A 57,671-nucleotide genomic window follows, 5' to 3' on the forward strand; every position below is an offset into this window, starting at 1 on the left:
GATGTTACATATCATACTTGCTATGAGCGTCAGTCTGACCTAATTGAACAGGTTTCAGTATTTCAACAACAAATTAATGCCTCTCCCAATACAGTAGCAGATCGTTTGTGGGTAACAACTCATCTCAAACCTGATGAGGAAAAACTACGGGTCTCAACCTAGACGAGGTTTAACTGCTCAAATCTTCTAAAACTCCAGAGATCATTGTTTTCAATTGAGGAACATCCTCCTGAACCGCTTTCCAGATAACTTCTACATCTGTATCGAAATAATCATGAATCAGTTTATCTCACATTCCGGCAATATCTCGTCAGGGAATATCAGGATATTGCCTTCTCACTGAATCCGGTAGCCGCTCCTCTACCGCTCAAAGCTTCTGAGATTCTCTCGCAAGCGTTGATGAATGCGATCGCTCCAAAAAGGAATCACAGTTTGTCCCTGACAAAGTGCTTCTAGCGCCACTTGCTTGTCAAACTCTAACAATTGAAAAGGTTGTTCAGGCGATCGCGTAGGTAATAACATGAGCCGCTTCATCTTTTCTTCGGGAAAAAACTCATCAAATAGCCAAGGTTCCTGTTCGCGCAGCGTTACCAATGCTGCATGGCAAACTTCAAAATTTAAACCAATTGACAGCAACTGCTCCATTACCGTTAACGCCAGTAGGTCAGCTTTAGAGTAGTAAACATTACGACCTTTCCCAGTACTGTTAACCGTAGGTACTATAACTCCCTTCTCCCGCCAATACTGCAACTGGCGGCGAGAGCAATGAGTAATTTCTGCTGCTTCTGTGCTTGTGTAAAACTTTCCTTCCATAAGAATCATCCTATAGAAGCATTTCCTAAAACACATTATATTTTTGTAAAACATAATGTGTTTTTGTGATATTTTATTTTTATGAGCCAAATTACTATTCAATGTCGCCTAATTGCCAGTGAATCTACCCGCCAAAAACTTTGGAAGTTAATGGCAGAATTAAACACACCCCTAATTAACGAACTACTTCAACAGCTTAGTAAACACCAAGATTTTGAGGAATGGCGAAAAAATGGCAAACTGCCGTCAATTGTTGTTAGTCAACTTTGCCAACCCCTGAAAACTGACCCTAGCTTTACAGGTCAGCCCAGCCGCTTCTATCTATCAGCAATTCATGTTGTAGATTACATTTACAAATCTTGGTTAGCGATTCAGAAACGTCTACAGCAACAGCTAGATGGCAAGATCCGCTGGCTAGAAATGCTTAACAGCGATACTGAATTAGTAGAAATGAGCGATTGTAGCTTAGAAGTAATTCGTACCAAAGCTGCTGAAATTTTGGCAATGGCTACGCCAGAATCTGAATCTAATGCTCCTTTAACTAAAAAAAGTAAGACTAAAAAATCCAAAAAATCATCCGCTTCCGATCCCGATCGAAGCTTATCTCATAAATTATTTGACACTTACCAAGAAACTGACGATATACTCAGCCGTAGCGCCGTCAGCTATTTGCTGAAAAATGGCTGCAAACTCAATGAAAAAGAAGAAGATCCAGAAAAATTTGCTAAACGCCGTCGTAAGCTAGAAATCCAAATTCAAAGGCTAATCGAAAAGCTAACAAGTCGAATTCCTAAAGGTCGAGATTTAACTAATGCTAGATGGTTGGAGACACTGCTCACTACTACAACCACTGTTCCAGAAGACAATGCTGAAGCCAAACGCTGGCAGGATATTCTCTTAACCCGATCTAGTTCTGTCCCTTTTCCTCTGGTTTATGAAACGAACGAAGACCTAGTTTGGTCAACAAACGAAAAAGGTAGGTTATGTGTTCACTTCAATGGCTTAAGCGATTTAACTTTTGAGGTGTACTGCGATAGTCGTCAACTGCACTGGTTTAAACGCTTCTTAGAAGACCAACAAACAAAACGCCAAAGCAAAAATCAGCATTCAAGTGGTTTGTTCACCCTCAGAAATGGTCGTCTAGCTTGGCAAGAATGTGAAGGTAAAGGCGAACCTTGGAATCTTAATCACTTGAGTCTCTATTGCTGTGTTGACAATCGCCTCTGGACTGCTGAAGGAACAGAACAGGTTCGCCAGGAAAAAACTGATGAGATTACCAAATTCATCACCAACATGAAGAATAAAAGCATGAAGGATAAAAGTGACCTCAGGGAAACACAGCTTGCTTTTATTAAACGTAAAGAATCAACGCTAACTCGAATTAACAAATCCTTTGAGCGTCCTAGTAAACTCCTTTACCAAGGTCAATCACACATTTTGGTTGGAGTCAGCCTGGGACTAGAAAAACCTGCAACTGTCGCCGTAGTAGATGCGATCGCAAACAAAGCCTTAGCTTACCGCAGCATCAGGCAATTACTAGGTGAAAATTACGAACTCCTAAATCGCCAGAGACGACAACAGCGATCTTTATCCCACGATCGCCACAAGGCACAGAAAAGCTTCTCTCCTAATCAATTTGGTGGATCTGAGTTAGGGCAGTATATAGACAGACTATTAGCTAAAGAAATTATTGCGATCGCTCAAACTTACAAAGCCGACAGCATCGTTTTGCCTAAGCTAGGGGATATGCGGGAGATTGTCCAAAGTGAAATTCAAGCCATAGCCGAAGCAAAATGTCCTGGCTCTGTAGAAGTTCAGCAAAAATATGCCAAACAGTATCGAGTTAACGTCCATTCCTGGAGCTACGGCAGATTAATTCAAAGCATTCAAAGCAAAGCTGCTCAGGCAGGAATCATGATTGAAGCGGGAAAACAACCTATTCGAGGCAGTCCCCAAGACAAAGCAAAGGAATTGTCACTTTCTGCATACCATGAGCGCCTAGCTAGGCGAAGTTGACAAATATCTGAACCTTGATAATAAAATAATTAATAGCGCCGCAGTTTATGCTGCTTGCAGCCTCTGAACTGTGTTAAATGAGGGTTAGTTTGACTGTAGCAATATAGTCTTGCTTTCTGACCCTAGTAGCTGCTCACCCTGATGCTGCTGTCTTCGGACAGGATAGGTGCGCTCCCAGCAATAAGGGCGCGGATGTACTGCTGTAGTGGCTACTGAATCACCTCCGAGCAAGGGGGAACCCTCCCCAATTCTTGATTTGACGCACCAAAGAGAGGTCAAAATTCCGATCTAGGTTCGCGCACATCCTGAAAACCTTATCCTACAAGGAATTTATGAGTAAATTTCTTTTGTAGATAATTCAAAAATTACATTCTGGGAGGCTATTTGATGAGGTTCGGGCAAGCCATATCTGACAACCTTACTGTACAAGGGTTTGAGATGATAGCGTTGCAACCGTCCTCCCAACAATGGGAGGGTTGAAAGGAGTGTATTCAACGAGACTTTGCCTTTCCCAGATGTTGCAACCGTCCTCCCAACAATGGGAGGGTTGAAAGGTGGCTATCGTCAAGAAATATCAGAATCGCAACCTAGGTTGCAACCGTCCTCCCAACAATGGGAGGGTTGAAAGGGCAATGTTTGAACTTATTACTGGTGTGCCAGAAGTTGCAACCGTCCTCCCAACAATGGGAGGGTTGAAAGCAAATAGCATCGATTCAAACGATCGCCACTAGAGGTGTTGCAACCGTCCTCCCAACAATGGGAGGGTTAAAAGCTAATATCAAGATATGCGATCGCCCCCAAATCAAGGTTGCAACCGTCCTCCCAACAATTGGAGGGTTGAAAGTTTGATATTCTCCTTTGAGAGATGCATAATTAATAGTTACAACCGTCCTCCCAGCAATGGGAGAGTTGAAAGGCCGAACGATTCAAAATTAGCGCATCTAACTCCCGTTGCAACCGTCCTCCCAGCAATGGGAGGGTTCAAAGAACCCCGTCTCGACATTAAATTGAGGAAGCTTCACTTGTTATAACCCTCTTTCTAGCGATGGAGGGTGAAAATTAGCTTGAGATGAAACTGCCTTACCTGGATGATGTTGTAATTGATTACCAAGAATGAGAGGGTTGAGAGCAAATCCCGCCATCGGCTTTTAGATAAGGTCATTAAGCTGAAGTTATCCATACAAGTTATTAAGTGGGTATGCAAAAATATTTATGTCATTGCCAACGAAGTGAAGCAATCTCAGACCCTTGCGACTGTTTCGCTTCGGGACGCCATACTCGCAATGACAATATATTTTCAACTTGTATGACTACTTAAAAGAGCTTTTTGAATTCAAAAGCGTAATAATAGGGGTTTAAATCTATCTAAGCTCCAATATAAATTGTTGCTTTTCAGAAAGACGACAATAAGTTGTCACCAATAAATATGGAAGGGAATACGAGGTTTGATGACAATAATTTGTCACGACGACATTAATCTGTCACTGACGACAGATAATTAGTCACTGTACAAATGCTTGATTTATGTCAAACTTGACTATCGAGCAATACTTTAATCAAAGCCGATGATGGGATTTGAACCCACGGCCTGCTGATTACGAATCAGCTGCTCTACCACTGAGCCACATCGGCGTACACAATCTAAGAGTATAACATGATTTAATCATGGTAGATCAAAATCGCAAAAATAGGCTTAACCCTGAACAATATGCCAGCCTCAAAGCAGAAATAGCCGCTCCTTATAGGGGCTTACGCCAATTTATCTACATCGCTTTCGGTGCTTCTGGCTCAATTGGCGCATTCGTCTTTTTCTTCCAAGTGCTTGCCGGACGCAATGTTGAGACTGCAATGCCAAGTTTAGCCCTCCAACTAGGAATTGTTGCCTTAATGGTCTTTCTCTGGCGCTGGGAACAGCGTCGGCAACAACGCCCCCAATCGGGTAAAAATCCTAATTCTTGAAGAGAGAAATTTTAGCTAGTTAATTTTTGACTGCTTTCTTTTGATATATCTTTAATATTCTTCAAATTTATCAAAACAGAATTCAGGAGTCAGGAGTCAGAATTCAGTATGAATTCTGTACGACTGGTGGATGAATCTAGGGGTTTAAGACCCCCGCTAAATCTTCTCTTTCAGAGACGCACTTGCGTTCATTTAGCGGTCTACAATGAGTGGCGGGTCTGAATCCCCCACTCATTGATTCTGACTCCTGGATTCTGGCTTCTGGGTTCTTCTTCAATAATGCTTTTATGAAGATTAAAATATCAAAAGAGAAAAAATAAAAAAATTATTAGGAAATCCGAAAAAGCAAAAACTTCTGAGAAGATATAAATCGTTGAAACGGGGTCAGCCAGTATAAAGACTGTGACTATAAACCCAATCACATTCAAATGGGGTCAGCTATATTTAAAGACCCCTAGAATTAAAAAACTACTATATTGGAAGCGCCAGACCAATAATTTATTAGTCTGGCGCTTTCAATTTGCTAACTAGGCATTTACTGGGCTGTTACCAAGTAGGATGAAGGAATGGGTTGGGCACGTCCAGCATTGACGAGTGCCTGGTAAACAAAGGCAGCAACTTCGGCTCTAGTTGCCTGACGATTAGGATTGAGTTGCTTTACTGTGGGATAATTGATTACTAGTTGCCGTGCAGTTGCCGCAGCAACAGGAGCGATCGCATAATTAGGAATCTGGGCAGCATCGGTGTAAAAGGAAAGGACATTCTGATTATTTGCAGTTAAGCCCAAACCATTAGCTAAAGCTACTAACACCTGCACTCTGGGAATTTCTTGCTGTGGTTTAAAAGTTCCATCGGGATAACCAGAAACAAATTGACTCTGGTAAGCAGATTGAATTGCAGCGTAAGCCCAGAAGTTGGTCGCTACATCCTTAAATTTAATTGCTGCGCGTTTACTTGGTGGTGTTAGGGCTTTAGTGACAATAGTGGCGAATTGAGCGCGGGTTACAGGATCATTGGGTTTAAAGCTGCCATCAGGAAAGCCAGCAATAATATTTTGGGAGGCTAGAGCTTCGATGTAGGTTTTTGCCCAGTAATTTGCTGGCACATCTTTAAAGGCGACAGGGCCTCCAGGGGGTACATCAACAGCTGCGGCAACGAAGTTGACTGAGCCAAAAATCTTTTTCTGGTCGATATCGTTGCCAATAGCTAAAATCTGACCAGTTTTAGTGGCGTTGTTCACATCATAACGAGTGTTATTGCGGATAAGATTACCGCCAGGATTTTCGTTGGTACCAAGGTCGGGTAGAGCATTACCAATTACTATTATTCCATCCCGTTTATTGTTCTGAATAACATTCTTACGCACTACGGGCTTCGCTGACTCTGAGATATAAAGACCGTCTTGGTTTTGGACGATTTGGTTTTCCACTACTAGGGGTGTGGAAGTGCCATTAATCGACAGACCAAAACCAGTATCCTGAAATAAGTTATTCCGAATTTCTCCTTGGGCACTTCTAACAACTGAAATCCCATTGCCTTGGTTTTGTACAAAGAGATTACCTTCGATTTTGGGATTACCTGTACCCGTGACAAAAACACCCTCTCGGACGCTGTTAGTAAAAGTATTGTTTTGGATAATCGGATTAGTTGACTCCACCCACACAGCCGTACCCCGGCTATTTGGGTTGGTAACGGTGACACCTGCGATCGTGGTATCTTGGTCGGCGAGGATGGTAATGTCCTGTCTGGCAAAGGTACGACTAGTGTAGAAACCTCCACCTGTAATCAATATTGCTTGACCTTTAGTAGTTTCATCACCCCGCAGTGTTACCCCTGGTTTAAGCAAGAGTGGGAATGTTTCGCCACTTTCCTGGTTATAGTTCCCAGGTGCTAATTGAATAACTGCACCTGGTTGAGCTTGACTCAGAGCGAAACTGATACTTTTGTAGGGTGCTGCTGAGGTTGTACCAGCACCCGCACTATCTGTACCAGTTGCTGGATTAACGTAAATCGCTGCGGCAGTTGCAGGAGCTTGCGCTGTGAGAGTTGGGACGATACTTTTTAAGTGAGTAGCACCAGCATTAACCTGACTTGCTAATAGTATTGATCCACTAGAAACAACAAGCATTGTCGTTAGTCCGGCTCCCAGACGTAAAGTATAGCTGAGATGACTGCTAGAAAGAAGGCGAAAATTTTTCGCTAGAGAAATGTGAAAACCCTGATATTTCATTTTTTCCGTCTGTGAGTGCTGAATTATGGTCTGTCAAAGAAGGTTGAAGGTAGCAGCTTTGTAGCTGCTGTAAAATCTATGCAAAACTATACTGGATGATTAGCGCTGATTCAGCTAAATTCCTTAGATAGATCACAGAACTTATACATTAGTTATATTATTTTATTCAGAAAATTTTACTAGTATACTGTAGTCGAACTTTGCCTGACTCTAACAAACAAAGGGCAAAATCAACTTGTTACGCCCCAAGCTTTGTTAATTAAGACGGTAACTGGACTTTCGCGCCCACTTTGGGGTTTTCGGGAGTCTCAACAAGTCTCTCGCTGCCTTGTCTAAGCCTTCATCGTGTCTACTCAATAGGTTATTTTGTGGTATTACCTAAAGTTAGATGCTGCAAATAATTTTGCTGAAATATCATTAGATCAAAAGCAAACCTATTGGAAATTGGCAGAAATGCACTTTAAATTTTTGGGGCTGCGTCGCACCTTACTTTCAGTAGGTAGTATCTGCCTTCTACTTTTGTCCACTCCTGCCTTTGCTGCGGAACGAGTGGTGCTAAATTATGGTATTTTCCGTGAATCACTTTCAGTAGAGGAGCTATCCACCTTTGCCCAAACAGGTGAACTTTCACGTTCACTACGAGTTAATTTTGCTTTGGCTCGACAAGACCCCAAAGCAATCCGCCAGTATTTAACGGAGCCGATAAAAGTAAACCTTGTATTTTTAGATAGAGTGCTAAATAGCCGGATTGGTAATATTATTTTGGATCAAATTAGTGAAGTTATTTATACACCGTCTCGGAGAGCAGATAGACAGGCTTTGCGAGCCGCTTTGGTACTTTCTGCGAGTCAAGACGGACAGGTATCGCTAATCGAAATTATTGAAAACTATCCCACCAATGAAGTGGAAGTTGATGGCAAACGCTTGGAGAGTGCATACCTTCAACTCCGTCGCTTGCAAACAAGCCTGCAAGATTTACTCAATTTTTAGTAGGCTAAAGTTTCTAAAGTTTCTCTTAAATACCGTTGTACCTGTTGTTCCAAGCGAATTCCTTGTAATTGAGCATCGCGTTCTAGTTGCCAGCGTTGAAAACCGGAACTCGTAGAGATTGCACATTTGAGACTATACCAAATTTCAGTATCAGCAGAAAATTGGCGATCGCTAGAAGCTGGAATTTGAGCCATAGTTCCTCATTCCTTTATTTTAACTTCAACAGTAATTGGGCATTGGGAAGATGCAGAGGGGCACAAAGCTTGGAGCAGAGGGGAAAGATGTAATTTTTTATTCTCTCCCTTGCCCCTTGCCCCCAGTAAGAACTGCTTCTTCATCTTCCTCTGCTCCTCTGGTACTTATTTATAGCCCTTTAAAGTGAAATAATATACTTTACGGGCTGCTACGAATCTGTATTTATCCTAAACAAGGATTGCAGTAATCGAGGCACGATTTGATTAACCCGCACCCCTAAAATGGTGAAATCTTGCTTAATCTTTTCTAAAGATAATGGTTCTATACCAGCGAATTCTGTGTCATTAGTCACTAAAACTCGCATTACACTCACAGGTATTTGCAAAAATAGATTGCTGCCCAAAAAGGCTAACCCCGCAAACACTAGTGCAACGCTGCGCCATTGTGGAAGAAATTTAGCTGAGTTTGCTACTAATGGGGCAATTTGGTAGAGATGCCACAGTACCCAAAGTGACAATACTGCTGCCACTAAGGCCAGGATACGATTTAACTTTGTATTAGTTAAACAGAGAATTTTTCGCTGCCGTTCAGTCAGATTTTCTGGCTTTAGGGCTATTCCTAAAAGAGCAAATATATAAAAAGGGCGGCGCAACTGCATCCATAGCAGGGGGAGAACACCAATGGCGGCAACTAAGAATAGCTCCATCCATACTGGCAAAAACGGCTCGCCTACAGAGAGAAATAATAAGCAGAGTACTAAAAAAACAGGCAACGTCGCCAATCCAGCGACGTGAATCCACAAAATAGGTTCAGAGCGAAATGAATGCATATTATAAAAAGTTATGAGTTAAGAGTTAGGAGTTCGGAATTAGCAGCGTTGAACTCCTAACTCCTAAATTATTACTCCTAACTTCTAACCATTTTACCCTTAACACTATCTCGTTAAGGTGAGAGTGCGGCGTTTCGTAACCATCTGATAGGATTCGATGATGTCACCTTCAACCCAATCATTGAATTTATCCATGCCGACACCGCATTCATAACCGGCGTTGACCTCACGAGCATCTTCTTTCATCCGTTTTAGGGAGTCAAGCACGCCTTCATAGATCACCTTACCGCCGCGTCGCACCCTGACTTTGCAGTTGCGAACTAGCTTGCCAGATTGAACGTAGCAACCGGCAACCGCACCACGACCGACTGGGAAGACGGCACGGACTTCGGTTTGACCCAAGGGTTCTTCCACCAACTCTGGTTCCAAAAGACCTTCCAAGGCATCTTGAATATCTTCTAGGAGTTTGTAAATCACGTTGTATTCCCGGACATCTACACCCGCTTCATCTGCGGCTTGTCTAGCGCCACTGGCAAAGGTGGTATTAAAGCCGATAATTACAGCGTTACTAGCAGCTGCTAAGTCGATATCTGTCTCGGTAATTTCCCCAGCAGTGGCCAATAGCATCCGAATTTGGACTTCGTTTTGTGGGATTTGCTTGAGCGCTCCCACAATGGCTTCTACGGAACCTTGTACGTCTCCCTTCAAGATCAAGTTGAGTTCTTTCAACTCGCCTTCTTGTGCTTGAGCCGACAGGGTTGTAAGGGTAACACGTCCTTGTAACAAACGCGATAGGCGTTGTCTGTCTGCGCGATCGCTAGCGAGTGTTCTGGCTTCTTTTTCGTTCTGGAAAACCTCGAACTCGTCGCCGGCTGCTGGCACATCACTTAAACCTAGTACCTCGACAGCAAAGGAAGGAGAAGCAATGTCTACTCTCTTACTTCTGTCATCCACCATCGCCCGGACTTTACCGAAGGCCGAGCCAGCTACTAAGATATCTCCCACATGCAGGGTGCCATTTTGAATTAGCAGGGTAGCAACTGCTCCCTTAGCTTTATCCAGATGTGCTTCAATGACAGTTCCTTTCGCGGTACGATCTGGGTTGGCAGATAGTTCTGCAACCTCTGCTACCAGGAGAATCATCTCTAAGAGCGTATCCAGATTTTCACCTCTGATAGCGCTCACGGGAACCATAATTGTCTCACCGCCCCAGTCTTCTGATGTCAGACCATACTGGGTCAGCTCTTGTTTCACCCGCTCTGGTTGTGCCCCTTCTTTGTCAATTTTGTTGATTGCAACAACAATTGGCACTCCCGCAGCTTGGGCATGACTAATGGCTTCAATGGTTTGGGGACGGACACCATCATCAGCAGCTACTACTAAGACGGCAATGTCTGTTACCCGCGCTCCTCGTGCCCGCATAGCTGTAAAGGCTTCGTGACCAGGAGTATCCAGGAAGACTATCTGCTGAGGTTTACCCTCATGTTCCAAATCTACATGGTATGCACCAATGTGTTGAGTGATCCCACCAGCTTCGCCAGCAGCCACTTTGGTTTTGCGAATTGAGTCAAGCAGAGTTGTTTTACCGTGGTCTACGTGACCCATAATTGTCACGACTGGCGGACGGCGATGCAGATATTCTTGGTCTTCTGCGCCGACCATTTCCGTTATTTTCCGAGCTTCTGCTTCTCGCTCGGCGGTTTCGACTTCTATTTCTAGTTCTTTTCCTACTAGGGTAATTGTGGGAATATCCAGATTTTGGGTGATACTCACCGCCATACCTTTAAGGAACAGGATTTTGACAATCTCTGTATCAGGAACGGCTAAAACGTCAGACAGTTCTTGCACAGTCAACGGCCCTGTGATCGTCACTTTTTCGGGGCGATCGCGCTTTGTCTCGGCTTCTTGACGACGGTTTTGGTGATGGTCGCGGCTCGAAGACTTGGAACCAGACCTGGAACCAGACTTTCTCCCTCTTGCAGTTGGGGCGCTAGCAAGGGTTGCACCTGGCATCTGTACAGGTCGAGTCGCTTTAGGTTTGGGAGGACGAGCGATGGAAAGGCTGACTTGGACGGTGGCTGGTGAGTCGATATCGTCATCATCGAGCAAATCTTCTTCAAACTCATCATCGAGTATGGGCTTGATCCGCTTGCCTTTGACGCCAGCTTTTGCCTTCTCTTTAACTTCGTCAATGATTTCCTCTTCTACCCACTTTTTGCCGCCTTTGGTCGGTCGAGGCGGACTTGGGCGTTTCAAATCGAGGAGATCCGGTGTGACTGGTTCATCACCCAACCCTTGAGATTTGCCCGCTGTGCCTGACATCTGTCTGGGTGGAGTAGCGATCGGCATTGCCGCTGCTACAGCTTCACCTGGACGTGCTGGCCTGGGTCGTTGTCCTTCTCCTAGCTGTGATGGAGCAGATGGTCTACTACCCCTCTGCTCTGGTCTGGTGGGTGAAGGAGTGGGGCGACTTGTTCTTTGTGGCGCACCTGGTGGGGACTGGTCTGTTGGCAGTTTAGCGACTCTCGGCTTAATTTGCTCGCGATCGCCTTCCGCAGGTCGTAGCCGTTGGTCGCGTTTGAGAATCGGTTTATCTGCCTGAGATACCGGTTGTTCATCTACCACCTGCGCTTCTTCCGCCGCAGGTCTGGCTGGAGGAGCAACTAGTTGTGGTTTGATCGGTTTTTCCGATTTCGGTCTGGGTGGAACTGTTTTTTCCGGTTTTTGGGATGCTATTTTTTCCGGTGTCGGATTTGGATTAGGCGTTTGTTCCAAGTCAGCGATCGGAGGTTGCTCTTGAGTCTCAGATTGAGTCCGGGGCACAGGTCGAGTTGGTGCTGCCGGTTTCAGGGGTGAGACTGGTGTAGCGAAAGGCCGTGGAGGAGAGGGAGGATTAGCTTCAGACAAGGCAGCTTGGGTATTGTTAGCAAGTGACGCCTCTGGGGCGTTGGAGGTAGTATTTCTCAATATTTTGGGTTTGCGTATTTCCAAAATTTGCTGTTTGTGGGGTGCAGCAGGTCGGTTACGTCCGCCGTTCGGTGGTGAATTCGGCTTATGGCTGGTTGTACCTAATTCCTTTTTGGCTGACACATTCGTAGTTGCTAGCTTTTCTGCTGCCGCCCGGATGTTTTCTGCCTCGGATTCTGAAATCGTGCTGCTATGGCTTTTGACCGCAATATCGAGCTGGTCGCAAATTGCTAGTAGCTCTTTGTTATCCAAATTCAATTCCTTTGATAATTCATAAATTCTAACTTTGCCGTTGTTCATCCACTCTTCCCCTTTAATTTACAGTTTTAGCGGATGGTTGCCTGGTTTGCGACATCTCCATCCTTGGATTACTGTTTTTAGACTGCCGTTCAGTTTTTGCCGGTGCCTCCAATCAGGAAAGAGAGATGTTTCGGTTTAATAATGGCATCTCCACCAGGAATGATGGTTGAGGGATACCCATAAAAATTTCTTAAATAAAAGATTTTTATAGGAACCCTTGACGCCGAACTGCGCCTGAGCGCTACCAGGTTGCCATTTTGTAGTTTCTTGTTTTGTTGATTCTGAGTCTTCCACAACACAATCGATTACATCTTAATTCTGGGAATATTGCCTCGCCCCTCCTTATTGGAGAGCCGAATGCCTTTTACACCCATTTACTATTTTGGCACTAACCTTAACGATCAACAGAGAGTGTGATGAAAGCGCGACTTCGGCTTTCGACACAATTCCTCTGGAGATTACGCCACAAAAGTGTTCCAACTAAATTTGGTTTTGGGTATTACTGCCGGATAGACGTTGCCACAAGCTTTGGTACAGTGTTTCTGGCACTGATGCATGTAGCGATCGCCCTAGTCGATTTTTTTTTTGAGCCGCTTGTAGGCAACTCATTTCGGGACAAATATAGGCAGAACGCCCCATGCCCTGATCTAATTGTACCTTTCCCGATGGAAAGACGCGGATAATCCGCCAAAACTGATCTTTTGAGCCTACTTTACGGCAACTAATACAGCGCCGAGAATTTGGTTTCATCGGTTCTCTATGATCTCAGCCCAGGATAATGGAAGTAAAAAGAAGTTTATTATTACTATTTTTCACTTATACCAACTAGCTTTTGAGAAAATAATCCTTAAGACTGAGACTACAATCTACAGTATCAAAACTTTACAAAATTAATCAATTATTCATCATCGTTATTATCAAAACTATCCTCCTCTTCTAATTCGTCCTGATTTTCATCCTCGAATTCTTCCTCAAATTCCAGATCGTCTTCCTCTGATTCCTCTGATTGATATTTTGTTCTGACGGCTGCAAATTTAGCATCCTCTCCTGCAAAGTCATACTTAGCTTTGTCTTTGATGTCAATTTTCCAACCAGTCAAGCGAGCTGCTAAACGAACGTTTTGCCCTTCTTTACCTATAGCCAAACTTAATTGATCTTCAGCCACAAGTACGTGAGTTTGCCGCGATTCTGGATCCATCAGGCGTACTTCATCCACCCGTGCTGGACTTAAGGCATTAGCGATGTATGTTGCTGGGTCTGGCGACCAGCGAATTACATCTATTTTTTCACCGCGTAATTCGTTGACTACCACTTGAATTCGCGATCCCCTCGCTCCAATACAAGCGCCTACTGGGTCTACATCGCGATCAAGAGTATCTACTGCTATTTTAGTCCGGGGGCCGACATAACGGGAGGGGGGGTTTGCCTCCCTCGCTACGGCAACAATCCGTACCACTTCATCTTCGATTTCTGGGACTTCGTTGGCGAAAAGATAAACCACCAAACCAGCATCAGCACGAGACACAAGCAACTGTGGCCCCCGTTGCTGACCTTGGGAGACTTTTTTGAGATATACCTTGAAGGTGGCATTTGCCCGATAATTATCGTTGGGTAGCTGTTCTCGCTTTGGTAATTCGGCTTCTACTTCTGGCTGACCAAAGCCACTGCTAACTGCCAAAACCACTGATTGCCGCTCAAACCGCAGGACTCTTGCTTGCAGTACAGTTCCTTCTAAATCTTGGAACTCTTCTTGCACCATCTGGCGCTGTTGATCCCGTAATTTTTGCGCTAGTACTTGCTTAGTTTGCATCGCCGCCATCCGACCAAATTCTCCTTGGTCAGGGGTAACATCTAACACCACGGAGTCCCCTAATTGCGCTTCGGGAGCTACTTGTTGAACTTCGTCTAGGGAAATTTGGTGGTCTGTGTTATTGACTTCTTCGACAATGGTTTTGGTGGAAAGAACGCGAAAGCCTTCTCCTTCAATATCGAGTTCTACTTCAAAATTATCAAAATAGTCTTCATCAAACTGCTTGCGCTCTAAATTTTGGGCGCGACGATAACGTTCGTAGCCTTTTAGTAGTGCTTCTCTAATAGCTGATTGAACTGCAAGCCGGGGTAAATTTCGTTCTCGACTAATACTTTCAATTAATTCTTTTAATCCAGGTAAAGTAACCATTGACATAAGCAATCTCCTTTAAAAATTAGGGAGTGGGGACTGGGGACTGGGGACTGGCGATGGGGGACTGAGAACTGAAAACTACGCATTAAAGCCAGGGATTAGAGAATAGCTTTACACTAATCTCTAACCTCTAGCCCCTAGCCTCTAACCTTAAGCCTTTAGTTCCTAATCTCTAGCCTTGAGCAAAGCGCTCTAGTCTCTAACTCAACCAGCCTTAGCCCTTTGTTTATCGGCGCTCGTCTAGCTGCACCTTAGTAATTAGGGAGCGGGGAATTTCGACTACACGACCTTTTTGGTTTAAGTAAAGTGCTGTCTCATCCCGACGAATCAACTGACCAGTCCATTCTTGTTGTCCGTCGTAGGGGGGCGTTGTGGAGATGATGACAGGAAATCCTTTAAAAGAAATAAACTCCCTGTCTGTTACCAGTTGCCGCGAAATACCGGGACTAGACACTTCCAAGACGTATTTATCTGGAACGATTTCCGCAGCATCTAAGGAGGCTTCTAAAGCACGGCTCATCCTCTCACAATCGTTCAACCCGGTGTCTTGCTCAGGATTGCGAATGTCTACCCGCAACACTGGTGGACTTTGGTTAGTGTGAAAAACCACGCCAACCACTTCCAATCCCAGTTCTTCTGCCACTGGTGTCGCCAAATCAATAATTTGTGGAACTAAAGGATGAGCCATGAGAGAATTCAATAAAAAAAGTGGGCGTCGACCCACTTCCTGCGATAGGTATATCTTCCAAGAAGTCTTGTGACGAACCAAATGATGATTCGCCTAATTACGAGTTTAGCGCATTTCTTTTATAGTCGTGCATTGGGAAGAGGCAGAGGGGCACAAAGCTTAAAGCAGAGGGGAAAGAGCTAATTATTTTATTCTCCCTCTTGCCCCCTGCCTCCCCTGCCTCATCTTTTCACTATTGCTGGAACTGATACTTGTGTTCTTAGCTGCCTAGTTTGCTCAATAATTTGGTCTATGTCTTCTTGGGACAAACGCTGGACGTAGTTGATTTTGATTTCCTCTAAGAAGTCAAAAAGTAAACTCTGAATTTCTGAGAGTACGTGTTTTTCCTTTATTTGAGATCCTAAGACTTTGCTGAAGCTTTCTACTAGTTGACTGGTGAGTTTTGCGCCCACAGGGTCTTCAACAGCGCTAATTAACGTTTTGTAAAGATTAGTTGTGATTTGGGTGGCCAATTGTTCGCTTAACTGGGTTTGAGCCTGTCCCACACCAGGGAGATTCTGGAGGTTGCGGTAGACGGGGACTTGATGGAAGACGGTTTCGATGTTGTGGCGCAAAATGGCAACGATCGCAGGTTGAATTTCGGGTAGCACTTGGTAGACAATTGTTTTTACCAAAATACCTGCGATCGCTTCCACTTCATTCACATTATTAATATCTATGTAGGGACGTAAATTTTCTTGTTGCGAGAGCCAGCGCGTTAACTCACCCCGCTGAATTGAACCCTGAACCTGATTAATTACCCTCACCACTACAATTTCTGTCAGTTCTTCGGCAAAATTGGCGACAATCCCCTGATTAATCTGCTTTCGCACTGGATGCAAATTCAATAACTGCGCTTGATCGAGGCGGACTAGTACAGGTACAATTCTTAACCACCGCCAAAATGGTAGTAGCAAAAGTAAATCGTACCAACGCCACAATACTGCTTCAAACCAGCTTAAACCAGGATGTCGGCGTTTAATTAAGAAAGTGCGCCCCAGCAGTTCTACGCCAAATAAAATGACAAAAGGTAAGTCAATAATCCAGAAATTATCAACAAATTCGCCATTTTCACCGATTTGGCGAAAGTAGTTAGAGGCAATCAAAGGGCGGATGCTCTTGTTAAAAAAATTAATTTCTTTAACCCAGCCATTTTGTGATAGATAAGGCTGACTCCAAAAAGTGGCAAAGGACTGTTTTGCAGATTCGTTACCGATGTGCGATCGCATCCGCTTTTTGATTTTCTCCAGAGTCCCACTCTTATTCACTCCCGCAAACGGGTTACTGTCAATCATCTCGCTGCTAAGACGACTTATTTGTATTAGCCTGCCATTTACTTGAGGCGACTGTAACCCTGTTTGCCTAACTTCTTCTTCTAATGCGTCTACTGTTTTTAGATAGTTTTCTGTGTCTCGATGGGCTTCAATACCTTTTATTGGGTCATAAACCTTCGTAATTTGGGGAAGTTTTCGCAAGTAGAAATCCCGCCAAGGTACGTAACTTAAATCAAATACAATAAAACCTAAATTTACGGTGGCGGCAATTGCCATAAATCTTTCAAACCAAAGGTTTCGCTGCTTAGAAGATTTTATATTTTTCATTTTTATGTTATTTATTATACATTTTATGTATAAGCTATTTTATTAATTTCCGGTTTATTCCAAACAATTACAGCAATTAGCAGTTGAGTAGACCGCAGATCACATCTGTGCATCTCCTACTTTAATTTACCCTCCCTGCTGCCTTGCCTCTTTTCAAGGGGTGTATTCAATTAAAATGATAAATACTGTATCTCTGCCAATATAAAACACTTCTTTTGATAGATGATAAAAATTTGTTTTTATACATAAATTTTGTTTCACAAAAATAAGTCACAAATTATTCAAAAATCATTAAATAATCGCGAAAAAAGTTATTAAACAAACTTAAAATGCAGCTGTTAACCTTTATAATCCTGCTGATTTAACCCAAAGGAGTTTTGAGTATGTGGTGTGGGTTTGGAAAATCAAGCGCAACCTTTGCTGTTACTTGCCTGATAACTGCTAGCGTAGTAGTTGCAGACACAGGTTTCGCAGCCCCTCAAGGTAGCTATACACCCGAGCAATTCCGTTCTGTGTTGCGAGGATTAGGCTATAACGTCAAGGTCACAAATAGCCCTTTGACGGATGAAGAAACTAGAAAGGCAATTCGTGAATTTCAGACAGGTTATAAGCTAAAACCAGTTGATGGGATAGCAGGGCCCAAAACCCAGGATTTTGCTGCTAACATCGTTCGAATTTTGGAAGCAAATTTAAATGCAGTAGTAAAACCAAATCCTCCCCTTGCGCGCAATCATTTATATGATTCCCGCACAGAAGCAGTGGTGAAGGAGTATCAGAAGAAATATCAGTTGTCAGAAACTGGTATTGCTAATTTAGCACTCCGTCAAAAGCTGAATGAGGAAGCAAAGACAGTCTTCACTCAGCCAACAGCTACACCGACAGCTAAACCGACAGCTAAACCGACAGCTAAACCGACAGCTAAACCGACAGCTAAACCAACAGCTACACCAACAGCTAAACCAACAGTTACGCCGAGAACTCAACCAACAGCTACGCCGACAGCTACGCCAACAGCTACGCCAACAGCTACGCCAACAGCTACGCCAACAGCTACGCCAACAGCTACGCCGACAGCTACGCCAACAGCTACGCCAACAGCTACGCCGACAGCTACGCCAACAGCTACGCCAACAGCTACGCCGACAGCTACGCCAACAGCTACGCCAACAGCTACACCCTAATCATCATAAAAAACTCCTACACCAAAGCCTCTCAAGTCATTTGATTTGGTTCTTCCAAGGGTCTGCCCTTGGGTGTAGGTAGTATTGGACGAAGGTCATTGTAAGGCATAGGAATGTACTGCACACTAGGTCGCCCTCCTTGTGGCTGTGGGTACAAATCCATGAGTTCATAAATAAAATGGGGCAGTCCGACGGTTACGGGCAGCCCCATTTCTGTTGATTCTTCAATAGTGATGGGATAGTCGTGCGTAACGCGCCCAGTAGTCAAGGCTTCGATAATCGATTCAATATTTTCTGGCAGAACTTTTTGTTTGGGTATACTGTCTTTAAGCAGAGTTCGCACAAACCGTTGTACCTGCTGTATTGCTTTGCGTGAGAGGTCGGCCATAATTAGGGTTTGGTCATCAATCTCACCGATGGGTTTATCTTCAACTACTTTTAAAATACTCGCTGCGGGATAGTTACCCAATTGGGGATCAACTGGCCCTAAAACAGCGTTAGCATCCATAATAATTTCATCAGAGGCTAGGGCAAGCATTGTACCGCCACTCATAGCATAGTGGGGTACAAAGACTGTAACTTTTGCCTGGTGGCGAATTAATGCTCTGGCGATTTGTTCGGTAGCTAAAACCAAACCACCAGGAGTATGCAAAATTAAATCAATCGGCACATCTGGGGGTGTGAGGCGAATTGCTCGCAATATTTGTTCTGAGTCTTCAATAGTAATGTAGCGAGATAGGGGAATTCCCAGGAAACTAATAGACTCTTGGCGGTGAATCAGCAAAATTACCCGACTTTTGCGTTCCTGCTGGAATTGTTGTAAAGCACGCAAGCGCCGATATTCTATTTGACGTTTTTGCCAAAGGGGTTGCAAAGAAGTCAGAAGGAGAAAAATCCAGAATAAATCACCAATACCAAAGCCCATATAATTTATTGTTCAAAAATAACGGTTGTCGTCATTATTGTGACAATTTTTGGGCGATCGCATTTCTATCTGTAGGTTTAAAAGTCACTGATTACACTAACCACAAAGAGATGTCAATTCAAGATTACGTTAGCGAGTCCATGTACCCCAGATCAAAAGCCAGCTACGCCCCGCATCTCATCGAGAGGTCATGACAAATCACGAATTATGACCCCCTTCGCCAAATCTTGATTGTGTCGTCATCACCACCGCTAACTAGGGTTTGCCCATTGGGACTAAAGGCAACACACCTAACATAGTTGGAATGTCCTGTAAGTGTGCTGATTTCTCTGCCACTGTATATATGCCACAGTTTGATAGTGTTGTCCCAACTCCCACTAGCAAGAAATTGTCCATCCTGGCTAAAGGCGACTGACCAAACTGAATCAGAATGGCCAGTGAGAGTATGAATTTCTCTGCCAGTATTTACGTGCCACAGTTTAATCGTGTTGTCACCACTGCCACTAGCGAGAATTTCCCCATCCTTGCTGAAAGCGACACAGTTGACGAAAAAGGAATGACCTGCAAGTGTATAGATGTTTCTGCCTGTATATACTTGCCACAGTTTAATGGTGTAATCATTACTGCCACTAGCCACCATCTGTCTATCCTGGCTATTGGTTCCAGGCATTTTCGGAGAGTAGGCGACTGACGAAACTGAGTCCGAATGACCTGTGAGAGTTTGGATTTCTATGCCAGTGTGTACCTGCCACACTTTGATTGTGCAATCAGCACTACCGCTAGCCAGGAACTTGCCATCTGGACTCAAGGCAACAGAATTCACCCAGTTGGTATGACCAGCGAGAGTACGAATTTCTCTGCCTGTGTTAATATCCCACAATTTGATTGTGTTATCCCAACTACCACTGGCTAAAATTCCTCGGTTTAGGTCTGCAACTCCCGCAGATTTGCCGGACTCGCCTTGATAAGAAAAGTTGGGAGAGATTGGGCTAAAGGCGACGGAATGAACCATACTGGAATGACTAGAAGACCAACGACCCAGTTGACGCACTAGCTTGCCAGTACCGATTTGCCAAAGTTTGATAGTATTGTCATTACTGCCACTTGCAATAAATTGCCCGTCTGGACTAATGGCGATCGCATGAACCATACTAGAATGACCTTTGATGGTCTGTATGCATTGCCAGTTCTGCTGATCTAATACAATCGGTGGAGATAGTTTAGGTTTAGGCGTTATCAGTAAAGTAGGTGATATTGCTGTTACATCTTTCTCACTATCTGGGCCTAATAAATCTAACCACTCCTGCACAGACTGGGGACGGTAGGTTGACTCCAAATCCATGCCGCACATAATAGCCTGATTTACTCTGTTGCTAATGTTGGGATTGAAATATTGTGGTGGTTCTAAATTAATATTGTGGCGTCTATCATCTGCATTTGTTGGTATAACTGCGGTAAGCAAATTGTACAAAGTAGCGGCTAGGGCGTAGATATCAATGTATTCTCCTCTTGGCGCTTCTGATTCATACTGCTCAGGTGGAGCAAAACCAGGAGTACGATACACTGTATGCCTTTGGATCATATTAGGAATAAATTCTCTAGCAATGCCAAAATCTATCAGCACTGCTTCTGATTTATCAATGCGGATCATGATGTTGCGTGGTTTGAGATCCCGATGCAACAATCCTTTAGAATGGATTAGGGTCAAAGCGTCACCAATTTGCCTAATGTACAGCAGTGCTTCTGCTTCTGATAGCACCCCTATCCGTCTCAGGCGCTGTCCCAAGTCTTCTCCTTCGATATAATCCATCACCATGCAGGGCAAATTTCCCTCATCAAAGATGGTTTCTATCTGTACTATATGAGGATGATGGCACACAGCCAGCCTAACTGCTTCATCACGGAAGTCTTGCCGTAACTTGTTTCGGTGAAGTATCCAAGCGGGGTGATTCAGGATTTCTTCTTTGAGGGTTTTAATCACTCGCTGTTGATTCCGTTGATTTCTGGCAAGATAAGTAATGCCAATTCCGCCTTCACCTAGTTGCCTTTCGATAATGTAGCGTCCCCCGAATAAAGACTTTCCTGCATTCCACACCATTAGTAATATTTGACAATTGCTGGTATTTATTTTGGCACGGTATCAGAACAGCCAACACGAATTTTTGGAAATTCTATCAGAATCGCTGTTGTATCTTTTTTAAATTTATTTACTTAGATAACATTTTTCTCAACCTCGGTAATTACAAAATAATTAACAGTATCAAGTTGGATATACCTTAATTATTTTAGTTAAACTATGCTTTTACACTAAAATCTCTAGTTGATTCTTCATGCTAGAGTAAACGATGACTTTAGCCATATTTGTTCATAATAATTTGACTTGTAGGTAATCTAAAATTATGCTAAAGAGCCTGAATCTGAAACAAAAATTTACAATTCTGCTACTGGTAATTCTTACATTCGGTTTGAGCTTGAGTGGATTTGCTCTTTCTTCTCTGCTCAGAGAAAATGCTAAACAGGATATTAGCTCAACTGGTCTAATACTCATCCAAACAATGAGTTCTGTTCGTAAATATACTAGTACGCAAGTGAATCCAGAGCTAATTGATAAATTAGATACTGAGTTTTTGCCGCAAACAGTGCCTGGATATTCAGCACGAGAGGTATTTGAGATTTTACGTAAAACACCAGAATACCGTGATTTCTTTTATAAAGAAGCAACCCTCAATCCTACAAATCTGCGGGATAAAGCTGACGGTTTTGAGACGGAAATTGTCGAAAGGTTCAGAAATAAATCAGACCTTAAACAAGTAACTGGATTTCGCTCAATTCCTGGTGGGGATATCTTTTATATTGCTCGTCCCTTAGCAGTTTCTGAACAAAGTTGTTTGGTCTGTCATAGTGTACCTGAAGCTGCGCCTCAAAGTATGATTAATCTTTATGGTGCAGCTAATGGATTTGGGTGGAAGCTTAATGAAATTATTGGCGCTCAAATTATATCAGTACCTGCTAATAATGTCATCAGCAAAGCCAATCACTCTTCCTTAGTAATTATTTTGATTGTATCAACTATATTTATAGCGACTATCCTGTTAGTCAACTTTTTCTTGAATCGACAAGTTGTTATACCTCTCAAGCGCATGACTCGCATAGCCGAAGAAGTTAGTACAGGACACATGGAAGTTGAATTTGAACTAATGTCTAATGATGAAATCGGTAATTTAGCTAAAGCCTTTAGACGGATGCAGTTAAGTTTAGAAATGGCAATGAAAAGAATTAAACGCACTCATGGAAGTACAGGAGATTCAAATAATTTTTAATTAATTTTTGTAACGGGTATTTAGACCTCGGCAAAAAACTTTCCCATTTTATATAGCTCTGTTGACTTAAAACCACATAATTAGTTAAAAGAGTAAAAATAACCCCTAAATTGGTGGGGTCTAAATCTTTATGAAAATAAGCTTTTCTTGAATTCAAAAGCTGCTTGAAAGCTAGGAATTTCCTTAGCGATGAGTTCAATAAATTGGTCAGGTGAAATGTAAGGATTTTGAGATAATATTTCTTCTATAATCAGATTTGCCATTGGGCCGATGTGGTAAGCTAATCCTTGCTGACAACTTTTGATAAATGCTGGTTGGAGAGAAGGTTGTTGTTGTTGCTCAATTCGCCCAATTTGCCCAATTTGCTGACCAGTAGGTGAAGTAGGTAAACTAAAAACTGTTTCTTCAGCTTGGCTATATGACTGCGATATTCCCGACATAGCCTGAAATTCAGGGTTAAATACCGTGGGGGGCAAATCATCAAGCATGATTGCAGGAGACATTGCTACTTCTGGTTCTGCAATTGGTTCTCCAACACGTTGTAAATCTGTGAGAACTTCTCTGGCTGCTTGATAACGCTTGTTGGGCCTATCTGCCAACATATAATCGAGTACTTGAGCAAAATTATCAGTAACATAGGTATAATAACGCCAGTTCCACTCAAGAGAGTACTGATCCATTAGTAAAGATGGATCTCTACCTGTGAGTAGTACAATCGCTGTTACACCCAAAGCATAAAGGTCACTAGAAGGTGAACATAAACCCAAACTAATCTGCTCGCGGGGAGCGTATCCCACTTTGCCAACGAGAGACATTTTGCCAACAAACGTTACCTGGTGGTTAGAACTTTTTGCCTCGTTCATATCAGCAATTTGCTTGCCGACACCAAAATCAATCAGCACTGGCAGATCGTTGCCCTCGGGTAACATAATGTTGTCAGGAGAAATATCTCGATGGATAATGTTGTGCTGGTGAACATACTCTAAAACAGGCAAGAGATTCTTTAGCCACTGTATAACTTCGTCTTCAGAAAAATTTCTTCCTTGACGTTGAAGTTCTCCTAGCAGCCTAGAATATGTCTTACCATCAACATACTCTTGTACTAGGAATAGCCGACCATCTCCTTCAAAGCAAGCCAAAAACTTGGGAATTTGAGGATGTTGCAATTGATGAAGAATTTTTGCCTCTCTTTTAAATAAATTGCGATATTGCTCTAATCCACTTTCTCCTGTGCCAATGGGTGCAAATTCTTTGAGAACACAAGCTTCATTAAACCGACGAGTGTCAAAGGCCAAGTAAGTTCGTCCCAATCCTCCCTGCCCTAGAAGTTTTTGGATAATATAGCGGTTATCGATTAGAGTTCCAGCAGCTATTTCTGGCCTTGTCATAGGGGACTGTGACATCATCATCGCACTCCTAGCGATTTTGTATTGATAAATTATCTAGTTTGCTGAAAGTCAGAAACTCTAGCAGATAAAGGCTGATAACATCCTTTTAATTGAGGTTAGCACCACTGTCGAGACAAGGAAATACACTTTTCTACAATTTTTCGATGGTCTTGTGTAACTAAACAGACAATTTTTACCTGAGTAGTTTGATCATACTCCTTATACTTACGTATTTTAGCAGCCCCAATATAACCAGTCTCTGCGGTAATCTCTGCAAATGTTCAGAGCATTGCCTGTTGGATTTGCTGCTGACTTTATCTTACCTTTAGCCACCCAATTGACACTGAGTTTAGAAACTATAAGGACACAGCATGACATCATGGTTTTCCAGAAAAACTGAGGTTGCTATAGACTTCCTGAAGGAAATATTATATGTATTTCAAGTGCTGAATATGCGATCGCTCTCAAAAATTAATCTTTCTGAGAAGAAATATCGTTAAGAGATAGCTGTTTGAGCATCGGTTATCAAAGTTTTAAGTACATAGGACTTACGCACTGTACAAATTAACCATAATATGTATAACCATATTTGGTCGTTTTAGGCGCTTCGCATAACCCTGATGTACTCGCATATTTGCGATCGCTAGGTGCTAAACATGGTTAAAACACCCAAATTGCGTGTAGTACTTATGTACCATGCGTAAGTTCTAGTACAGATGATCTTTCAAAAGCAGAAAATGATGCTGCTTTTCAGAAAAGATTCATGAAGCTACAATAATTTATCTAGCTCGTCAGGATTCACGCCTAACTGACGCAAACGTTCTGCTAATTGTTCTGCTTTTCGTTTGGCTTGAGCAGCTTTTTTTTTAGCTTCTGTAGCTTCTTGTTCTGCTATGATAGCTCGTTCAGTTGCAGCAGCTAAGGCTGGTTGGTTGATGTTGTCTCCTGAATAATCCGGGAGTTTGTAATCATCGCCTAGTTTTTCCCAAGTGATTTGGTAGCCTTGGGTGAGGGTTGTCATGAGGGTTTTCCTTTGGTGTGTAAAAAGCACTAGGAATTGGGGACTAGGGACTGTTTTTCTAATACCCAGTACTCAATCCCGAAGCGGCTATAGTGACTCATCTTCATCAGGTTCTAAATCGTCTGCTGTCAATTCCTGATGCGGGATGGCGGCGATAATTGCATCTATGACTTTAGATACTGGTAATATTTCAATATTTAAGTCAGGAAATTTTGTCCCTTTTGGCACGATCGCTCGTTTAAATCCCAACTTAGCAGCTTCTTTCAACCGCAGTTCCATTTGGGAAACCGATCGCACTTGTCCGCCTAACCCAACTTCACCGATTAATACTGTACCGGGATCAACTATGCGATCGCGGAAACTAGCAACGATTGCGATCGCAATTCCCAAATCTACCGCAGGTTCTTCTACATTCAACCCACCCGCAGAAGCAACGTAGGAATCTAACTTTGACATCGGAATTCCCACCCGTTTTTCTAAGACGGCAAGAATTTGCACCAAGCGGTTGTAATCTACGCCAGTACCAGCACGACGGGGTGAGGGATAGCTAGTAGGACTCACTAAAGCTTGCAATTCTACAACTATCGGGCGAGTACCTTCACAAGCAACGACAATGGCAGTACCAGGTGCAGGATCATCACGGTTGCCTAAAAATAGCTCTGAGGGGTTAGAGACTTCTCGCAGTCCCTCTGTCACCATTTCAAAGATGCCGATTTCGTGAGTTGCGCCGAAGCGATTTTTTACTGTCCGTAATAATCGATGGGAGGCAAAGCGATCACCTTCAAAATACAACACCGTATCCACTAAATGTTCTAAAACTTTTGGCCCGGCGATCGCTCCTTCTTTAGTAACGTGTCCGACAATCAGCATGGTGACATCTTCATGCTTCGCCACCTTCATCAGTGCTGCCGTACATTCCCGTACCTGAGCCACCGAACCTGGTGCAGAAGTCAGCGCCGGAAAAAACACCGTTTGGATACTATCAATTACCGCCACATTTGGCTTGAGCGAGTCTATTTCCCGTAAAATTTCTTCTAAATCTGTTTCTGGCAGTACATATAAATCTGCACCTATACTATCAGGGTCTATGGGAAGTGTAGGATCTACTACTACTTTAACCTCCTCTTCATTAACCACACTTAGGGTTTTTGATACTCCCAAGCGAGAAGCTCGTAATTTTACCTGCTGTCCTGATTCTTCACCAGTTACGTAAAGGATGCGATATTTCTGTGCTAATTGATTTGATACTTGCAGCAATAAAGTTGATTTGCCGATACCCGGATCGCCACCAATCAGCACCATAGAGCCAGGGACAACCCCACCTCCAAGTACCCGATCTAATTCTTCATAACCAGATTCCCAGCGGGCGATTTGGCGATCGGTAATTTGGTTAAATGTTAAGGAGGCTCGCGCTTTAGCTGGTTTAGCGTGAGATTTGCCATTAGTTTGAGTTGATTGCCAACCACTTACTCCCCCCCGACTGGGTACATCTACTGAGGATTGAATAGAAATTTGTTCTTCTAGAGAGTTGTAAGTGCCACAAGCAGGACATTTACCAAACCATTGGGGCGATTCTGCTCCACATTCATTACACACAAAAAAGGTTTTTGGCTTTGCCATTCTTAAATCTTATTAAATAATCTTAATATTTACTTAATTCTGGAAAAAAACTAAAAACTAATAATAGTAGTATTTAGAGCTTTTTCCAAATCAATTGATGGAATGATATCTTAATATTATGGTATTAAAAATTAATCATGTAAATTTTTAGTCAAGGAGCGTTGAGAAACTTGGAAAGTCATAAAGAAAAAATCTTGGTGGTAGACGACGAAGCCAGCATTCGCCGGATTTTGGAAACGCGCCTTTCCATGATTGGCTACGATGTAGTGACAGCTGGCGACGGGGAAGAAGCTTTGGAAACTTTTCGCAAAACTGAGCCTGACTTGGTAGTTTTAGATGTAATGATGCCAAAGCTAGACGGCTATGGTGTATGTCAAGAATTACGAAAAGAATCAGATGTGCCCATTATTATGCTAACAGCCTTGGGTGATGTAGCCGATCGCATCACCGGGCTAGAATTGGGTGCTGATGACTACGTAGTTAAACCATTTTCCCCCAAAGAGCTAGAAGCTCGAATTCGCTCAGTGTTGCGGCGGGTAGACAAAACCAGTGGTTCTGGCATTCCCAGTTCTGGAGTGATCCATGTCGCTAATATTAAAATCGATACGAATAAGCGACAAGTCTACAAAGGTGATGAGCGCATTCGCTTAACTGGTATGGAGTTCAGCTTGTTAGAGTTAGTAGTTAGTCGCTCTGGAGAAGCATTTTCTCGTTCGGAAATTTTGCAGGAAGTTTGGGGTTACACACCAGAACGCCATGTTGATACCCGCGTAGTAGATGTGCATATATCCCGTTTGCGGGCAAAGTTAGAAGATGATCCTAGCAACCCAGAATTGATTCTCACAGCGCGGGGTACTGGTTATCTTTTCCAGCGCATTATTGAACCAGGGGAGGAGTGAGGAGATGAGGCAGGGAGCAGGGGAAGCAGAGGGAGAAGAACTATTAATTATAGTCCGATGCCCAATGACTAATGACTAATGACCAATGACCAAACCTGATCCTAATCGAGTTTTGCGGCGTCTACCCATCGTCGTGGGTGGGCTAGGCGCTGTACTTTTGCTGATTAACCGTTTATTAACACCGGAATTAACCCAGTCTCAATCGCGTGGTGATGTGGTGGGCGTAATTTTGAGCGCGGTGTTAATTTTGACGGGTTTAATTTGGCAGCAAGTTCAGCCGCGATCGCCTGATACTGTAGAACTAATTGGCGAAGAAGGTTTTGTACTCGCAGCAGATTTACCCGAAGCCGTGAAAACAGAGCTAGCGTGGGCATCTCATTTATTGTTGACTAATACAGTAACGCGATCGCTTGTAGTTTTTTATCAAGGTAAAGTTTTGTTGCGTCGCGGTATTCTGGCTACTAAATCTGAAGTTGTACCAGGAGTACTCTTAAAACAGGTACTTGAAAAACAAAAACCGATTTATCTAGTTGCTCTAAAAATATATCCAGGTAGAGTTGAATTTGATTATTTACCAGAGAATACTCAAGGTGTAATTTGTCAACCTATTGGCAATCAAGGTGCATTAATTTTGGGAGCAAATGCTCCTCGCAGTTACACCAAACAAGATGAAAACTGGATTGCGGGAATTGCTGATAAATTAGCTGTTACTCTTAGCTCGAATTTATCCAACCAAGCGACTTAACCTAAATTTAGGTTGGTCATCTGTCACAATAACTCGTAATTTGTAATTCTTAACTCAAATTAATTTGCTCCTATATATACTCAATTAATCTAAAGTTAATTACGAATTACGTTAGCGTAGCGGGGCGTAGCCCATTACGAATTATTAACTCACCAAGAAGTCAAAAAATTCCACCCTTCCTTTTCCTCTGGTGTCTTTCCTTCTTTTTCTTCCGGTTCTTCGGGTGTCTTTAAATCTGTCTGTTGAATTAAATTATCATATTCTCCTGAATCAACCCATTTTAATAACTCGCCAGCCCTCATAACTACCCAGGAAAGCTCGGATTCTGTATAACTTAATATTTTGGTAACTTTATCGATAGTATCAAAGCTATTGGATGCAAACTCACGGGCTTGGATGAATGAGGAAATCTTCGATTACAGCAGTAGTCAAGTACTCATCTGGTAAACCCGCGAGTTTCATTAGTGTAGTAGTTGCTACATCAATATCCTGACAAGCTAGCAAACCAGCACGATCAGCAGTGAACCTAGCCATCATTCGCCAATTATACAAACCTCGTTCCATTCCACCAGCCACCAAGCCACCGACTCCCAATGTGGTACTGCTTAACAAATTTTTCAGCGTTGGCATAACAATTGCTATTTGGTGATAACCCATCTGCTGACTCTTGATGTGAGCGACTTCATGTCCGAAAATGTAAAGCAACTCATTTGCATCAAGCCACTCCATTGCATCTAAATTGATACCGACAAGGGGTTTTTCTATCCCAACAATATAGGTTTCAATGTTACCTCTACCTCGAAACAGATACAGTTCAGGAAGCGGAGCAACATCAAGAATTTCGCAAGTTTCTACAAATGCTTGATGTAATTCGGGAAAATTACGGGGCGAAATTCTGATTTCGCTACCAAGGCTTTGCAGTCTGAGTAAGCGATCAATGCCATATTCGTTAATTTTTTTGAGTAGTAAGGAGGCACCGGGCATATTTTGCAAAGAAGCCAAGGCTTTACGATCAAAAGGGTGTTCGTAGGCTTGAGAACTTAGTCCAGTTAATATTTTTCTTGTCATTGATTTTGAGCTTTTAAATAGCAGTTTAGAAGCATTAGCAAACTTACACCACAGTGTACTAGGCATTTATCGCTATCTTACCCAGATAGAATATACAGTAGGGGCGCACATCTGTGCGTCCCTATGAGGAAATTTGGCAATTTACAATTAATCTATGCAAATTATTTATTGGCTATTAATTGCTGTAATGGTTGTGGGTATTGTCGGTGCAGTAGTTCCTGCCATTCCTGGTAGCAGCTTAATTTTAATTGCAATTATTGTCTGGGGAATCGTTAGTAGTTCCTTTGCAGCTATCAAGATTCCCTTGATTGTGACAATTGTAGTTTTACTGCTCAGTGTTGGAGTAGATTTTTTAGCTAGCTATGTGGGAGCAAAACAAGCAGGAGCTAGCAAGTGGGGGCAAATTGGCGCAATCGTCGGCTTGGTGGTAGGATTTTTGGGATTATTGCCAACGTTACCTTTTGGGGGGCCGTTGTTAGGTATTTTACTAGGCCCACTTTTGGGAGCAATTGTCGGTGAATACCTTTACCGACGTGAATTTGGGTTGGCGGTTAAAGCGGGTATAGGAATTGTAGTCGGATCTTTGGTTGGAAATTTGATTCAAGGGTTGTTAGCGATCGCCGCAGTTGTAGTTTTCGTTGTGACAACTTGGCCACAGGTATTCGGCTCTTAGCATTTGAAAACAGCGGTAATAGCTAGCAGTTAGCTACTTGTTACAAATATTCAATTTGATAACAAAGACTATCCATAGTAAACAAATACAGCGGTTCCTCGCATTTATTCTACGAGAGGAACCGTTTAGCTAAATATTAGTAACTGAAGAAATTATAGATATACTGCATACTCTATTTATCTAAAAAATGGTTAAGTAGCATTGAGTATTTAAATTTACCTTTAATTAATTAGACGTAAATCGCTTTTTTTCAAGTCAGAGCTATTACAAACAATTTCAAACCTATGAAATAAAAGATATACAAAGTGCAGATGTATAAGTATTTAAAATTTCATGAAGGATAGTAATATATTGAAGATGTGATGAAGACCACTCAGTAAATATAGCAGTATCTAAGTCTATGTGATTTTATGGAGATAAGAAATAGATCAGGCATTCGCTTTCACTGTCAGTATTTTTCCTAAATTACTGAGATTAAAAGTAAAGGAATTGCTCTGATTTAAGGTTATTACTAGGAGCCTCAAAGAACAATGATTGGTTTTAAATCTAAATTACTAAATGTAACGTTAGCTATTACTGCTGCAATCCCTTTAGCTACTGCTGGGTTGTTTACCTTTGTTGATTCTGCTCAAGCTGCTGCACTCACAGGTGAACTCAGTTTTGACGGTGGCAAAAGTAAAACTATAATTGGAAATCCATTTCTCAAAAGCTTAGTGACATTGAAAAAAGATTCACTAATTTTTACACCAGATAGTATTATTCAAGATTCCAATGGAGTAAAGAGTACCCCAGTTGCTCTAAGCGCTCAGACAGAAAGCTTTTTAGGTTTCAATTCAGCCAGTATACGTGATATTATCTCATTTAATAACAATACTGTGCAAAATCCATTTCTAGACCTTGGTAATCTTCCATCAGATGGTGATGTTCTGCCTGGGGACGATACTGCTTCTCTAGCGGATGGTATTGATATCTTTACTTTGACATCTTCTGATTATAAAATAACCCAGACCGATGCAAACGTTACTATAGCTGTTTCTCTGCGGGGGTACTTTACCAGCGCTACTGGGGAGAAAACCAATGGAGCAGGAAGCTTATCTTTCCAAAAAAATAATATCACTCTTGCTCAGGCAAATTCAATTCTCGATACTGCTAACGGCTCATTGGAATATTTGACTTTTTCTGGTGGTACTTTCACCACTTCCGTTCCTGAACCAGCTGCATTACTAGGTCTGGGTGCGGTAGGTGCAGTAATGGCTATGTCTCGCCGCCGCAAAAGTGTCATTTAATAGACCTATCCAAATATAAAAAAGTTACTTTTAGCAACTAAAAGTAACTCTAATTTATCTATTCGATCTGGCTGGAATGTAAAATTTTACCAACCAAATCGAATTTTTTTGCTGTCAAATCAATCTATATTAAAGGTGAATTTTCTTAACCTTATACCAATTTGAACAATGATTGCGACAGATGGAGCGCTGAAAGCGATTACAGTAACTTTTTCTCTACGAGACGCACTCGCGTTCACAATCTAAAGTCCAAAATCGTTCGACTGAACGCTCACGACAAGTCTAAAATCCAAAATGGTATTAGATAGACTTAAACTGACTGCAAAGAATTTTTCGCTTCAGTTGCGATCGCTTCTACTTGATCGTTAGCCAGAGTTTCTAATATAGATTTGGCTTCTGGACTAGCCAAACGGGTTAAGGCTTGTACAAGTCTGTAACGAATTTGCCAATCTGGATTGTTAACATAGGGAGCCAATAGGGAAACTGCTTGTACATCCCCCAAGTCACCTAAAGAACTAATAGCAGCAGTTTGGACTAAGTCGTTTTCTGATGAGAGTGCCTCTTTAAGCAGTTCAAAGGCTCGTGGATCGCCTAACTCTCCTAATGTAGCAATGATACTGAATTGTATTAGCCATTCACCAGTTGTATGATAAAGGTGCTGCAAATCTTCAAAAGCTTCGCGTAATTTTAGAGCACCCAAACAGTCTGCTGCAGCTGCTTGTACATCTACTTCGGAGTCATGAAGCAAGCGATCGCGCAAGATATCCAAGGATAATTGTAAATCTTGCGTTCCGAGTGTATCCATTTGACTCACCGCCGAGTAACGGACACGCGAATTGCGATCGCCAATAGCACTTTGAATTAATTCAAAGCCAATCGTCGGTTCTAGTTGGCGGATTTGATTTACTGCACGTAAGCGATCGCCTAAATCCTCAGAACTGAGCAATTGCTTAACAGACTCCGGAGTAATACTCATTTAGTTATCCTTGACTTTCAAATGTATAAAAAAGACAGACGCGATTAATCGCGTCTCTACTTTTGACTTTTGTACAGACGCGATTAATCGCGTCTCTATTTCTGGCTAATCTTGACTAGCAGCCATAGCCCGAATAATATCACCACGAGTGAGAATACCAATTACTTGACCTGTACTCTCAAGCACTGGTAAGCGGTGAACGCTGCGATCGTGCATGATTGTAGCTGCTTCTCTTAAAGTTTTATCAGGGGAAATAGCGATCGGGTTTTTACTCATCACCTCCCCGACTGTTTGCCCTAGAGCCTTGTGCAAATCACGGTCATAAGTAGCAGGATTTTTTAAATAGATAACACTATCAAGAAACATAATGTAGGCAGGTGGAGTAACACCAGTTTCTTGCCACATCAAATCGGTTTCCGAGATAATGCCTACCAATTTACCGAGATCATCCACAACAGGTAGTCCGCTGATATGGCGTTCTGCGAGAATTTGGATAGCTTCCTTGAGTGGAGTTTCCTCCCGGACGACAATAGGATCGCGGCTCATCACATCGGCAACGGTTTTAGGCATTTATATTCTTGACACCTTTAATCAAAGTCCCTGGCCTATTGTAGAAAATTGCGGGACTCAACCTGATGCAATTAATAGATTGTTACGGGATTGGGCATTGGGGTTAGGGGAGAAGTTACAGGTGACGGGAAAAATCTGTATCCTCTAACCTGTACCCTATTCCCTTCTTCAGTCCCCACTTCCTTTTAATGCAGCAATAATTTGAATATTTGCTTTCGGAAAAGTAAACTGCTCCAGTTCTTCCAAGTTTACCCAGCGAATCTCATCAGATTCTAAAGGTTGGGGAACACCTGTAACATGGCGGCAGTGATGTACTGCAAGGGTAACGCGCAAGTCTGTATAGCTGTGGTCAATAGTAATTAGATGCTCTCCCACTTCAATTACTATTCCTAGTTCTTCGGAAATTTCTCGTTGAATACACTCTTGAATAGTTTCACCAGGCTCAATTTTGCCACCAGGAAATTCCCACAAACCACCCATCGCTCCTTCTGGACGACGGCGATCAATTAAAATTTGCTTTTGGTCATTCCAAATTACTGCAACACCAATGATTTTATGGGGTGGAAAAGAACTGATTTCACTCATAGTTAATTGGGGAAATGGGGAGAGACGCCATTAATCGCATCTGTACTAGGGAGTAAAGGAAAATTCCTAACTCTTGACTAATAACAAAACTCGGCAGACTACTTGTAACTCTGCCGAGTTTAGATTTATTGCAAAGGTGTCTACCTTTGTTAGTTTATCCACAAATGTGCATTAATCATTTAAAAATACGCCTCTGATTGAACTAATCGCCAAATTGTAAGAGGCAACAGAGAGAACCGAAATTAAAAACTCAGCTTTAATCTGCAATCCTACTCTGCGGTAAGGTGAAGAGTCTATGCGTTTAAATTTGAACCTTAATTAGTCGCTATTTTGGATGTTTTAGAAAAACTTAGCTGATACATAATTGGGAATTAGCGGCGAAGATTTCGCAGAGACTTATTTTCTATTCACCGCCGTAACTGTCACTAACTATTAGCCCAACAATATATAATTTCCCCAGTTTTGCATTTTTTAGTCAACTTCGCTGTTGTTGGTTTCAGTTCCTTGTAAGGCCATTTCAAAACTCATTCTTTGTTCAGCGTTACGCAAGAAATAACCACTAATCATCGCAGAAGCCAGAAGCCGACCTAGATTTTCTCGATTTGTGGTTACAGTAACACCAAAATGTTCTGAAGGTAGATTACCCAATAGCCCTGTAATATTCCGTTCCATTACCTGAAAGACTTCGGCGGATGTGGGTTTGGATAGCTGGGTAACTGTCTCTGGACTCAATGATTTAACATACTGCCATAGTAAATCACTAGTTTCTGATTCGCTATTAAAAAATTCTGAGACACGATTAGATGGGTTACTCATTTTTTAGCTCCTTAACTACCACTATTGGCTGCGGTGCTTGTGATTTGAATATTAAATGCTTGTTTTGGATTTGACTTAGTTATTTTGTCTTCCTGTCAACTAATGTAACAGTCTAGCGTAAGAGTGGAAGTAGGTGTAACCGTACAAAAGCCAGCGTATTTTCTCACCCCAATAAGAGATTTCCAACTAAAAAAATACCCATCGCTTTGGTGAGCAGGGGGCGCAGGGGAAGCAGGGGAGCAAGAATTTAACGATCATCTTCGCTCCCAAAATTGAATAATTTAATTCTGGAAGTCCCTAAATACAAGTGAGGAGTGGAGAGTTAATTAAAAACTCATCACTCCTAACTTTCCCCTAACTTGCCGAATATTCATCCATGTTGGCTTTAGAACTTTCCCCTAACTTGCCAAATATTCATCCATGTTGGCTTTGGACTTGCGAAGTTTTGTTAAAGCTTCCCGCTCAATTTGCCGCACTCGTTCTCGGCTGATGTTCAATATTTCGCCAATTCTCGCCAGAGTCAGCGCTTGTCCATCAGTTAACCCAAAGCGCAGTGTGATCACTTCTCTCTGTTGTGGTGTGAGATCACCCATCAGGCGATCTAAGTCATAAGATAGAGAAGATTGCATGACAAACTCTTCGGGAGATGCTCCTGGATCTTCCAGCATTTCTCCCAGTTCGGTGTCGTAATTATCACCCAGTCGTAAATCCAAGGAAAGGGGCAAACGCGCCTTTTCTAGATACTCTCGTACTTGTTTGGGGGTTAATTCTAATTCTTCAGCTAGCTCACCAGCTGTGGGAGCGCGTCCCAATTTTTGAGATAATTGGCGCTGTGCTTTTTTAATCTTATTTAATTTTTCAGTGATATGGATAGGCAGCCGAATGGTGCGGGCTTTTTCGGCTATAGCACGAGTAATAGCTTGCCGAATCCACCAATAGGCATAAGTAGAAAATCTATACCCTTTGGTAGGGTCAAACTTTTCTACGCCCCGTTGCATACCAATACTACCTTCTTGGATCAAGTCTAATAAATCAACGTTACGCTTGATGTATTTTTTGGCAACGGACACTACCAGCCGCAAATTGGCTTCTACCATCTTGCGCTTGGCAATTTCACCATCTGCGATCGCTTCATTCAACTCTGCTGGTTCTAGCTTTGTCGCTGTGGCCCACTCTTCTAGAGTCGGTTGGCGACCCAACTGGGTGGCAAGACTTTCTCTTGATTCGTGTAAAGTGCAAGAACGTTGCACTTGTTTACCATAGAAAATCTCTTCCTCGTGTGTTAAGAGTGGCACACGGCCAATCTCACGCAGGTAAGTCCGCACGAGGTCTGTGGCTGTCTGAGCGGTCTTCATGGCGCTACTCTTTGGTAATGATGGGTTTGGCGGTAGGGTCATTAAGGGATAGATGCTTTATTTATTAAGGTGCTACCCAGTCAGACTGGGTAGCTATGCTATGGTTTGCAACTTACGCGCCCGATAAACTCGGCTGCTCATAATAATCAAATTTAGGATTCTTAACTGCTAAAACTACAGTTATTTCCTACTTTGCACAAGTGTCTACAGTTAGATAAAAGGTTGCTTTTTAAACATTTATTTATGGGAGTCTTATTAACAATTGTAACATTTATGAGAATATTTTGGCTATATGGCGACATTAAATTTCCTGGATGTTCCAGTTCATGCAACGTCGTCCTTTTTCTCTAGGCTGGCTAGAAGCCAATTTAAGGAATTATCTGGTTAACATAAGCTTCCTCATATTTGTTAAAGTATCTCTAATGAGAACTATATTCATTCTCTTATAACAATTACTTAATTTTTGCTGGGATTGGGGATTGAGGATTGGGTACTGGGGACAAGGGGAAAGACTCGTTGCAAGTTCTCACTCAAATCCCTTGTCCCCCTGCTCCCCCTACTCCCTACTACCTAGCAATTGGGCAGTACTCTTGAATGGTTTTTACATCCAAAGTCGTATTTTGTAAGGAACGGATGGCTGCAACGGTAGCTTTCGCGCCGGCAATGGTAGTAATGATGGGAATTTTGTAAGCTAAAGCTGTGCGGCGGATTAACCTAGCATCAGTCTGGGCTTCTTCCCCTGAAGGTGTGTTGATAATAAGTTGGATTTTTTGGTTTTTGATTGCATCTAAGACGTGGGGACGACCTTCATGGAGTTTCAGCACCAACTCAATATTTAACCCCTGTTCTATAAGAACTCGGCGTGTACCAAGGGTAGCCATCACTGTAAAGCCCAAATCGATAAATTCCTTCACCACACCACTTGCAGCAGCTTTATCGCGATCGCTCATTGATACAAATACAGTTCCACTTAGTGGTAAACGCTCCCCAGCACCCATTTCCGCTTTGGCAAAGGCACGGCCAAAGTCGCTGTCAATCCCCATCACCTCACCAGTGGATCTCATTTCTGGGCCCAATATTGTATCAGTTCCTGGGAATTTATTAAAGGGTAATACAGCTTCTTTTACAGCAATGTGGGTTGGTATGACTTCTTCGGTGAAATGTAGCTCCTCTAAGGTTTTACCCGACATAATTAAGGATGCTAGTTTCGCCAACTGTACACCTGTTGCTTTAGAAACAAATGGGACTGTGCGGGAGGCGCGGGGGTTGGCTTCCAGAATATAAACTTGGGGAGAATAACTACTTGCACCCACAACGGCAAACTGAATATTCATCAACCCCACAACTGACAGCGATTGCGCTAGTTGCACCGTCCAAGTGCGAATTTGATTGAGAACTGCTGGTGATAAGGAAATGGAAGGTAAAGAACAAGCGGAATCTCCTGAGTGAATCCCTGCTTGTTCAATGTGTTCCATGATGCCACCAATCACCACCCGTCCAGTATGATCGGCGATCGCATCGACATCGACTTCAATGGCGTTTTCTAAAAACTTATCAATCAAAATCGGATGTTCTGGTTCCACTAGTACCGCAAAGGTCATGTAGCGTTCCAACTCAGCATCAGAATAAACGATTTCCATCGCTCGTCCCCCCAACACATAGCTGGGACGCACTACCACCGGATAGCCAATGCGTTTGGCGACAATCAGCGCATCTTCGTAACTCCGCGCAACACCATTAGGCGGTTGGGAGATATTCAACTGTTGGAGAATCTTTTCAAACCGCTCCCGGTTTTCTGCCATGTCGATGGAATCTGGCGATGTACCCCAAATTTTAGTGAGGAGTCCAGAGGTATTCTTGTTAAGAAACTCTTGTAATGGGATAGCCAACTTGAGCGGTGTTTGTCCGCCAAACTGGATAATCACCCCAACTGGATTTTCAGTTTCGATGATGTTAATAACATCTTCTTTTGTTAAAGGCTCAAAGTAAAGGCGATCGCTGGTATCGTAATCTGTCGAAACTGTCTCTGGGTTAGAGTTGACCATAATCGTTTCATACCCTGCATCCTTTAGGGCATAAGCGGCGTGACAACAACAATAGTCAAACTCAATTCCCTGTCCAATGCGGTTGGGGCCACCACCCAAAATCAACACTTTTGGCTTGGTTGCTGGCATTACCTCTGTTTCTTCTTCGTAGGTAGAATAGTAGTAGGGGGTAAATGCTTCAAACTCAGCAGCGCAGGTATCCACTGTTTTATAAACTGGGATAATCCCTAATGATTTGCGGTAGGTGCGAACTTCATCTTCGGTGGTTTTGGTGGCATAAGCAATCTGGCGATCGCTATATCCATCCCGCTTCACTTCATAAAGTTGCTCTTTCGTCAATTGCTGCAAAGGTGTCCGCTTGAGGAATTTCTCAACATCTAGTAATTGCTGAAATTTATCTAGAAACCACGGGTCAATACCAGTCAGTTCGTAGATTTCCTCAGCACTAATCCCTAATTGCAAGGCATGGCGCACGGAGAAAATGCGATCGGGGTTAGGTGTTCGCAGTTGAGCGCGGATTTGTTCACCACTGGGTAACTTTTCGGCTTTGTCGCAACCCCAACCTGCGCGTCCTGTTTCGAGCGATCGCAGTGCCTTTTGGAAGGATTCGTTGAATGTGCGCCCAATTGCCATTGCTTCCCCGACTGACTTCATTTGGGTTGTCAGCACTGCGTCAGAACCGGGGAACTTTTCAAAGGCGAAGCGAGGAATTTTTGTCACCACATAGTCAATTGTCGGCTCAAAGGACGCGGGAGTTTTCTTGGTGATGTCATTTTTAATTTCATCCAAGGTGTAGCCCACAGCTAGCTTTGCTGCCATTTTGGCGATGGGGAAACCCGTTGCTTTAGAAGATAAAGCCGAACTACGGGAAACGCGCGGGTTCATCTCAATTACAACCACATCTCCATTAACCGGATTGACAGCAAACTGGATATTAGAACCGCCAGTTTCCACACCTATCTCACGGATGATTTTAATTGCCATATCCCGCAGCCTTTGATATTCTTTATCAGTGAGGGTTTGCGCGGGAGCGACGGTAATTGAGTCTCCGGTGTGAATGCCCATCGGGTCAAGGTTTTCGATGGAGCAGATAATCACCACGTTATCTGCCAAGTCACGCATCACTTCGAGTTCATATTCTTTCCAGCCGAGTAAAGACTGGTCAATGAGAATTTGCGAAACGGGGCTGGCATCTATACCTACCTGTGCCATTTCTTCAAATTCTTCTTGGTTGTAAGCAATACCGCCGCCACTTCCACCCATTGTGAAAGCTGGACGAATAATTAGAGGATAACTACCAATTTGGCGGGCAACAGCTTTGGCTTCGTCCAAAGATTCAGCTGTGCCACTGGGACATACGGCTATCCCAATCTTTGCCATTGCTTCACCAAAAAGTTTTCGATCTTCGGCTTTTTCGATGGCTGGTAGTTTAGCGCCGATTAACTCAACGCCGTACTTTTCCAACACCCCATTTTTGGCTAAAGCAACGGCGATGTTGAGAGCGGTTTGTCCTCCCATTGTTGGTAGGAGAGCATCAGGGCGTTCTTTTTCAATGACTTTTTCGACCAATTCTGGTGTCAACGGCTCAATGTAAGTGCGATCGGCCGTTTCCGGGTCGGTCATAATCGTTGCAGGGTTAGAGTTGACCAAAACCACTTCATAGCCTTCTTCTCGCAGCGCTTTGCAGGCTTGAGTGCCAGAGTAGTCAAACTCACAGGCTTGTCCGATCACAATTGGGCCAGAGCCTAACAGTAGAATCTTCCGGAGGTCATCACGGCGGGGCATAGTAGTTGCCTTGGAATACGAGAATACAAATCCTGATTATTTTAAGGGTCTTTACCCCCTCTCGTGCTTTTTATTATTAAGTTTTCTAAGTTTGATGGCAGAGAGGGGATGGAAGCTGGGGATTGGGGGCTATAAGAGCAGGAAAAGAATAATAATTTCTAACTCCTAACCACCGTTGACTATTTTGTATTTCTAATTTTATTTAATTGTGATACTCAAATTTATAAAGCTTTTGCAAATTTTTACTATTTAAGCTGATGACAGCTTACAGCAAATGATGGTTTATTTTGGACTATATCTGTGTGCTTATTTAGCACATAACAGATTCCTTAAATAAGAATCTATCTTAATTAGCTTATTGCTAAATATTTTCAACGTTAAATATTATGTAAATATGTCTACTTAAATTAAAAATGGCAGAGATATAGGGATACCATTCTCTGCCATTTTTTATAATATTTTAAGAGTTAGTGCTGCCAACTTTTCCTTTCAGTCTAGGTAGACAAATCTAGAGTATGAGAGTTTTAGCCTTGAGCAGCTTGGACAAATCCTAAGGTTAAGCTGTCTTTGGCGAGGAAGTGAGACAAATGATATGCACGTTCCTCAGTTTTCAACAAAATCTTTTCATACAGATAGCGTGTACCCCGATCGCCTAAACTCTCTGCCTGAGCAGCTTGGCGGCGAATTACACCAATAATCGCTTGTTCTGCGGCTAGGTCATTTTCCACCATTTGGCGAGAGGAATATACGCCTTCAGATTCCTGCTCAAAACAGGTTAATTCTGCTAATTTGCTGAAGGTCGCTACTGGTACGCCACCTAGCCCATCCAAGCGTTCTCCAATTTCATGAATGTGGTCTTGCACTTGGTTGTAGCTTTCGTTGAAAAACTCATGCAGAGAATAAAATTCTGAGCCTTCAACTACAAAATGATGCTTTTGGTACTGCAAGTACAGTGCCTGGAAACTAGCTAATATAACGTTAAATCCTTCTGTAACTGGAGCAGTTACGCTGTGATCCAGCAACACGGGATTGTCATATACATGACCAAAGTTTCGTAACAAAGTTTGCGTTTCAGACATTGTTCTCCTCGCTTTTTCGCAGTTATAGATTTTAACTGCTTATTCTTTACATATTAACATTTTAATAATGAGAGCAAGCCAATCTGCCATCACAATATTTTGTATTTTTACCTACAAAAAATTTCAATTCTCTTGTTTGGTCGATAATTGCACTCTCATTAAATTAGATATATCTATCATTAGTGATATTGACATACCAACTTAAATATGGATATTTCTCAAGGATAGGGAAGATAGGGTAAAATTTTCTCCCTCATCTCTCACTCTGCAAGAATTTAGAGACTTGCAAAAAGTAAATTATCCAGGAAGGCAAGGCGCAGGAGGCAGGAGGAAAACTGCCCGACGCTCGCGGACTCGCTCTTTGTGGCACTATCTGTTTCTTGCCGTGACTAAAGGAAACAAGGGTTTAAGACCCCCACCAAATTTTCAATTTGGTGGCTCTTTTTTAGGAGGGGTTTGAATCCTATAGAGCCTATTTGGGATCTTGGATGAAGTAGCTATCAATAATAAATGCCATACTCCAGTAGGTTAACCGACAAAGAGTGGGAAATCATTGAGCCGCTCCTGCTTGAAAAGAAGAAAACTAGACCCCCAAAGTGGACAAAGCGTCAAATCTTGAATGGCATCCTTTATCAACTAAAGAATGGTTGCAACTGGAGCGACCTACCGAAAGATTTACCCTCCTACTCCACCGTATTCTGGCACTACAAGCAGTGGAGGTCAGAGTTAGGCGTGAGTTTCATCGCTTTAAAAGGGGTTCTTTGCCTGCTCTACCTATTTATTTCCAGAATCAAGACCGAATTATCGGCTTGATGTTCTTGTTAAACCTGGCTTTGTGGGTGTTTACACTTATGGAATTTGTTCTGCAGCAGGCAATGCAGGAAACTCAAAAATCTTTGGCTGGTCTTTATGATGGTAATCCTAAGCGCGAAACTGCTCGTCCATCTGCTGAACAAATGCTTAGGGCTTTTTGTAACCTTACTCTTTAGTTCCTCCCAGATTTTACTATCTTCGTTACCCCCATAAACGATCTTCAAAGACAGATTCTTTCGTTAATGAAAATGCCTGAGTCTCTCTATCAGCTACATTCCAAGCTGTGCAAGACATAATTATCTCTCACCCCTCAAAATTGAGCGAACGGACAGTCTTGATGCCCGCTAGACATTAATAATCAACGGTTTAGTTTGCAGGAGTTGTAGCGACTGTTTAATGAGTTTATTGAGGCGAGTTTTTAGTCTGGCTTGATGCTACGACTATCGAAATCAGCCCAAGTTAGACAGATGGACAGAACGAACAGAATTAGACAGAAAGCTTACACAGCAGGGGACAGAGCAGACAGAAGATTAGACAGACCTCACGACTAAGACAAATAATTTTGGAGCATAAAAAAATGACTATAAAAAATTATTCACGATTATTAACAGCGAGTATGATAGTGAAGATGCTTTACTTGAAAGCTTCACAGGATTAATAGACACTCCAAAATTCCTTGTTCCAGACTCACTCAATTCTTTGCCAACAGTGGAGCGCAGAGCATGGGAATATGAACACGAAAAAGGCAAGCAACTGCACAACAATATGTAGATTTAATTGAATGAATACTGTTATTTGCTTTCTTTTTCGTTTATTACCAAATGTTGAGTTTGCAATGCTCTTTTTTTAGCATTACGCCTAGCTGTAGCGAACTGCAAACATCTCTACGCTACACTTACTAGTTAAGTAACTATTTTTTTCAACCGCACAAACCATGATAAAATGTAACAAGTGATTAAACTCATTATTAGCATTTCGCCACCATCCTCTATAACAGTAAATAGAGTATCTAAGAGATGTGAGGTTTTAAATGCTATATGCAACATATTTACTACAACGCCAAAAAAAGCAAGAATAAACAGTAGCCTGATTAAATGTTTTGATCTTTGTCTGGATAGATGGTCACTCCAACTATAGCTAATATAAATAGCACACAGAAACAACAAAAATACTACAATAGACACTGTGAGTTCGCCAAAATCTTTTGCTCTCAAGTTAAACATACTAGAGAATGACAATTGATTACTGATGAAACCTCCCAATTTTTCATGAATTTGAAGAGAATCATCAAGTAATAAGTAAAATAACAGCAAAGACCAACTAAGATATAAAGGCGACCGAAATTGTAATGCCAATAAACCTGAGAAAAGTGCAGACCAATACTCTTTGATATATTGAAATAATTCCGAATAACCTCTATCTGTTGCAAGTGAGAAAGCATTATAGGGAATCAAGTCTGTATGGGCATAAATTACATGAATAATAATAAAAGTCATATCTGTTGCTACAAATAAAAAAAATAGTTTAACTACCCAATCGTCCACACCTACTTTTCCTGCAAATTTAAATATTTGATTTAGCATAATACTATCGGTAACTTATAACACTCTTCTAATCAGTGTAATACTTGCTTAACAGGTATCCCTTAACCCTACGTAAACCAAAGTATAACCTAAATTTAACCTAACTTCTCGAAAAATCAGAATAAACCTGCCATAAAGCTGACTTCTCACGAGATTTGTAGGTGTGAGTTATGAAGTGCCAATGAAAATCTTAGAGAAGAACCTGTATGGCTAGTGTAACTTTGGAGACAAGCGTTTAACACAACGGGCAGCATTCATAGGTGAACTTGAGGTCAAATGAGCATCCGTGCAGAAACTTACGCTAAGGCTAAAAACCTTGCTGCATAAGCATTCTGCAAATCAATATTTTTCGCAATTCTCGATGTACCAAATAACCTATACTTACTGGCTAGTTTTTGCTGATGATTTTTGGTCATTCTAATAATGAGTCAGTCAGCAATCATTACCGCATCGCTAGATGTGATGAGTGGTACGCCAGTCTTCGCCTCTGGCAGTCTTCAGTTGTCGGTGTTTAACGTAACCACACTTCCTGCAATCACTTTCCAGTTGTTTTCAAATAGCTTCCAAACCCTGAGATAGCGGAACTTGCCATCAATTTCTTGCCCTAAATAGTTTCCTAGTATCTCTACCGTGACGGCAACAACAACATCGTCTGCGACCATGTTTAGCATTAGATCACTTGATTCAACTGTATGCAGGTTGATGTTTCCCGAACGGTAATTTTCCAGATCCATCGCTTTGGTAGCCGTTTCGCTTTAAGAGCAGTTGTACCAATCCTTTGAGGGTTCTCACACGTCGAAGATTGTTGTACTCACTCCACATTGGTTTGCCGCAACTGGGACAATTCTGTTGCACGCATTCTAGTACTGAGCGCGGATGTCGCTTTTGGTTGAGGGCTTTTTCTTGCCATTTATACACCTCATCTTCTCTGTGTCCCCTAGTTTAATTGAATATCTGACCCTCTCTAGCAAACTTTGCGGTTCTAGGTTTTTTTAACTTAAAGTCCCTTAAAGCTACATATCACCTAGTCTTTTTGTTCAATGCAAGAATTTTGAATTGATTTCTCCTTAATGGTGATGACTGGAAGAATTTTATTTATTTCCAAAATTAATGAGAATTGTTTGCACTTAAGGTATGCTGGTTTTAAGAGGCTAAACTCCTAAGACTTTCAAAAAGCAGGGAGTTCAATCGCGGTAATTACTGCAAGTTTGTTGCACATTGAGGGCAATTCTCTTGAAATCATTTAGTTCAGAAATAGAAATAAGTCACCTTGTAGAGGTGAATTGGGCAGATCGCTGGCAAGTCTATCAACGTCTAAAGGAGTTAGACATTCCCTGTAGTTGTGCGGCTAACCAGCCATTAAAAGTTGAAATTGGCAATTCTACTGCGGCTGTTCAACTTTGGAGTGTGATACGGCGATTTACAGCCTCTCGTCAAGACCAGATTTGGACTCTTGAATGCTGCTGGAAAAGTCGCTACCAAAAGTTCTAATGTACGATCGCCAGTCTTAACCCTGGTGTCGAAAATATCAGAGCAGATAACTTGTATTAGTTAGAAGGAGGTTAAAAAATGGGTGCATCTGAGAGTATGGAAGTATCGAAATTTTGCCTTGAGGGCAGATTTATAGATTTTGTTATTAAAGATGGCTATAAGCTCAAAGGTTTACTGCTGGGTACTCATGAGGGTGAATGCTACGTTAAACTTGCTAAACATTTACGGGCTGCTTTTGATTTGCGGCTACCAGCAGGTACTTTGCTACAAGTTGTTGGTTATAAAGAATACGATATAAAAAAAGACAAAGTCACATTGAAAGCTGAACGTGTAATGGCGGCGCGTTCTGAAATGGCGACAGTTAAAACGATCGCTACACCACAAGAACCCCCATCTATTGATAATGTCAAAGTAAAGCCAGCTAAGACTAAGGCCACGATTTTGGTGTGTCAAAAGTCTGATTGTATGAAACGCGGTGGTAAAGCAGTTTGTCAGGCGTTAGAGGCAGCTTTAAGCGATCGCGGTTTAGAAGACCAAGTTACAATCAAGGGCACTGGTTGTATGAAAAATTGTAAAGCTGGGCCAAACTTAGTTATGCCAGATAAAACGCGCCATAGCCGAATTCAAGCTACACAAGTTCCGGCGTTGATGGATAAGCATTTTGGCGACAAGAGTTTGTCAGCACAGCCTGAAAATTTAAGGGAAATTACGATATCTAATGGCAAACTTTGGAGAAGTAATTCATAAAATCTTGACATTTCAATGAGAAAGCTTAATAATATCTTCTCAAGTGTGTTCCATTAATACTCGGCATCAGACTTTTGCCAAGTATTTGCAAGAGTTTTAAATTAAGCGATCGCATACGATTTGTCACGGGCAAGGCAAAGTAGTAATGGCGATCGCTTAATATTTGTAGGCAATTGGGTTTAGCGAGAGCATGTCATGAGCAACCTCAGCGTCCAGCTTCCTGGCTCTTTGTACAAAAGTTTGCAGGAACTTGCCAAACAAGACGGCATTTCTATCGATCAGTTTGTGGCAATAGCAGTTGCGGAGAAAATCGCTATACTCACAACTGAAAGTTATCTAGGAGAGTTAGCAAAGCGAGGCAGTCGAGAAAAATACGACGCAGTTTTAGCGAAAGTAGCAGATATTGAACAGAAATCTTACGATCAATTATCCACAGCATAACAAAGCAGTGCAGCGTCTTTACCTTCAAGGTAATTTTTGCCGTTTGCAAGAGATTTGACTTGCGATGCCTGGGTTGGGCTACGCATACTGTAAAGAAGTTTTAAATTAGAGAAGACTGCAACAACTGTTGCATGGATGTAGCCTGCACATGGTCAGGGAACACGGTTAAAAAGTCATTTAAATTTTGAATAGCTTCACGAATAGATTCTGAAGAAGCACTATTCGATAAGGCATAGCGATATAACCGCTCTGCTGGTTGAATATATTGAGCAGCTAAATAGTAAAGGGCTAAATTAAAGGTATTAGACCAGTCTTTAGCATCTTTTTCGTAATGCTGTTTAGCAAGCTTGATGGCAAGTGCTAAGTCAGCCCATGCTTTTTCTGGTTGGTTAAGGGCTTGGTAGACTAAAGCGCGATTATATAAATACCAATTACTGTCAGAATCTAAGTCAATAGCGCGGTTGAAATCTACAAGCGCCCCATTATATAGCTTTAGCATCAGGTAAGTTCGACCGCGACTTGCGATCGCCCAGGTATCTTTAGGGTTAAGTTCAATGGCGCGGTCAAAGTTTTCTAGAGCTTCTGGGTAATGCCTCATTAAACGGTAATTTACACCGCCATTTGCGATCGCCAAATCATATTTTGGATCGAGTTCAATCGCACTGCGATTGTCTGTAATACCTTTTTGAGTTAGATATTGTTGGGCTTCTTCTTCTGTAAAGGGTTCTAGAGGGAAACGAACTATTAACCCCTCGTAAGGTGCCCAATGATTTTTATCTAATTCCTGCCGACCGGCGATGGTTATCAATATATTGAGAGATACTTCACCGTGGCGACCATCCAAAATTTCTCGTAGCCAGTTATCTAGAAATTCTCCTGTGCGTTCATAAGTATCAAGAAACAGGACAACAGGAGTTTTCTCAGCAATTTTAAAAATATCTTGCAAAAATAACGGGGTTAGCACTTCTTCAGGTTCTTGAACTAATAGCACATCATCTTTATTTGTTATTTTTTTTGCAACATAAGATGCCCATTCTCCAGCTTGGGTAGCGAAAGCATCCTCATCCACAAAGTCAAATACAGCACCGCCAATGGGAACTCGACGCGCCAGAGGCACACTAGTTTTTACCATAGTTTTCCCTATAAAAGCGGAAAAGCCTTGAGGAGCTTCTGGATCGGTTTCTAATTCTTGGCGCTTTTGACGGTAAACTTTGTAGCGTTCTGTAAACTGCGTTAGTTTATGACCTTGCCGTTCTAACTCTTCAGCTAGACGACCCATGATTTCTGGTACAGTTTTTTCAGCTTCATCGATGTAAGCCGAAATGATTTTTGCTTCGTTAGCAATTTTACGAAACTGTCGCAGCAAGGTACTTTTACCAACTCCGCCTCGACCCCAAACGTTATACAGAAAACGACGGCGATCGTCTTCTGGGGGTAATGCTAAATTTTGGCGAAATTGGTTTACTTGGTCTTCACAACCCACAAAACCTGATTGTTGACGTTGCTTAAGAATATCTTGTAGAGTTTTGGGCTTGTTTTGCGGGTTCATTACAAGATTTAATTTTGAGGTATTAATGCTTATAGAATAACTACTAAATATAGATGCTATATTTCGGAATTTATCAAACTTATTTTAAGTATTTTTACGTGTAACCTTAATTTAATTTCAATGTTGACCTTTTGAGGCTCAATGTTGACCTTTTGAGGTTCAATGTTGACCTTCTGAAGCTCGACGTTGACCTTTTGAGGCTCAATGTTGACCTTTTGAGGCTCAACTTTGACGTTCTGAGGCTCAACTTTGACCTTTTGAGGTTCAATGTTGATCTTTTGAGGTTCAATGTTGACGTTCTGAGGCTCAACTTTGACCTTTTGAGGCTCGACGTTGACCTTCTGAGGCTCAAAAATGCCCTGGCGATTAGAAGTCGCGGCTACACAGATAAAACCCGCCTGCGCGGGTTTCAAAAATCTTTAGATACAAGACGCAAAAAGGGCATAACATTGTTATGCCCCTACAAATGATATGTATTTTACCAAGTTGACAACTCGTATAATTGCCTATTTCAAGCTTTAGCTAACTGAGACTTCGGGTTGCTTTTTCTTAGAACGGCGGTTAAACCTGCGTCCCATCTCATCAATTACTGCATCTAAACCTGCGACATCACCGCTAGCTTTGGCATAGCTATAAACTGCTAATGCTGCTGCATAAGCTTCGCTAGCAGAGGCTATGCAGGTATCATCCACCAATTCTTGCAGTTGCGTTAGAGACAAAAGCACTGGATACAACGCCTCAAACAGCGCCAAATCTCGGCGCATCTCTTCTAAATCAAAAGAACGAGGCAAAAAGTTAGGGTTTTGTGTCGCCACTTCTAAGGCAATGCTTACAAAAGCCCGACTTTTATCTCCCATCTTTAGCATTGTTCGCCGATCTTCAGGGGTCAAATCTACCAAAAACGGTAACTTTTCTCTAATTGTAGCGATCGCTTGCATAACCGCTTCCTTATCTGCTGGGGATAAGCTGGCACTGATACGATTTTCTGAAATTTTTAATACTCCTTTAGGATACTTAATTCCAGTATTCCCAAAGTTGTAGAAGCGATTGCATTAGTTTTTAAGATAGGCTACCGCCAGAATTCGTTACATAGAATCGAGTCGATGACGTAATTTGCTACTAAAAGCATCAATTACAGTGACGACTACCAAAAGCACTAACATCATGGTTGTTGCTTTGGTGTACTCGAACCCGTCGATGTAACTTTTTAACTGAAAGCCAATACCACCTGCACCAACTACACCCAAAACAGAAGCAGCACGGATGTTGTACTCAAACATCCAAAAGGTGTAACCCAATCCCAGAGGTAACACTTGCGGGAGAATGCCGTATTGAGCAATCTGTAGCTTGGAGGCTCCGATAACTTGCAAGGATTCAAGAGAACGCGGATCAACCGCTTCAATTGCCTGTTGATAAAATTTGGCAAGGTAGCCGATGGTGTAGATTCCCAAAGCTAAAGTTCCTGCTGGTGCGCCTAAGCCAGTGGCGGCAACAAAAATTAGCCCCAGAATAATTGAGGGGACAGAACGCACAGTATTTTGCAGTAAATTAGCTAGCGATCGCAACCACCCAGGCGCAATGTTGCTGGCACTAGCTATAGCAATCGGTACAGAAAGAATGGCTCCAATGGTAGTTCCCCATAAAGACATCTGTACAGTTTCAATTAGTGCCTTAACTGCAATATCTAAAACTTTCCAATCGGGAGGAAATAACCGAGTGATAAAATCGGTGATGTATGGCCAGCTAGAACGCAGCAGTTCAAAATCGAGTTTGAGTCCTCGCAAAGCCCAACCATAAACTACTACGACAATTAATAAGATGAGTAGAGAACTCAGCCAAGGGTAGAAGCCTAAGCGTTTTATAGCAGTTTTCTTTTGCATGAAGTACAAAACTACGGGTTTGGAGGCAGGAGGCAGGAGTTAGAAACTGTTTATGTCTGGTCTGATTTTAGTTTCTGCATTTGGTATCTCAGTTACTTGCAAACTGCTGTAACTTAAAAAAGGAACTCATATTGTATTAAATCAAATCCCACTCAAGCGGAAACTTGAGCAAATTTAGCTTGTAAGTTGTCACAAAGCCCTTGGTAAATGACGCGTCCAGCATCTAAGACGATCGCTTGCCCTGCGTATTTTTCTGCAATTCCCAAATCGTGCAAAACTGCGACAATAGTCATGCCTTGCTGAGTGTGCAATTGGGATAGAGTTTCCATCACTTGTTGCGATGCCACAACATCTAAGCCTGTGATGGGTTCATCGACTAAGAGAATTTGTGGTGATTGAATTAAAGTCCGGGCGATCGCTACTCGTTGTTGCTGTCCACCACTTAATTGACTGGTTTTTTGAAAAGCTAACTCTAAGAGTCCTAACTGTTCTAATAAATTTAGTGCCAATATGCGATCGCGTTTGGAAAATCCCAACAGTGTTTGCCAAGTTGTTCTTTTACCAAGGCATCCGCACAAGACATTTTCTAGTGCTGATAACTGCCGAATCAATCCGCCACCTTGAAATAACATACCAACATCGCGCCGAATTTTTGGCAGTGTTCGGGGATTCATCTCAACATTATTGACGATGATTTCTCCTCTGGCTGATGGTACTAGTCCAACTAGCGATCGTAGTAATGTAGACTTACCAGCACCGTTTAGCCCCAGCAAAACGACAAATTCACCGCGTTTAATCTGGCAATTAATCCCGTTAAGAATAGGACGATTCAGAGATGCAGCATAAGCTGTTTCTAGGTTATGACACTCAATAACATAATCATTCATAGAAATTTATTTATCTGCTAAGAGGATGTTTTAAAAGTTCTTTGGTCGGTAGCAAAACGTTTTAGATCCCCCTAAATCCTCCTTGAAAAGGGGGACTTTGATTCTGGTTCCCCCCTTTTCAAGGGGGGTTAGGGGGGATCTAGAAATGCCTAAAATTACAGCCGACCATTTTTAAAACATCTGCTAACAGTTATTCAAAATGTTCACTGAATAACTGTTAACTAAATTATGGTTCAATGCCAGCAACTTGCAGAGCGTCACGCATAACTGCTAAGTGACGATCGTGGTTAATTGGCACTAATTCTGTGGAATTATACAAGTCGCTTAACAATTTATTATTTTCCGACTTATTTAATTTTAGTAAGGCGTTGATGATTTTTTCGCGTGTTGGGGCTGGAACATCATCATCAATGGCAATACCGTGGGCAGGTACACCAGTAATTTTGTGCAGAACCCGTAACTGACTCTTCTCTTCGGCGGTGATATAAGGTGGATTCAGAGCATATTCTGAGACAACAGCTACATCAGCTTGACCGCGCACAACTGCTTGCAAGGCTTTGCTGTAATTACCGCCGTAAGAAATTTGACCAAAGAAACCATCTAAGCGATCGCGGTTGGGTACAAATTTTTGTTTGACCAACTCAGCGACAGGGATAATAAACCCAGAGCCAGAAGTAGGGGAAGTAAAAGCCATTTTCTTGCCCCGCAGTTGTTCTAAAGTGGCTTTAGGTGAATTTTGAGTTTTTAGGGGACTATTCTTGGGAACAACAAATGTTGAGCTATAGGTGTATCTTCCAGAATAAGTAGGACGAACTTCGGCTAGATACAAGCTAGCGTTTGCTAATTGTTTTGCTTTCAAAGCCGGACGGCTACTTAAAAAAGCGACATCAGCCCGATTTGCTCTTAAAGCTTCCACAGCAGCTGTATCATCACCAACTTGGGCAACGACTGGAATTCCTAACTCTTTCGATAAAAAAGCTCCTACTGCATTTGCCTTATTTTGCAAGTCTGTAGAATCAGCACGACTGGGAAAAACTATTGTTAAAGTCTTCTGCCGTTGAGTAAGTAAGCGTGGTGTCTGTTGATTAGTAGTGGGGTTGGCGATCGTTGCCTGCATAGCCCCTACTGTGCTGACTACTAAACCTGTAAGCACTGCAAATGCCGCACCAGCACCCAATAAACTCTTTTTCCTAACACTCATTTGCAACTCTCCATTAGGAAGTTTTCTCAGTTTTTTTGCTAATTAATTTTAATTAACCCCTAAAAAAGATGTATAGCTTTTAAGAAGAAAAGTCAATAATAAAGCCTAGTTTGTTTGTATTGTAGGCTTCTTTTATGAGTGTATTGCTACTAACCGCTAACTACAGCGATCGCATCAATTTCTACCAACACATCTTTAGGTAAGCGTGATACCTGCACACAAGCCCGTGCTGGGGCTGTATCTTCTGGAAAATATTTAGCATAAACGGCATTCATGGCTGCAAAATCATTCATATCAGCTAAAAATACAGTGGTTTTCACTACATCTTGAAAAGTCGCACCAGATGCTGTGAGGATGGCTTCAAGATTAGCTAATACCTGCTCGGTTTGCTTTTTGACATCATCAGTGTAAACGACATCACCAAGGCGGGGATCAATGGCAATTTGTCCAGCCACGAATATAAATTGACCAGAAGCTGCGATCGCTTGATTATAAGGGCCGACTGGTGCGGGTGCGTTATCAGTATTAATTACTTTACGAGTCATAGATATTACTTTCTCTAACGATGTTTCTTGTTTACCGATTTCCACTTCAGAAGCGATCGGTTTGTAGACTTCTCCATCTGGCATTATCGCACCAGTTAGGTCTGCATCTTTAAAGGTTGCCCCATAGATATTTGCTCCAATTAAATTTGCCTTCTTCAGATTTGCACCATCAAGATTTGCCATTATCAAATTTGTATCTGAAAGACAGGCTCTTTCTAGATTTGCTTCTTTTAGACAGGCGTTTTTGAGATTGGCTTGTCCCGGTATACCCCAACTAAATTAGCCTCAGCTAGATTCATTCCTGACAAATTACATTTCTCCAAACTAACTCCCCGGAGTATAGCTTTATGGAGATTTGCACCTTGAAAATTTACTCCAGTTAGCTCTACCTGAGTAAAGTTTGCTTTAGTCAAGTCTGCTTTAGTCAGATTTGCAGCTTTCAAGTTTGCATAACTTAAGTCCGAACCGCTAAGGTCTGCCCAACTTAAATTAATTGATCCACCTTGCATCCACATTAAATTTGTACATCTTAGGGATGCTCTAGAGAGGCTTGCTTCCCAAAGATTAGCTTTGGTCAGAGTTGCTTCACTTAAGTCTGCTCCATTTAAATTTCCTTTATATAAATCTATCTCACTCAAATCTTTGCTTGTGAGGTCTACTCCTTGAAGATTTGCTGAATGAAATTTCCGTTGTCCTGCTGCGTATTTCTCTAAAAGTTCCTCAGCGTCCATAATGCAACTTTAAATACCACTGACACAGTATAATCACAAAAACTTTGTGTCACAGATATTCCTCTCCCCTCTTCTCTCTGCGCTCTCTGCGCCTCTGCGGTTCGTCTCTCTTACCCCAACCTTGGACGTATCCCATAATGCCGAAACCGCCAATAATCGCGCAGAATGCGATCGTGGTCAAAACATAAATTACCAGGCACACGCCAATATTCAAAAATGCCTACACCCTTGGCATCATCCCCAGCCTTTGGTTCCCCCGTAGCTGTCGCCAAAAACACAATGCTAATCGTATGCTGACGCGGATCGCGATTGGGATCAGAATACACCAGTAATTGTTCAACTAACTCTACCTGCAAACCCGTCTCTTCTTCAGCTTCCCGTCGGGCCGCCACTTCCACCGTTTCCCCATAATCTACAAAACCACCAGGAATAGCCCAACCTAAGGGTAGATTATGTCTTTCAATTAACACTATTGGCCGATGAGGTCGATCTACTAGTTCAATGATGATATCAACTGTTGGTGCAGGATTTCGGTAAGTCATAATTATTTAGTCATTAGTCATTGGTCATTGTTCATTAGTCAAGAGCAAAGGACAAATGACTAAGGACAAAAATGAGTTTACTTGATTTACCTTGCAAATACTGTTCCGTGATAAATTCGATGCGATTGGCTTTGCCACTGCCCCTTGGGCGATCGCATAGCGTGTCCATCAGATAATTGCTCCCTCTCATAATTCAGGTTAAATATGCCCTTTCCTAGATCCAGTGGTATTTTGCTGCATCCTACCTCCTTTCCCAGCCGATTTGGCGTTGGAGATTTAGGCTTAGAAGCCTATCGCTTCATCGATTTTCTTAAAGATACCCATCAACAATATTGGCAAGTTTTACCCTTAGGGCCCACTGGATACGGCAATTCCCCCTATATGTGCTACTCAGCAATGGCGGGAAATCCCCTGTTGGTTAGCCCAGAAAAACTGCGAGATGAGGGTTTGCTCACTGAAGAAGACTTTGCTAATTTACCAGGATTTCCGGTAGAAAAGGTAGACTTCGACCAAGTTGTGCCGATTAAAATTGAGCTTCTGAAAAAAGCCTGTGAAAACTTTAAAGCAAATGCTACGGACATCCAAAAAAACGAGTTTGCAGGTTTTTGCGACAGTAAAGCCTATTGGCTAGATAATTACGCCTTATTTATGGCGCTGAAAGATGCCCACGAAAATGCAAGCTGGCATACATGGGAGCCAGAATTTGTCAAGCGCGAATCCGAAGCATTAGCTCAGGTAAAGGATCGGCTTAATGGGGAGATTTTTTATTACAAGTTCGTCCAATTTGAGTTTTTCCGGCAGTGGTCAGAGCTAAAAAGCTACGCCAACATGCGCGGTATTGACATTATCGGCGATATCCCCATCTACGTATCTCATGATAGTGCCGACGTGTGGGCGCATCCCGACATCTTTTGCTTAGACGAAGAGACAGGAGTTGCCGCCCAAATGGCAGGAGTTCCACCAGATTACTTTAGCGCCACCGGTCAATTGTGGGGCAACCCGGTTTATAACTGGGAGGAATTACAAAAACAAGACTTTAAATGGTGGGTGCAACGCTTTGAGGCAATGCTGGATTATGTAGATATAATTCGCATTGACCACTTCCGGGGCTTTGAAGCTTATTGGTCAGTATCCCAAGGCGAAGAAACTGCCATGAATGGTAAATGGGTGGAAGCGCCTGGAGACGCTTTTTTTGAAGCGATTAGGGAGAAGTTGGGCAAGCTACCCGTCTTGGCGGAAGATTTAGGAGTAATTACACCAGAAGTAGAAGCACTACGAGACAAGTATGAATTTCCGGGGATGAAGGTTTTACAGTTTGCCTTCGGTTCTGATCCCGGTAATCCGTTTTTACCATTCAATTACCCACGAAATGCTGTAGTTTATACCGGCACTCACGATAACGACACAACTGTAGGCTGGTTTAATTCAGCCAGCGACTACGAAAAGCAAAACCTGTTGCTTTATTTAGGTTGTGTTAGTCCTGAAGGCATCCACTGGGATTTAATTCGCCTAGCTTTGAGTTCCATAGCTAACCAAGCGATTATTCCCTTGCAAGATATTTTGGGATTAGGAAACGAAGCGCGGATGAATTTTCCCAGTGTTGCTGAGGGTAACTGGGAGTGGCGCTATCAAGCAGCAGCGCTGAGAGAGGAATTAGGCGATCGCTTAAAAGTTCTTACCAGGCTCAATGGACGCGCCCCGGAAGGACAATAAGGTAGGGGGGCAGGGGAGAAAGTTTTCTCTTTTCCCCCTGCTCTAAGCTTTGTGCCCCTCTGCCTCTTCCCAATGCCTTATATTTTAAAATTTAGGTTTTGCAGCAATCCTAACTTCTTCCTCTTTCCCCGGTTCTCCCATTTCCTTGGCTTTTTCTTGATTGATGCTCATTAACACGCCACCAGCATTATCAGTTTTCACAGTGAGTTGCTCTTGGGCTTTCCAAATCCGGTGAGTTCCCTCTGGGAGAATACCTTCAAACTCGGTTTTGCCATCGGCTACTACGCGAATCCAAGATGACGCTTTCAAAGTGACACCAATCTGTACAGCCTTTCCCTGTTGGACGGCGCTAAGGGTATCGTTAACTGATTGAACCTCCACCGATTCTTTTATTTGGGCTATCTCTGGTTTAACAATGGATTTTTGTTTTGGATATGGCTGGTTTTGGCTATTACTTGCTTGTAGTACAACATTATTTAATAACTGAGATAAACCATTTACTGAGCATACTATTAGTAATATGTAAAGAAAGTAAAGATGAATCGGACGTAGTTGAGCAAGGGGTGAATGATTCCCCATACTTTGAGGGTTCACTTGTGCAGAACTGATCGGAAAAGTGCCCGAAAATTCTACTCCATTCAAGCCTAGTGCATCGGCAAATTGCCTGAGCAAACCTTGTATATAGACTGGTTCTGGCAGATCGTTTAAATTACCTTCTTCGATCGCCTGCAATAATCGCCGGGGAATTCTGGTTAATACAACCACTTGCTCTAGAGATAGGCCCTGTTCTTGCCGCAATGCCCAAAGTTGAGCGCCTAATTCTGCCAACTTTTCGGCTCGTTGTTCCTCTAATGAAAGTGATGGCTGGTGATTATTCTTCTTCTTTCTTAGCCATTTCATGCCTACTGACACTCCTTAACTCCGCTGATTCTTTAATAGGTCGCGTTATCTGATCTTGCAAAAAGCGAATTTCATGATCTTTGAGGGAACGATATTTACCCTCTGACAATAAGGGGTCTTTTGGAGTTTGTAATTGAATTGAGCCGATAGCAACTCGATGCAGCTTGATTACTGGGTATCCTAACTGTTGAGCTATACGGCGAATTTGGCGATTTCTTCCCTCCTGCAACACTATTTCTAAAAAGCTTTGCTCGGCACGACATTCTATTAGATGTACTTTAGCCGCCCTGGTTTTTCTACCCTCCAACATCACACCCTGACGCCACATTTGTAGTACTTTTTCTGAAGGATGTCCTTTGACCAAAACATGATATGTCTTGGAAATACTGTGGCGGGGATGGGTTAATCCAAATGTCAGTTCTCCGTCATTGGTCAGGATTAATGCTCCTGTGGAGTCTGCATCTAAACGCCCAACTGGGTGAATACCTGAACCCTCTCGTAATTCTTTCGGTAGGAGATCCAAGACTGTTGGTCTGCCGTGAGGGTCGTAGCAAGTCGAAACCACTCCTGCTGGTTTGTGCAGCAATAGATATATTAAAGCCGGACGCTGCTTTTTGGATACAGGCTTATCATCAATTGCGATCGCATCTTTTTCGGGATCAACTTTTTGACCCAAATGTGCCAATACTCCATTAATCCGCACCCGTGAGTGCCTAATCATTTCTTCGGCTTCACGACGTGAGGCAATACCCCATTGAGCGAGAATTTTTTGTAACCGTGCCTCCATGTGGAAATTGCTTATTTACTGTTAACAATTAAATGATATTTGCATTTTGTAGCGAGTAGGCATAAATGTTACATTTAAAGCTTGTTTAATTTCTGTTCGGTTGTTGAGAAAATACTCATACATAGATTGGTTAGTAGATGCCAGAGCAAAATTCCCAAACAACAAGTGCAAATAAAATCCGCATAATTACGCAGGTACTGACAACAGCAGTCAAGCTCTGGTTAAGAGCGCAAGTCAGCCAAATATCAGAATTAGAAGTGGAGATCAAAGCGAGCGATCGCCAACTTATTTCTGGACGCATTCCCTCAATATCTATTTTTGCTACTCATGCAGTTTATCAAGGTCTCCTGATTACACAAATTAAATTAATAGCAGAAAATATTCGGATAAATATCGGCTCCGTACTCAAGGGTAAACCTCTGCGACTTTTAGAAACAGTACCAGTAATTGGCGATTTAATCGTAGACGAGAAGGATCTCAATGCTTCTCTCTCATCTGATTTATTATCAACTGCTTTGAGTGATTTATTGGTTAAGGTTTTACCAACACATTACCCACAGTCACAACCAATTAGTTGGCAAGAAATTATCCTTGAGAACAACCAAATTATACTGCGAGGCTTAAGAGTAACCAATAGTAAAACAACGCCTGTAGAAATTTGTCTGGGCTTAAAGTTACAAAGTGGGCATGAGTTGCAAGTGGTACATATCCCAATCCACCCCCACCAGGAAGATACATTAAACAACAATCGTGAGTATAATCTCGATCTTGGCTCAGATGTTGATATCCAAGAACTAACGCTAATCCCAGGCAAGTTGATGTGTCGTGGGCAAATTAACGTTAATCCTTGATGGGACTGGGGAGTAAAGAAAAGAATATAGGTTACAGGTGACAGGTGACAGGTTATAGGCTACAGATTATTCCCTACAACCTGTCACCTCTCCCCTAATCCCAATGCCCCATGCCCAACTTACCTATCTACTAAGTAGTGGTAATAACAACGTTACAAAATAATAAACCAAAGGAGCAGTGAAAATATAACTATCAGTACGGTCTAAAATACCACCGTGACCGGGGATCAGCTGTCCCGAATCTTTTACTCCAGCATCCCGCTTAAGCATCGATTCGGTAAGATCCCCTAAAAGACTAGCAATGCCAATCAGCAAACCCAATGCAAGACCAGTGAAGGGGGATCTGGGCAAGTGTAAATAATAGGCTCCTGCTATGGCTACAGCAACACTTGAAGTAATGCCAAAGACAGCACCTTCTACAGTTTTTTTCGGGCTAATCTCAGACAAACGGGTTTTCCCAAAGAATTTGCCAATGGTGTATGCACCGATATCAGCTGCCCAAATACACAAAAAACTCAGCAGCGTTACTGTAAAACCTTGTGGTAAAGAAGCGGAATTTGCCTTTTCCCAGAAATCTGCCCAGGTTGTGGGCCAGTAACCTCCAAAAGGAATATTGCTAAAAGCAGCACTATGAATTGCTCGTAATCGTACCCAGTAACTCGGTAAATAACCTACATAAAATAGCCCCATGATAGAAGCAGAAACATCAGCGATCGTGGCAAATTTGGGCTGAAATAGCAGGTAAAAGCAAATAAGTGTGCCAGCTATTGGCATCACAGCATCAGCTAAACTGCCATCTAGGGTACAAATCACTAGCAAAACTTGGCTGACAGCCATAGTGGTTTTAGCAGCAGGAGCGATGCC

General features: G+C 42.3%; 53 protein-coding genes, 1 tRNA gene, 3 pseudogenes and 1 CRISPR repeat array (1 of these 58 running past the window's edge). Of the genes and pseudogenes, 18 read left to right on the plus strand and 39 right to left on the minus strand.

Going from position 1 to position 57,671, the window contains the following annotated elements; genetic code table 11:
- Positions 1 to 169 precede the first annotated feature (169 nt).
- Positions 170 to 283: a HepT-like ribonuclease domain-containing protein gene (locus H6G97_RS55795; RefSeq protein ID WP_422394148.1), complete on the minus strand. Its 114-nt coding sequence runs from the start codon at positions 281 to 283 to the stop codon at positions 170 to 172.
- A gap of 77 nt (positions 284 to 360) precedes the next feature.
- Positions 361 to 813, minus strand: coding sequence for a MerR family transcriptional regulator (locus tag H6G97_RS00010; protein ID WP_190938718.1), 453 nt, complete (start codon positions 811 to 813; stop codon positions 361 to 363).
- An 81-nt stretch (positions 814 to 894) separates the two neighbouring features.
- On the opposite strand from H6G97_RS00010, the gene cas12k reads away from it, so the two are divergent.
- Positions 895 to 2,829: a type V CRISPR-associated protein Cas12k gene (gene cas12k, locus H6G97_RS00015; protein ID WP_190938719.1), complete on the plus strand. Its 1,935-nt coding sequence runs from the start codon at positions 895 to 897 to the stop codon at positions 2,827 to 2,829.
- 446 nt (positions 2,830 to 3,275) lie between these two features.
- A CRISPR array of direct repeats spans positions 3,276 to 3,817; the repeat unit is 38 nt; unit sequence GTTGCAACCGTCCTCCCAACAATGGGAGGGTTGAAAGG.
- A gap of 572 nt (positions 3,818 to 4,389) precedes the next feature.
- On the opposite strand, the gene H6G97_RS00020 is transcribed toward cas12k, so the two are convergent.
- A tRNA-Thr gene (locus H6G97_RS00020) sits at positions 4,390 to 4,461 on the minus strand.
- A gap of 33 nt (positions 4,462 to 4,494) precedes the next feature.
- Between H6G97_RS00020 and H6G97_RS00025 the strand changes: the two genes are divergently transcribed.
- Complete coding sequence (locus H6G97_RS00025; RefSeq protein WP_190938720.1) at positions 4,495 to 4,788, plus strand: DUF3493 domain-containing protein; 294 nt, start codon at positions 4,495 to 4,497, stop codon at positions 4,786 to 4,788.
- Positions 4,789 to 5,323: 535 nt separating this feature from the next.
- Here H6G97_RS00025 and H6G97_RS00030 read toward each other — a convergent pair.
- Positions 5,324 to 7,018 carry a DUF1565 domain-containing protein gene (locus tag H6G97_RS00030; protein WP_190938721.1) on the minus strand — a complete coding sequence of 565 codons (1,695 nt, stop codon included), beginning with the start codon at positions 7,016 to 7,018 and terminating at the stop codon, positions 5,324 to 5,326.
- Between the two features lie 453 nt (positions 7,019 to 7,471).
- On the opposite strand from H6G97_RS00030, the gene H6G97_RS00035 reads away from it, so the two are divergent.
- A complete protein-coding gene (locus H6G97_RS00035; RefSeq protein ID WP_190938897.1) occupies positions 7,472 to 8,008 on the plus strand; it encodes an alpha/beta hydrolase in 537 nt (178 codons plus the stop codon).
- On the opposite strand, the gene H6G97_RS00040 is transcribed toward H6G97_RS00035, so the two are convergent.
- The 7 genes from H6G97_RS00040 to H6G97_RS00070 all read right to left on the minus strand — a co-directional run bounded on the left by H6G97_RS00040 (position 8,005) and on the right by H6G97_RS00070 (position 16,809).
- Positions 8,005 to 8,202 (minus strand): hypothetical protein, encoded by a 198-nt coding sequence (locus tag H6G97_RS00040; RefSeq protein WP_069073454.1) that lies wholly within the window; start codon positions 8,200 to 8,202, stop codon positions 8,005 to 8,007. The genes H6G97_RS00035 and H6G97_RS00040 overlap by 4 nt on opposite strands.
- 209 nt (positions 8,203 to 8,411) lie before the next feature.
- Positions 8,412 to 9,032 (minus strand): low-complexity tail membrane protein, encoded by a 621-nt coding sequence (locus H6G97_RS00045; protein ID WP_190938722.1) that lies wholly within the window; start codon positions 9,030 to 9,032, stop codon positions 8,412 to 8,414.
- A 105-nt stretch (positions 9,033 to 9,137) separates the two neighbouring features.
- Positions 9,138 to 12,299 carry a translation initiation factor IF-2 gene (infB, locus tag H6G97_RS00050; RefSeq protein ID WP_190938723.1) on the minus strand — a complete coding sequence of 1,054 codons (3,162 nt, stop codon included), beginning with the start codon at positions 12,297 to 12,299 and terminating at the stop codon, positions 9,138 to 9,140.
- A 480-nt stretch (positions 12,300 to 12,779) separates the two neighbouring features.
- A complete protein-coding gene (locus H6G97_RS00055; RefSeq protein ID WP_190938724.1) occupies positions 12,780 to 13,049 on the minus strand; it encodes a YlxR family protein in 270 nt (89 codons plus the stop codon).
- A 148-nt stretch (positions 13,050 to 13,197) separates the two neighbouring features.
- On the minus strand, positions 13,198 to 14,484 hold the full coding sequence (gene nusA / locus H6G97_RS00060; protein ID WP_190938725.1) for a transcription termination factor NusA: 1,287 nt from the start codon (positions 14,482 to 14,484) through the stop codon (positions 13,198 to 13,200).
- 223 nt (positions 14,485 to 14,707) lie between these two features.
- Positions 14,708 to 15,169, minus strand: coding sequence for a ribosome maturation factor RimP (gene rimP / locus H6G97_RS00065; RefSeq protein ID WP_190938726.1), 462 nt, complete (start codon positions 15,167 to 15,169; stop codon positions 14,708 to 14,710).
- A gap of 221 nt (positions 15,170 to 15,390) precedes the next feature.
- On the minus strand, positions 15,391 to 16,809 hold the full coding sequence (locus H6G97_RS00070) for a hypothetical protein (RefSeq protein ID WP_190938727.1): 1,419 nt from the start codon (positions 16,807 to 16,809) through the stop codon (positions 15,391 to 15,393).
- 383 nt (positions 16,810 to 17,192) lie between these two features.
- Here H6G97_RS00070 and H6G97_RS00075 point away from each other — a divergent pair, with 383 nt between their 5' ends.
- Entirely contained in the window at positions 17,193 to 17,990 is a 798-nt protein-coding gene (locus H6G97_RS00075) for a peptidoglycan-binding protein (protein WP_190938728.1), read from the plus strand.
- A 31-nt stretch (positions 17,991 to 18,021) separates the two neighbouring features.
- Here the strand turns inward: H6G97_RS00075 and H6G97_RS00080 are convergent, their stop codons facing one another.
- Both H6G97_RS00080 and H6G97_RS00085 read right to left on the minus strand, forming a co-directional pair.
- Positions 18,022 to 18,915 carry an SDH family Clp fold serine proteinase gene (locus H6G97_RS00080; RefSeq protein WP_190938729.1) on the minus strand — a complete coding sequence of 298 codons (894 nt, stop codon included), beginning with the start codon at positions 18,913 to 18,915 and terminating at the stop codon, positions 18,022 to 18,024.
- Positions 18,916 to 19,120: 205 nt separating this feature from the next.
- Positions 19,121 to 21,013, minus strand: coding sequence for a serine/threonine-protein kinase (locus tag H6G97_RS00085; protein ID WP_190938730.1), 1,893 nt, complete (start codon positions 21,011 to 21,013; stop codon positions 19,121 to 19,123).
- Between the two features lie 301 nt (positions 21,014 to 21,314).
- On the opposite strand from H6G97_RS00085, the gene H6G97_RS00090 reads away from it, so the two are divergent.
- Positions 21,315 to 22,235, plus strand: coding sequence for a c-type heme family protein (locus H6G97_RS00090; RefSeq protein ID WP_190938731.1), 921 nt, complete (start codon positions 21,315 to 21,317; stop codon positions 22,233 to 22,235).
- A 128-nt stretch (positions 22,236 to 22,363) separates the two neighbouring features.
- On the opposite strand, the gene H6G97_RS00095 is transcribed toward H6G97_RS00090, so the two are convergent.
- Positions 22,364 to 23,638, minus strand: a complete 1,275-nt coding sequence (locus tag H6G97_RS00095) for a serine/threonine-protein kinase (protein WP_190938898.1) — start codon at positions 23,636 to 23,638, stop codon at positions 22,364 to 22,366.
- Positions 23,639 to 23,994: 356 nt separating this feature from the next.
- Between H6G97_RS00095 and H6G97_RS54615 the strand changes: the two genes are divergently transcribed.
- The gene (locus tag H6G97_RS54615) at positions 23,995 to 24,123 is read left to right on the plus strand and encodes a hypothetical protein (RefSeq protein ID WP_277883232.1); all 129 of its coding nucleotides are present in this window, start codon (positions 23,995 to 23,997) and stop codon (positions 24,121 to 24,123) included.
- 269 nt (positions 24,124 to 24,392) lie between these two features.
- Here H6G97_RS54615 and H6G97_RS55800 read toward each other — a convergent pair.
- Positions 24,393 to 24,542 (minus strand): annotated as a pseudogene (locus tag H6G97_RS55800) (Uma2 family endonuclease); the annotation flags it as partial.
- A 189-nt stretch (positions 24,543 to 24,731) separates the two neighbouring features.
- Positions 24,732 to 26,264, minus strand: coding sequence for a DNA repair protein RadA (gene radA, locus H6G97_RS00105; RefSeq protein ID WP_190938732.1), 1,533 nt, complete (start codon positions 26,262 to 26,264; stop codon positions 24,732 to 24,734).
- Positions 26,265 to 26,434: 170 nt separating this feature from the next.
- Here radA and rpaB point away from each other — a divergent pair, with 170 nt between their 5' ends.
- Together rpaB and H6G97_RS00115 are read left to right on the plus strand one after the other, a co-directional pair.
- Positions 26,435 to 27,163 carry a response regulator transcription factor RpaB gene (rpaB, locus tag H6G97_RS00110; protein WP_190938733.1) on the plus strand — a complete coding sequence of 243 codons (729 nt, stop codon included), beginning with the start codon at positions 26,435 to 26,437 and terminating at the stop codon, positions 27,161 to 27,163.
- Positions 27,164 to 27,248: 85 nt separating this feature from the next.
- A complete protein-coding gene (locus tag H6G97_RS00115) occupies positions 27,249 to 27,908 on the plus strand; it encodes a cofactor assembly of complex C subunit B (protein WP_190938734.1) in 660 nt (219 codons plus the stop codon).
- 149 nt (positions 27,909 to 28,057) lie between these two features.
- On the opposite strand, the pseudogene H6G97_RS00120 reads toward H6G97_RS00115, so the two are convergent.
- A pseudogene (locus tag H6G97_RS00120) lies at positions 28,058 to 28,976 on the minus strand (M48 family metallopeptidase).
- Between the two features lie 154 nt (positions 28,977 to 29,130).
- Here H6G97_RS00120 and H6G97_RS00125 point away from each other — a divergent pair.
- Positions 29,131 to 29,649, plus strand: coding sequence for a DUF456 domain-containing protein (locus H6G97_RS00125; protein ID WP_190938735.1), 519 nt, complete (start codon positions 29,131 to 29,133; stop codon positions 29,647 to 29,649).
- Between the two features lie 530 nt (positions 29,650 to 30,179).
- The gene (locus tag H6G97_RS00130; protein ID WP_190938736.1) at positions 30,180 to 30,935 is read left to right on the plus strand and encodes a PEP-CTERM sorting domain-containing protein; all 756 of its coding nucleotides are present in this window, start codon (positions 30,180 to 30,182) and stop codon (positions 30,933 to 30,935) included.
- Between the two features lie 310 nt (positions 30,936 to 31,245).
- Here the strand turns inward: H6G97_RS00130 and nblB are convergent, their stop codons facing one another.
- The 7 genes from nblB to dpsA form a co-directional block, all read right to left on the minus strand.
- Positions 31,246 to 31,911 carry a phycobilisome degradation protein NblB gene (gene nblB / locus H6G97_RS00135; RefSeq protein WP_190938737.1) on the minus strand — a complete coding sequence of 222 codons (666 nt, stop codon included), beginning with the start codon at positions 31,909 to 31,911 and terminating at the stop codon, positions 31,246 to 31,248.
- 105 nt (positions 31,912 to 32,016) lie between these two features.
- Positions 32,017 to 32,481 carry a CBS domain-containing protein gene (locus H6G97_RS00140; RefSeq protein ID WP_190938738.1) on the minus strand — a complete coding sequence of 155 codons (465 nt, stop codon included), beginning with the start codon at positions 32,479 to 32,481 and terminating at the stop codon, positions 32,017 to 32,019.
- Between the two features lie 168 nt (positions 32,482 to 32,649).
- A complete protein-coding gene (gene mutT / locus H6G97_RS00145; protein WP_190938739.1) occupies positions 32,650 to 33,066 on the minus strand; it encodes an 8-oxo-dGTP diphosphatase MutT in 417 nt (138 codons plus the stop codon).
- A 471-nt stretch (positions 33,067 to 33,537) separates the two neighbouring features.
- Positions 33,538 to 33,882: a DUF760 domain-containing protein gene (locus H6G97_RS00150; protein ID WP_190938740.1), complete on the minus strand. Its 345-nt coding sequence runs from the start codon at positions 33,880 to 33,882 to the stop codon at positions 33,538 to 33,540.
- Between the two features lie 398 nt (positions 33,883 to 34,280).
- Positions 34,281 to 35,237, minus strand: coding sequence for an RNA polymerase sigma factor, RpoD/SigA family (locus tag H6G97_RS00155; protein WP_190938741.1), 957 nt, complete (start codon positions 35,235 to 35,237; stop codon positions 34,281 to 34,283).
- A 566-nt stretch (positions 35,238 to 35,803) separates the two neighbouring features.
- Complete coding sequence (carB, locus tag H6G97_RS00160) at positions 35,804 to 39,067, minus strand: carbamoyl-phosphate synthase large subunit (protein ID WP_190938742.1); 3,264 nt, start codon at positions 39,065 to 39,067, stop codon at positions 35,804 to 35,806.
- A gap of 524 nt (positions 39,068 to 39,591) precedes the next feature.
- Positions 39,592 to 40,146 (minus strand): DNA starvation/stress protection protein DpsA, encoded by a 555-nt coding sequence (gene dpsA / locus H6G97_RS00165; protein WP_190938743.1) that lies wholly within the window; start codon positions 40,144 to 40,146, stop codon positions 39,592 to 39,594.
- 510 nt (positions 40,147 to 40,656) lie between these two features.
- Between dpsA and H6G97_RS00170 the strand changes: the two genes are divergently transcribed.
- Together H6G97_RS00170 and H6G97_RS55805 are read left to right on the plus strand one after the other, a co-directional pair.
- A complete protein-coding gene (locus H6G97_RS00170) occupies positions 40,657 to 40,959 on the plus strand; it encodes a transposase (RefSeq protein ID WP_242054755.1) in 303 nt (100 codons plus the stop codon).
- Positions 40,872 to 41,255, plus strand: a pseudogene (locus H6G97_RS55805) (IS1634 family transposase); the annotation flags it as partial. The gene H6G97_RS00170 and the pseudogene H6G97_RS55805, both read left to right, overlap by 88 nt.
- 606 nt (positions 41,256 to 41,861) lie before the next feature.
- Here the strand turns inward: H6G97_RS55805 and H6G97_RS00180 are convergent.
- The 3 genes from H6G97_RS00180 to H6G97_RS00190 form a co-directional block, all read right to left on the minus strand.
- On the minus strand, positions 41,862 to 42,542 hold the full coding sequence (locus tag H6G97_RS00180) for a hypothetical protein (RefSeq protein ID WP_190938745.1): 681 nt from the start codon (positions 42,540 to 42,542) through the stop codon (positions 41,862 to 41,864).
- 497 nt (positions 42,543 to 43,039) lie between these two features.
- Positions 43,040 to 43,276, minus strand: a complete 237-nt coding sequence (locus tag H6G97_RS00185) for a nuclear transport factor 2 family protein (RefSeq protein ID WP_242054756.1) — start codon at positions 43,274 to 43,276, stop codon at positions 43,040 to 43,042.
- A complete protein-coding gene (locus H6G97_RS00190; RefSeq protein ID WP_190938746.1) occupies positions 43,227 to 43,460 on the minus strand; it encodes a hypothetical protein in 234 nt (77 codons plus the stop codon). Before H6G97_RS00190 ends, H6G97_RS00185 begins: the two co-directional genes overlap by 50 nt.
- A 315-nt stretch (positions 43,461 to 43,775) precedes the next feature.
- Here H6G97_RS00190 and H6G97_RS00195 point away from each other — a divergent pair, with 315 nt between their 5' ends.
- The 3 genes from H6G97_RS00195 (at position 43,776) to H6G97_RS00205 (ending at position 45,221) form a co-directional block, all read left to right on the plus strand.
- Positions 43,776 to 44,033, plus strand: a complete 258-nt coding sequence (locus H6G97_RS00195; protein WP_190938747.1) for an Asr1405/Asl0597 family protein — start codon at positions 43,776 to 43,778, stop codon at positions 44,031 to 44,033.
- A gap of 78 nt (positions 44,034 to 44,111) precedes the next feature.
- Complete coding sequence (locus H6G97_RS00200; protein WP_190938748.1) at positions 44,112 to 44,780, plus strand: (2Fe-2S) ferredoxin domain-containing protein; 669 nt, start codon at positions 44,112 to 44,114, stop codon at positions 44,778 to 44,780.
- 195 nt (positions 44,781 to 44,975) lie between these two features.
- Positions 44,976 to 45,221 (plus strand): toxin-antitoxin system HicB family antitoxin, encoded by a 246-nt coding sequence (locus H6G97_RS00205; protein WP_190938749.1) that lies wholly within the window; start codon positions 44,976 to 44,978, stop codon positions 45,219 to 45,221.
- A 100-nt stretch (positions 45,222 to 45,321) separates the two neighbouring features.
- On the opposite strand, the gene H6G97_RS00210 is transcribed toward H6G97_RS00205, so the two are convergent.
- A complete protein-coding gene (locus tag H6G97_RS00210; protein ID WP_190938750.1) occupies positions 45,322 to 46,770 on the minus strand; it encodes a hypothetical protein in 1,449 nt (482 codons plus the stop codon).
- A gap of 131 nt (positions 46,771 to 46,901) precedes the next feature.
- On the opposite strand from H6G97_RS00210, the gene H6G97_RS00215 reads away from it, so the two are divergent.
- The gene (locus H6G97_RS00215) at positions 46,902 to 47,240 is read left to right on the plus strand and encodes a hypothetical protein (protein WP_190938751.1); all 339 of its coding nucleotides are present in this window, start codon (positions 46,902 to 46,904) and stop codon (positions 47,238 to 47,240) included.
- A 48-nt stretch (positions 47,241 to 47,288) separates the two neighbouring features.
- On the opposite strand, the gene H6G97_RS00220 is transcribed toward H6G97_RS00215, so the two are convergent.
- The 8 genes from H6G97_RS00220 to H6G97_RS54630 all read right to left on the minus strand — a co-directional run bounded on the left by H6G97_RS00220 (position 47,289) and on the right by H6G97_RS54630 (position 52,725).
- Complete coding sequence (locus H6G97_RS00220; protein ID WP_190938899.1) at positions 47,289 to 47,762, minus strand: hypothetical protein; 474 nt, start codon at positions 47,760 to 47,762, stop codon at positions 47,289 to 47,291.
- A gap of 93 nt (positions 47,763 to 47,855) precedes the next feature.
- Positions 47,856 to 48,650 (minus strand): phosphonate ABC transporter, permease protein PhnE, encoded by a 795-nt coding sequence (gene phnE, locus H6G97_RS00225; RefSeq protein WP_190938752.1) that lies wholly within the window; start codon positions 48,648 to 48,650, stop codon positions 47,856 to 47,858.
- Between the two features lie 152 nt (positions 48,651 to 48,802).
- Positions 48,803 to 49,537 (minus strand): phosphonate ABC transporter ATP-binding protein, encoded by a 735-nt coding sequence (locus tag H6G97_RS00230; RefSeq protein ID WP_190938753.1) that lies wholly within the window; start codon positions 49,535 to 49,537, stop codon positions 48,803 to 48,805.
- Positions 49,538 to 49,763: 226 nt separating this feature from the next.
- Positions 49,764 to 50,738, minus strand: a complete 975-nt coding sequence (locus H6G97_RS00235) for a phosphate/phosphite/phosphonate ABC transporter substrate-binding protein (RefSeq protein ID WP_190938754.1) — start codon at positions 50,736 to 50,738, stop codon at positions 49,764 to 49,766.
- A gap of 149 nt (positions 50,739 to 50,887) precedes the next feature.
- On the minus strand, positions 50,888 to 51,550 hold the full coding sequence (locus tag H6G97_RS55810) for a Rid family detoxifying hydrolase (RefSeq protein WP_422394149.1): 663 nt from the start codon (positions 51,548 to 51,550) through the stop codon (positions 50,888 to 50,890).
- Positions 51,514 to 52,014, minus strand: coding sequence for a pentapeptide repeat-containing protein (locus H6G97_RS55815; RefSeq protein ID WP_190938756.1), 501 nt, complete (start codon positions 52,012 to 52,014; stop codon positions 51,514 to 51,516). The genes H6G97_RS55810 and H6G97_RS55815 overlap by 37 nt, the downstream gene beginning before the upstream one ends.
- 110 nt (positions 52,015 to 52,124) lie before the next feature.
- Positions 52,125 to 52,556 (minus strand): NUDIX domain-containing protein, encoded by a 432-nt coding sequence (locus H6G97_RS00255; RefSeq protein WP_190938757.1) that lies wholly within the window; start codon positions 52,554 to 52,556, stop codon positions 52,125 to 52,127.
- 34 nt (positions 52,557 to 52,590) lie between these two features.
- Positions 52,591 to 52,725 (minus strand): hypothetical protein, encoded by a 135-nt coding sequence (locus tag H6G97_RS54630; RefSeq protein ID WP_277883233.1) that lies wholly within the window; start codon positions 52,723 to 52,725, stop codon positions 52,591 to 52,593.
- A 35-nt stretch (positions 52,726 to 52,760) separates the two neighbouring features.
- On the opposite strand from H6G97_RS54630, the gene malQ reads away from it, so the two are divergent.
- A complete protein-coding gene (gene malQ, locus H6G97_RS00260; protein ID WP_190938758.1) occupies positions 52,761 to 54,269 on the plus strand; it encodes a 4-alpha-glucanotransferase in 1,509 nt (502 codons plus the stop codon).
- Between the two features lie 84 nt (positions 54,270 to 54,353).
- On the opposite strand, the gene H6G97_RS00265 is transcribed toward malQ, so the two are convergent.
- Together H6G97_RS00265 and H6G97_RS00270 are read right to left on the minus strand one after the other, a co-directional pair.
- Positions 54,354 to 55,169, minus strand: coding sequence for a helix-turn-helix domain-containing protein (locus tag H6G97_RS00265; RefSeq protein WP_190938759.1), 816 nt, complete (start codon positions 55,167 to 55,169; stop codon positions 54,354 to 54,356).
- Entirely contained in the window at positions 55,141 to 55,956 is an 816-nt protein-coding gene (locus tag H6G97_RS00270; protein WP_190938760.1) for a pseudouridine synthase, read from the minus strand. The genes H6G97_RS00265 and H6G97_RS00270 overlap by 29 nt, the downstream gene beginning before the upstream one ends.
- Positions 55,957 to 56,093: 137 nt before the next feature.
- On the opposite strand from H6G97_RS00270, the gene H6G97_RS00275 reads away from it, so the two are divergent.
- Positions 56,094 to 56,807 carry an LmeA family phospholipid-binding protein gene (locus H6G97_RS00275; RefSeq protein ID WP_190938761.1) on the plus strand — a complete coding sequence of 238 codons (714 nt, stop codon included), beginning with the start codon at positions 56,094 to 56,096 and terminating at the stop codon, positions 56,805 to 56,807.
- A 123-nt stretch (positions 56,808 to 56,930) separates the two neighbouring features.
- Here H6G97_RS00275 and H6G97_RS00280 read toward each other — a convergent pair whose 3' ends face one another.
- A protein-coding gene (locus H6G97_RS00280; protein WP_190938762.1) for a phosphatidate cytidylyltransferase crosses the window boundary here: on the minus strand, positions 56,931 to 57,671 show its 3' portion. Its footprint extends 147 nt past the window's final position; the window shows 741 of its 888 coding nt (coding positions 148–888); its start codon lies beyond the right edge, outside the window — the gene reads right to left on this strand; it ends in the stop codon at positions 56,931 to 56,933.

It is taken from the genome of Nostoc flagelliforme FACHB-838, from assembly GCF_014698065.1.
Lineage (GTDB): Bacteria > Cyanobacteriota > Cyanobacteriia > Cyanobacteriales > Nostocaceae > Nostoc > Nostoc flagelliforme_B.

Bases quoted from the DNA above. Each gene is read 5' to 3' on its own strand.
- H6G97_RS00010 (WP_190938718.1), bottom strand. From the start codon at position 813: ATGGAAGGAAAGTTTTACACAAGCACAGAAGCAGCAGAAATTACTCAT.
- cas12k (WP_190938719.1), top strand. From the start codon at position 895: ATGAGCCAAATTACTATTCAATGTCGCCTAATTGCCAGTGAATCTACC.
- H6G97_RS00025 (WP_190938720.1), top strand. From the start codon at position 4,495: ATGGTAGATCAAAATCGCAAAAATAGGCTTAACCCTGAACAATATGCC.
- H6G97_RS00030 (WP_190938721.1), bottom strand. From the start codon at position 7,018: ATGAAATATCAGGGTTTTCACATTTCTCTAGCGAAAAATTTTCGCCTT.
- H6G97_RS00035 (WP_190938897.1), top strand. From the start codon at position 7,472: ATGCACTTTAAATTTTTGGGGCTGCGTCGCACCTTACTTTCAGTAGGT.
- H6G97_RS00040 (WP_069073454.1), bottom strand. From the start codon at position 8,202: ATGGCTCAAATTCCAGCTTCTAGCGATCGCCAATTTTCTGCTGATACT.
- H6G97_RS00045 (WP_190938722.1), bottom strand. From the start codon at position 9,032: ATGCATTCATTTCGCTCTGAACCTATTTTGTGGATTCACGTCGCTGGA.
- infB (WP_190938723.1), bottom strand. From the start codon at position 12,299: ATGAACAACGGCAAAGTTAGAATTTATGAATTATCAAAGGAATTGAAT.
- H6G97_RS00055 (WP_190938724.1), bottom strand. From the start codon at position 13,049: ATGAAACCAAATTCTCGGCGCTGTATTAGTTGCCGTAAAGTAGGCTCA.
- nusA (WP_190938725.1), bottom strand. From the start codon at position 14,484: ATGTCAATGGTTACTTTACCTGGATTAAAAGAATTAATTGAAAGTATT.
- rimP (WP_190938726.1), bottom strand. From the start codon at position 15,169: ATGGCTCATCCTTTAGTTCCACAAATTATTGATTTGGCGACACCAGTG.
- H6G97_RS00070 (WP_190938727.1), bottom strand. From the start codon at position 16,809: ATGAAAAATATAAAATCTTCTAAGCAGCGAAACCTTTGGTTTGAAAGA.
- H6G97_RS00075 (WP_190938728.1), top strand. From the start codon at position 17,193: ATGTGGTGTGGGTTTGGAAAATCAAGCGCAACCTTTGCTGTTACTTGC.
- H6G97_RS00080 (WP_190938729.1), bottom strand. From the start codon at position 18,915: ATGGGCTTTGGTATTGGTGATTTATTCTGGATTTTTCTCCTTCTGACT.
- H6G97_RS00085 (WP_190938730.1), bottom strand. From the start codon at position 21,013: ATGGTGTGGAATGCAGGAAAGTCTTTATTCGGGGGACGCTACATTATC.
- H6G97_RS00090 (WP_190938731.1), top strand. From the start codon at position 21,315: ATGCTAAAGAGCCTGAATCTGAAACAAAAATTTACAATTCTGCTACTG.
- H6G97_RS00095 (WP_190938898.1), bottom strand. From the start codon at position 23,638: ATGTCACAGTCCCCTATGACAAGGCCAGAAATAGCTGCTGGAACTCTA.
- H6G97_RS54615 (WP_277883232.1), top strand. From the start codon at position 23,995: ATGACATCATGGTTTTCCAGAAAAACTGAGGTTGCTATAGACTTCCTG.
- radA (WP_190938732.1), bottom strand. From the start codon at position 26,264: ATGGCAAAGCCAAAAACCTTTTTTGTGTGTAATGAATGTGGAGCAGAA.
- H6G97_RS00115 (WP_190938734.1), top strand. From the start codon at position 27,249: ATGACCAAACCTGATCCTAATCGAGTTTTGCGGCGTCTACCCATCGTC.
- H6G97_RS00125 (WP_190938735.1), top strand. From the start codon at position 29,131: ATGCAAATTATTTATTGGCTATTAATTGCTGTAATGGTTGTGGGTATT.
- H6G97_RS00130 (WP_190938736.1), top strand. From the start codon at position 30,180: ATGATTGGTTTTAAATCTAAATTACTAAATGTAACGTTAGCTATTACT.
- nblB (WP_190938737.1), bottom strand. From the start codon at position 31,911: ATGAGTATTACTCCGGAGTCTGTTAAGCAATTGCTCAGTTCTGAGGAT.
- H6G97_RS00140 (WP_190938738.1), bottom strand. From the start codon at position 32,481: ATGCCTAAAACCGTTGCCGATGTGATGAGCCGCGATCCTATTGTCGTC.
- mutT (WP_190938739.1), bottom strand. From the start codon at position 33,066: ATGAGTGAAATCAGTTCTTTTCCACCCCATAAAATCATTGGTGTTGCA.
- H6G97_RS00150 (WP_190938740.1), bottom strand. From the start codon at position 33,882: ATGAGTAACCCATCTAATCGTGTCTCAGAATTTTTTAATAGCGAATCA.
- H6G97_RS00155 (WP_190938741.1), bottom strand. From the start codon at position 35,237: ATGAAGACCGCTCAGACAGCCACAGACCTCGTGCGGACTTACCTGCGT.
- carB (WP_190938742.1), bottom strand. From the start codon at position 39,067: ATGCCCCGCCGTGATGACCTCCGGAAGATTCTACTGTTAGGCTCTGGC.
- dpsA (WP_190938743.1), bottom strand. From the start codon at position 40,146: ATGTCTGAAACGCAAACTTTGTTACGAAACTTTGGTCATGTATATGAC.
- H6G97_RS00170 (WP_242054755.1), top strand. From the start codon at position 40,657: ATGCCATACTCCAGTAGGTTAACCGACAAAGAGTGGGAAATCATTGAG.
- H6G97_RS00180 (WP_190938745.1), bottom strand. From the start codon at position 42,542: ATGCTAAATCAAATATTTAAATTTGCAGGAAAAGTAGGTGTGGACGAT.
- H6G97_RS00185 (WP_242054756.1), bottom strand. From the start codon at position 43,276: ATGGATCTGGAAAATTACCGTTCGGGAAACATCAACCTGCATACAGTT.
- H6G97_RS00200 (WP_190938748.1), top strand. From the start codon at position 44,112: ATGGGTGCATCTGAGAGTATGGAAGTATCGAAATTTTGCCTTGAGGGC.
- H6G97_RS00205 (WP_190938749.1), top strand. From the start codon at position 44,976: ATGAGCAACCTCAGCGTCCAGCTTCCTGGCTCTTTGTACAAAAGTTTG.
- H6G97_RS00210 (WP_190938750.1), bottom strand. From the start codon at position 46,770: ATGAACCCGCAAAACAAGCCCAAAACTCTACAAGATATTCTTAAGCAA.
- phnE (WP_190938752.1), bottom strand. From the start codon at position 48,650: ATGCAAAAGAAAACTGCTATAAAACGCTTAGGCTTCTACCCTTGGCTG.
- H6G97_RS00230 (WP_190938753.1), bottom strand. From the start codon at position 49,537: ATGAATGATTATGTTATTGAGTGTCATAACCTAGAAACAGCTTATGCT.
- H6G97_RS00235 (WP_190938754.1), bottom strand. From the start codon at position 50,738: ATGAGTGTTAGGAAAAAGAGTTTATTGGGTGCTGGTGCGGCATTTGCA.
- H6G97_RS55815 (WP_190938756.1), bottom strand. From the start codon at position 52,014: ATGGACGCTGAGGAACTTTTAGAGAAATACGCAGCAGGACAACGGAAA.
- H6G97_RS00255 (WP_190938757.1), bottom strand. From the start codon at position 52,556: ATGACTTACCGAAATCCTGCACCAACAGTTGATATCATCATTGAACTA.
- H6G97_RS54630 (WP_277883233.1), bottom strand. From the start codon at position 52,725: ATGGACACGCTATGCGATCGCCCAAGGGGCAGTGGCAAAGCCAATCGC.
- malQ (WP_190938758.1), top strand. From the start codon at position 52,761: ATGCCCTTTCCTAGATCCAGTGGTATTTTGCTGCATCCTACCTCCTTT.
- H6G97_RS00265 (WP_190938759.1), bottom strand. From the start codon at position 55,169: ATGAAATGGCTAAGAAAGAAGAAGAATAATCACCAGCCATCACTTTCA.
- H6G97_RS00270 (WP_190938760.1), bottom strand. From the start codon at position 55,956: ATGGAGGCACGGTTACAAAAAATTCTCGCTCAATGGGGTATTGCCTCA.
- H6G97_RS00275 (WP_190938761.1), top strand. From the start codon at position 56,094: ATGCCAGAGCAAAATTCCCAAACAACAAGTGCAAATAAAATCCGCATA.